This is a genomic window from Streptomyces sp. NPDC090499 (genome assembly GCF_044769305.1).
GTDB lineage: Bacteria > Actinomycetota > Actinomycetes > Streptomycetales > Streptomycetaceae > Streptomyces.
Window position 1 is genome coordinate 278117 of the sequence record NZ_JBIVXP010000002.1, and the last position, 55749, is coordinate 333865.

52 protein-coding genes and 3 pseudogenes (2 of these 55 only partly in view) are annotated in these 55749 nt (G+C 71.3%); 26 read left to right on the plus strand and 29 right to left on the minus strand.

Annotated elements, in window-relative coordinates:
• Positions 1-564, minus strand: the 5' portion of a protein-coding gene (locus ACIQVL_RS09665) for a winged helix-turn-helix transcriptional regulator (protein ID WP_403474944.1). 63 nt of this gene lie to the left of the window's left edge; 564 of the gene's 627 nt are visible here — the first part of the coding sequence; it begins with the start codon at positions 562-564; the stop codon falls past the left edge of the window.
• Positions 565-646: 82 nt separating this feature from the next.
• Between ACIQVL_RS09665 and ACIQVL_RS09670 the strand changes: the two genes are divergently transcribed.
• From ACIQVL_RS09670 to ACIQVL_RS09690, 5 genes are all read left to right on the plus strand, one after another.
• A complete protein-coding gene (locus ACIQVL_RS09670) occupies positions 647-1855 on the plus strand; it encodes a pyridoxal phosphate-dependent aminotransferase (protein WP_403429945.1) in 1209 nt (402 codons plus the stop codon).
• Positions 1856-1897: 42 nt separating this feature from the next.
• Entirely contained in the window at positions 1898-2428 is a 531-nt protein-coding gene (locus tag ACIQVL_RS09675; RefSeq protein WP_403429947.1) for a hypothetical protein, read from the plus strand.
• Positions 2429-2431: 3 nt separating this feature from the next.
• A complete protein-coding gene (locus tag ACIQVL_RS09680) occupies positions 2432-3031 on the plus strand; it encodes a histidine phosphatase family protein (protein WP_403429948.1) in 600 nt (199 codons plus the stop codon).
• A 93-nt stretch (positions 3032-3124) separates the two neighbouring features.
• On the plus strand, positions 3125-3760 hold the full coding sequence (locus ACIQVL_RS09685; RefSeq protein WP_403474945.1) for a hypothetical protein: 636 nt from the start codon (positions 3125-3127) through the stop codon (positions 3758-3760).
• A gap of 113 nt (positions 3761-3873) precedes the next feature.
• Positions 3874-4296, plus strand: coding sequence for an acyl-CoA thioesterase (locus ACIQVL_RS09690; RefSeq protein WP_403429952.1), 423 nt, complete (start codon positions 3874-3876; stop codon positions 4294-4296).
• Positions 4297-4323: 27 nt separating this feature from the next.
• Here the strand turns inward: ACIQVL_RS09690 and ACIQVL_RS09695 are convergent, their stop codons facing one another.
• Positions 4324-4725 (minus strand): winged helix-turn-helix transcriptional regulator, encoded by a 402-nt coding sequence (locus ACIQVL_RS09695; protein ID WP_403474946.1) that lies wholly within the window; start codon positions 4723-4725, stop codon positions 4324-4326.
• Between the two features lie 131 nt (positions 4726-4856).
• Between ACIQVL_RS09695 and ACIQVL_RS09700 the strand changes: the two are divergent.
• A pseudogene (locus ACIQVL_RS09700) lies at positions 4857-5193 on the plus strand (MFS transporter); the annotation flags it as partial.
• Between the two features lie 204 nt (positions 5194-5397).
• Here the strand turns inward: ACIQVL_RS09700 and ACIQVL_RS09705 are convergent.
• Positions 5398-6252 carry an NAD(P)H-binding protein gene (locus ACIQVL_RS09705; RefSeq protein WP_403474947.1) on the minus strand — a complete coding sequence of 285 codons (855 nt, stop codon included), beginning with the start codon at positions 6250-6252 and terminating at the stop codon, positions 5398-5400.
• Positions 6253-6354: 102 nt separating this feature from the next.
• Between ACIQVL_RS09705 and ACIQVL_RS09710 the strand changes: the two genes are divergently transcribed.
• A complete protein-coding gene (locus ACIQVL_RS09710; RefSeq protein ID WP_403475217.1) occupies positions 6355-7152 on the plus strand; it encodes a helix-turn-helix domain-containing protein in 798 nt (265 codons plus the stop codon).
• Here ACIQVL_RS09710 and ACIQVL_RS09715 read toward each other — a convergent pair.
• From ACIQVL_RS09715 to polX, 9 genes are all read right to left on the minus strand, one after another.
• Entirely contained in the window at positions 7094-7408 is a 315-nt protein-coding gene (locus ACIQVL_RS09715; protein WP_403474948.1) for a hypothetical protein, read from the minus strand. The two genes, ACIQVL_RS09710 and ACIQVL_RS09715, sit on opposite strands and share 59 nt — an antisense overlap.
• Positions 7409-7480: 72 nt before the next feature.
• On the minus strand, positions 7481-8812 hold the full coding sequence (locus ACIQVL_RS09720) for a nucleobase:cation symporter-2 family protein (protein ID WP_403475218.1): 1332 nt from the start codon (positions 8810-8812) through the stop codon (positions 7481-7483).
• Between the two features lie 282 nt (positions 8813-9094).
• Complete coding sequence (locus ACIQVL_RS09725) at positions 9095-10471, minus strand: 8-oxoguanine deaminase (protein WP_403474949.1); 1377 nt, start codon at positions 10469-10471, stop codon at positions 9095-9097.
• A 115-nt stretch (positions 10472-10586) separates the two neighbouring features.
• Entirely contained in the window at positions 10587-11510 is a 924-nt protein-coding gene (pucL, locus tag ACIQVL_RS09730; protein WP_403474950.1) for a factor-independent urate hydroxylase, read from the minus strand.
• 4 nt (positions 11511-11514) lie between these two features.
• Positions 11515-11910 (minus strand): hydroxyisourate hydrolase, encoded by a 396-nt coding sequence (gene uraH, locus ACIQVL_RS09735; protein WP_403429963.1) that lies wholly within the window; start codon positions 11908-11910, stop codon positions 11515-11517.
• A 159-nt stretch (positions 11911-12069) separates the two neighbouring features.
• Positions 12070-12579: a 2-oxo-4-hydroxy-4-carboxy-5-ureidoimidazoline decarboxylase gene (gene uraD, locus ACIQVL_RS09740; RefSeq protein WP_403429965.1), complete on the minus strand. Its 510-nt coding sequence runs from the start codon at positions 12577-12579 to the stop codon at positions 12070-12072.
• Positions 12580-12706: 127 nt separating this feature from the next.
• Positions 12707-13075, minus strand: a complete 369-nt coding sequence (locus ACIQVL_RS09745; RefSeq protein ID WP_403429967.1) for a helix-turn-helix domain-containing protein — start codon at positions 13073-13075, stop codon at positions 12707-12709.
• On the minus strand, positions 13072-13326 hold the full coding sequence (locus tag ACIQVL_RS09750; protein ID WP_403429969.1) for a hypothetical protein: 255 nt from the start codon (positions 13324-13326) through the stop codon (positions 13072-13074). The genes ACIQVL_RS09745 and ACIQVL_RS09750 overlap by 4 nt, the downstream gene beginning before the upstream one ends.
• 47 nt (positions 13327-13373) lie before the next feature.
• Positions 13374-15113 (minus strand): DNA polymerase/3'-5' exonuclease PolX, encoded by a 1740-nt coding sequence (gene polX, locus ACIQVL_RS09755; RefSeq protein WP_403474951.1) that lies wholly within the window; start codon positions 15111-15113, stop codon positions 13374-13376.
• Positions 15114-15245: 132 nt separating this feature from the next.
• Here polX and ACIQVL_RS09760 point away from each other — a divergent pair, with 132 nt between their 5' ends.
• The 4 genes from ACIQVL_RS09760 to ACIQVL_RS09775 all read left to right on the plus strand — a co-directional run bounded on the left by ACIQVL_RS09760 (position 15246) and on the right by ACIQVL_RS09775 (position 19349).
• Positions 15246-16085 (plus strand): TIM barrel protein, encoded by an 840-nt coding sequence (locus ACIQVL_RS09760; RefSeq protein ID WP_403429972.1) that lies wholly within the window; start codon positions 15246-15248, stop codon positions 16083-16085.
• Between the two features lie 109 nt (positions 16086-16194).
• On the plus strand, positions 16195-17088 hold the full coding sequence (locus ACIQVL_RS09765) for a 2-hydroxy-3-oxopropionate reductase (RefSeq protein ID WP_403474952.1): 894 nt from the start codon (positions 16195-16197) through the stop codon (positions 17086-17088).
• A 183-nt stretch (positions 17089-17271) separates the two neighbouring features.
• Positions 17272-18729: a catalase gene (locus ACIQVL_RS09770; RefSeq protein ID WP_403474953.1), complete on the plus strand. Its 1458-nt coding sequence runs from the start codon at positions 17272-17274 to the stop codon at positions 18727-18729.
• Positions 18730-19106: 377 nt separating this feature from the next.
• Positions 19107-19349 (plus strand): hypothetical protein, encoded by a 243-nt coding sequence (locus ACIQVL_RS09775; RefSeq protein ID WP_403429976.1) that lies wholly within the window; start codon positions 19107-19109, stop codon positions 19347-19349.
• Positions 19350-19547: 198 nt separating this feature from the next.
• On the opposite strand, the gene gcl is transcribed toward ACIQVL_RS09775, so the two are convergent.
• Positions 19548-21332, minus strand: coding sequence for a glyoxylate carboligase (gene gcl, locus ACIQVL_RS09780; RefSeq protein WP_403429977.1), 1785 nt, complete (start codon positions 21330-21332; stop codon positions 19548-19550).
• 218 nt (positions 21333-21550) lie between these two features.
• Between gcl and ACIQVL_RS09785 the strand changes: the two genes are divergently transcribed.
• The gene (locus tag ACIQVL_RS09785) at positions 21551-22234 is read left to right on the plus strand and encodes a hypothetical protein (protein WP_403429978.1); all 684 of its coding nucleotides are present in this window, start codon (positions 21551-21553) and stop codon (positions 22232-22234) included.
• A gap of 89 nt (positions 22235-22323) precedes the next feature.
• On the opposite strand, the gene ACIQVL_RS09790 is transcribed toward ACIQVL_RS09785, so the two are convergent.
• Positions 22324-23931, minus strand: coding sequence for an AMP-binding protein (locus tag ACIQVL_RS09790; protein WP_403474954.1), 1608 nt, complete (start codon positions 23929-23931; stop codon positions 22324-22326).
• The gene (locus ACIQVL_RS09795) at positions 23928-25610 is read right to left on the minus strand and encodes an AMP-binding protein (RefSeq protein WP_403474955.1); all 1683 of its coding nucleotides are present in this window, start codon (positions 25608-25610) and stop codon (positions 23928-23930) included. Before ACIQVL_RS09795 ends, ACIQVL_RS09790 begins: the two co-directional genes overlap by 4 nt.
• A 128-nt stretch (positions 25611-25738) precedes the next feature.
• Between ACIQVL_RS09795 and ACIQVL_RS09800 the strand changes: the two genes are divergently transcribed.
• The 3 genes from ACIQVL_RS09800 to ACIQVL_RS09810 all read left to right on the plus strand — a co-directional run bounded on the left by ACIQVL_RS09800 (position 25739) and on the right by ACIQVL_RS09810 (position 30520).
• Positions 25739-26578 (plus strand): response regulator transcription factor, encoded by an 840-nt coding sequence (locus ACIQVL_RS09800; RefSeq protein WP_403429983.1) that lies wholly within the window; start codon positions 25739-25741, stop codon positions 26576-26578.
• A gap of 144 nt (positions 26579-26722) precedes the next feature.
• A complete protein-coding gene (locus ACIQVL_RS09805) occupies positions 26723-29524 on the plus strand; it encodes an AAA family ATPase (protein WP_403474956.1) in 2802 nt (933 codons plus the stop codon).
• 204 nt (positions 29525-29728) lie between these two features.
• Positions 29729-30520, plus strand: coding sequence for a S1 family peptidase (locus ACIQVL_RS09810; RefSeq protein ID WP_403429987.1), 792 nt, complete (start codon positions 29729-29731; stop codon positions 30518-30520).
• A 94-nt stretch (positions 30521-30614) separates the two neighbouring features.
• Here the strand turns inward: ACIQVL_RS09810 and dmpI are convergent, their stop codons facing one another.
• The gene (gene dmpI / locus ACIQVL_RS09815) at positions 30615-30797 is read right to left on the minus strand and encodes a 4-oxalocrotonate tautomerase DmpI (RefSeq protein WP_403429988.1); all 183 of its coding nucleotides are present in this window, start codon (positions 30795-30797) and stop codon (positions 30615-30617) included.
• A gap of 137 nt (positions 30798-30934) precedes the next feature.
• The gene (locus ACIQVL_RS09820; protein ID WP_403474957.1) at positions 30935-31801 is read right to left on the minus strand and encodes a LysR substrate-binding domain-containing protein; all 867 of its coding nucleotides are present in this window, start codon (positions 31799-31801) and stop codon (positions 30935-30937) included.
• 77 nt (positions 31802-31878) lie between these two features.
• Here ACIQVL_RS09820 and ACIQVL_RS09825 point away from each other — a divergent pair, with 77 nt between their 5' ends.
• A complete protein-coding gene (locus ACIQVL_RS09825; RefSeq protein ID WP_403474958.1) occupies positions 31879-32535 on the plus strand; it encodes a LysE family translocator in 657 nt (218 codons plus the stop codon).
• A 37-nt stretch (positions 32536-32572) separates the two neighbouring features.
• On the opposite strand, the gene ACIQVL_RS09830 is transcribed toward ACIQVL_RS09825, so the two are convergent.
• Positions 32573-33721 carry a winged helix DNA-binding domain-containing protein gene (locus ACIQVL_RS09830; protein ID WP_403474959.1) on the minus strand — a complete coding sequence of 383 codons (1149 nt, stop codon included), beginning with the start codon at positions 33719-33721 and terminating at the stop codon, positions 32573-32575.
• A 191-nt stretch (positions 33722-33912) separates the two neighbouring features.
• Here ACIQVL_RS09830 and ACIQVL_RS09835 point away from each other — a divergent pair, with 191 nt between their 5' ends.
• Positions 33913-35097 (plus strand): magnesium and cobalt transport protein CorA, encoded by a 1185-nt coding sequence (locus ACIQVL_RS09835; protein ID WP_403429995.1) that lies wholly within the window; start codon positions 33913-33915, stop codon positions 35095-35097.
• Between the two features lie 273 nt (positions 35098-35370).
• On the plus strand, positions 35371-35679 hold the full coding sequence (locus ACIQVL_RS09840) for a hypothetical protein (protein WP_403474960.1): 309 nt from the start codon (positions 35371-35373) through the stop codon (positions 35677-35679).
• A gap of 448 nt (positions 35680-36127) precedes the next feature.
• Here the strand turns inward: ACIQVL_RS09840 and ACIQVL_RS09845 are convergent, their stop codons facing one another.
• Together ACIQVL_RS09845 and ACIQVL_RS09850 are read right to left on the minus strand one after the other, a co-directional pair.
• Entirely contained in the window at positions 36128-37237 is a 1110-nt protein-coding gene (locus ACIQVL_RS09845; RefSeq protein ID WP_403474961.1) for an SGNH/GDSL hydrolase family protein, read from the minus strand.
• 382 nt (positions 37238-37619) lie between these two features.
• Positions 37620-38168 carry a hypothetical protein gene (locus tag ACIQVL_RS09850; RefSeq protein WP_403430000.1) on the minus strand — a complete coding sequence of 183 codons (549 nt, stop codon included), beginning with the start codon at positions 38166-38168 and terminating at the stop codon, positions 37620-37622.
• Positions 38169-38316: 148 nt separating this feature from the next.
• Between ACIQVL_RS09850 and ACIQVL_RS09855 the strand changes: the two are divergent.
• Positions 38317-39018: pseudogene (locus tag ACIQVL_RS09855) on the plus strand (transposase); the annotation flags it as partial.
• Here ACIQVL_RS09855 and ACIQVL_RS09860 read toward each other — a convergent pair.
• A pseudogene (locus ACIQVL_RS09860) lies at positions 39009-39310 on the minus strand (transposase); the annotation flags it as partial. The pseudogenes ACIQVL_RS09855 and ACIQVL_RS09860 overlap by 10 nt on opposite strands.
• A 174-nt stretch (positions 39311-39484) precedes the next feature.
• On the opposite strand from ACIQVL_RS09860, the gene ACIQVL_RS09865 reads away from it, so the two are divergent.
• The 3 genes from ACIQVL_RS09865 to ACIQVL_RS09875 all read left to right on the plus strand — a co-directional run bounded on the left by ACIQVL_RS09865 (position 39485) and on the right by ACIQVL_RS09875 (position 42317).
• Positions 39485-40462: a TIGR01777 family oxidoreductase gene (locus tag ACIQVL_RS09865; RefSeq protein WP_403474962.1), complete on the plus strand. Its 978-nt coding sequence runs from the start codon at positions 39485-39487 to the stop codon at positions 40460-40462.
• 212 nt (positions 40463-40674) lie between these two features.
• On the plus strand, positions 40675-41073 hold the full coding sequence (locus ACIQVL_RS09870) for a hypothetical protein (RefSeq protein ID WP_403474963.1): 399 nt from the start codon (positions 40675-40677) through the stop codon (positions 41071-41073).
• 197 nt (positions 41074-41270) lie between these two features.
• Positions 41271-42317: a glycoside hydrolase family 19 protein gene (locus ACIQVL_RS09875; RefSeq protein ID WP_403430005.1), complete on the plus strand. Its 1047-nt coding sequence runs from the start codon at positions 41271-41273 to the stop codon at positions 42315-42317.
• A 373-nt stretch (positions 42318-42690) separates the two neighbouring features.
• On the opposite strand, the gene ACIQVL_RS09880 is transcribed toward ACIQVL_RS09875, so the two are convergent.
• Positions 42691-42981: an Atu4866 domain-containing protein gene (locus tag ACIQVL_RS09880; RefSeq protein WP_403430007.1), complete on the minus strand. Its 291-nt coding sequence runs from the start codon at positions 42979-42981 to the stop codon at positions 42691-42693.
• A gap of 270 nt (positions 42982-43251) precedes the next feature.
• Between ACIQVL_RS09880 and ACIQVL_RS09885 the strand changes: the two genes are divergently transcribed.
• Together ACIQVL_RS09885 and ACIQVL_RS09890 are read left to right on the plus strand one after the other, a co-directional pair.
• Positions 43252-44013, plus strand: a complete 762-nt coding sequence (locus ACIQVL_RS09885; protein WP_403474964.1) for an Atu4866 domain-containing protein — start codon at positions 43252-43254, stop codon at positions 44011-44013.
• Between the two features lie 52 nt (positions 44014-44065).
• Entirely contained in the window at positions 44066-45457 is a 1392-nt protein-coding gene (locus ACIQVL_RS09890) for an amidohydrolase family protein (RefSeq protein WP_403474965.1), read from the plus strand.
• 218 nt (positions 45458-45675) lie between these two features.
• Here ACIQVL_RS09890 and ACIQVL_RS09895 read toward each other — a convergent pair whose 3' ends face one another.
• Positions 45676-47298 carry a glycoside hydrolase family 76 protein gene (locus ACIQVL_RS09895; protein WP_403475219.1) on the minus strand — a complete coding sequence of 541 codons (1623 nt, stop codon included), beginning with the start codon at positions 47296-47298 and terminating at the stop codon, positions 45676-45678.
• Between the two features lie 594 nt (positions 47299-47892).
• Between ACIQVL_RS09895 and ACIQVL_RS09900 the strand changes: the two genes are divergently transcribed.
• Positions 47893-50793, plus strand: coding sequence for an MGH1-like glycoside hydrolase domain-containing protein (locus ACIQVL_RS09900; protein WP_403474966.1), 2901 nt, complete (start codon positions 47893-47895; stop codon positions 50791-50793).
• A gap of 43 nt (positions 50794-50836) precedes the next feature.
• On the opposite strand, the gene ACIQVL_RS09905 is transcribed toward ACIQVL_RS09900, so the two are convergent.
• From ACIQVL_RS09905 to ACIQVL_RS09925, 5 genes are all read right to left on the minus strand, one after another.
• Positions 50837-51169, minus strand: a complete 333-nt coding sequence (locus ACIQVL_RS09905; protein WP_403474967.1) for a hypothetical protein — start codon at positions 51167-51169, stop codon at positions 50837-50839.
• A 71-nt stretch (positions 51170-51240) separates the two neighbouring features.
• Positions 51241-51363 carry a hypothetical protein gene (locus ACIQVL_RS09910; RefSeq protein ID WP_403474968.1) on the minus strand — a complete coding sequence of 41 codons (123 nt, stop codon included), beginning with the start codon at positions 51361-51363 and terminating at the stop codon, positions 51241-51243.
• A 64-nt stretch (positions 51364-51427) separates the two neighbouring features.
• The gene (locus tag ACIQVL_RS09915; RefSeq protein WP_403430014.1) at positions 51428-52210 is read right to left on the minus strand and encodes an SDR family oxidoreductase; all 783 of its coding nucleotides are present in this window, start codon (positions 52208-52210) and stop codon (positions 51428-51430) included.
• Positions 52211-52336: 126 nt separating this feature from the next.
• The gene (locus ACIQVL_RS09920; RefSeq protein ID WP_403474969.1) at positions 52337-53176 is read right to left on the minus strand and encodes an SDR family NAD(P)-dependent oxidoreductase; all 840 of its coding nucleotides are present in this window, start codon (positions 53174-53176) and stop codon (positions 52337-52339) included.
• Positions 53177-53302: 126 nt separating this feature from the next.
• Positions 53303-54178 carry a helix-turn-helix transcriptional regulator gene (locus ACIQVL_RS09925; RefSeq protein WP_403474970.1) on the minus strand — a complete coding sequence of 292 codons (876 nt, stop codon included), beginning with the start codon at positions 54176-54178 and terminating at the stop codon, positions 53303-53305.
• Positions 54179-54441: 263 nt separating this feature from the next.
• On the opposite strand from ACIQVL_RS09925, the gene ACIQVL_RS09930 reads away from it, so the two are divergent.
• Positions 54442-55299, plus strand: a complete 858-nt coding sequence (locus tag ACIQVL_RS09930) for a helix-turn-helix transcriptional regulator (protein WP_403474971.1) — start codon at positions 54442-54444, stop codon at positions 55297-55299.
• A gap of 248 nt (positions 55300-55547) precedes the next feature.
• On the opposite strand, the gene ACIQVL_RS09935 is transcribed toward ACIQVL_RS09930, so the two are convergent.
• Positions 55548-55749, minus strand: partial view of a TetR/AcrR family transcriptional regulator gene (locus ACIQVL_RS09935; protein ID WP_403474972.1) — the 3' end only. It continues 395 nt past the right edge of the window; the window shows 202 of its 597 coding nt (coding positions 396-597); its start codon lies off the right edge, out of view; its stop codon occupies positions 55548-55550.

The following is a 55749-nucleotide window of genomic DNA, read 5'->3' on the forward strand; positions in this document are numbered from 1 at the left end:
TACCGCCTCCACCAGCCCCAACTCGCCCCGGGCCAGGGCGGTACCCGTCCCGGCGTCGAGCACGAGCCGGGCGTCGGGTTCGGCCGGTGCCGGGCCGTCGCCGTACACCGGGCCGTCCTCCGCTCCGACGCGCAGGTGGAAGTCCCCCTCCCCCAGCCGGACTTCGACGAGCCCCTCGCCCGCCAGGGCCCGCAGCAGCGGCAGCGCGAACCAGTGGGCGCGTACCGCGTCGGTGGGCCGGCGCTCGCCCAGTTCGGGCTCGCCCCACTTGCCCAGCGCCTGCAGCACCGGGAGCAGCTCCCGCCCCCGCGTGGTGAGTTCGTAGACGTATGCCGCCCCCGGCGGAGGCAGCCGCCGCCTGGTCGCGAGACCGTCCCGCTCCATGTCCTTCAGCCGGGAGGCGAGGACGTCCGTGCTGACCCCCGGCAGATCCGCGTGCAGGTCCGTGTAGCGGCGCGGACCGGCGAGCAGCTCCCGGACGATCAGCAGGGTCCAGCGGTCGCCGACGACGTCGAGGGCGCGGGCCGCGGAACAGTACTGGTCGTAGCTTCGGCGAGGTGGCATGCGACGCAGTCTAGACAAGATGTTGGACTTTCCAAGCTCCCACTTGGTAAAACCAAGCAACACGAGTTTCCGGAGGGGCGCAATGGAGTTCCGGCAGTCCAACAAGCTCAGCGAGGTCTGTTACGAGATCCGCGGACCGGTGATCGAGCACGCCAACGCGCTGGAGGAGGCGGGCCACAGCGTGCTGCGCCTGAACACCGGCAATCCGGCGCTGTTCGGTTTCGAGGCGCCGGAGGAGATCCTCCAGGACATGATCCGGATGCTTCCGCAGGCACACGGCTACACCGACTCGCGGGGCATCCTCTCCGCCCGCCGGGCGGTGGCCGGGCGCTACCAGACGCTGGGCCTGGAGGTGGGCGTCGACGACGTGTTCCTCGGCAACGGCGTCTCGGAGCTGGTCTCCATGGCCGTGCAGGCGCTCGTCGAGGACGGCGACGAGATCCTCATCCCGGCCCCGGACTTCCCGCTCTGGACCGCGGTGACCACCCTCGCCGGCGGCAAGGCGGTGCACTACCTCTGCGACGAGCAGGCCGACTGGTACCCGGACCTGGCCGACATGGAGTCCAAGATCACGGACCGCACCAAGGCCGTCGTGATCATCAACCCGAACAACCCGACCGGCGCGGTCTACCCCCGGGAGATCCTGGAGGGCATCCTCGACCTGGCCCGCCGGCACGGCCTGATGGTCTTCGCGGACGAGATCTACGACCAGATCCTGTACGACGACGCCGTCCACCACTCCACCGCGGCGCTCGCCCCCGACCTGGTGGTCCTCACCTTCTGCGGCCTGTCCAAGACCTACCGGGTGGCCGGCTTCCGCTCGGGCTGGCTGGTGGTCACCGGCCCGAAGCAGCACGCCAGGGACTACCTGGAGGGCCTCACCATGCTGGCCTCCATGCGGCTGTGCGCCAACGCCCCCGCCCAGTACGCCATCCAGGCCGCGCTCGGCGGCCGCCAGTCCGTCCGCGAACTGGTCACCCCCGGCGGCAGGCTGTACGAGCAGCGCAACGTGGCCTGGGAGAAGCTCAACGAGATCCCCGGCGTCTCGTGCGTCAAGCCGAAGGGCGCCCTCTACGCCTTCGCCCGCATCGACCCCAAGATGCACCCCATCCACGACGACGAGAGGTTCGTCCTGGACCTGCTGCTCCAGGAGAAGATCCAGGTCGTCCAGGGCACCGGCTTCAACTGGCCCGCCACCGACCACTTCCGCATCCTCACCCTGCCCCACGCGGAGACCCTGGAGACGGCGATCGGCCGGATCGGGCGGTTCCTGAGCGGCTATCGGCAGTAGTCGTGCGGTAGTGGTCCGCGGCCGTCCGGGTATGCCGTCCTCATGACCCAGCGGCCTCTGCTCCTCCTCGACGTCGACGGCCCCCTGAACCCCTTCCGGGCCCGGTTCCTGCGGCACCGCGGGTACGTGACCCGCCGGCTGCACCCCGCCAACTGGTCCGCCCGCCAGCGGCCCGGCTCCCGGGCGCTGCGCCGGGGGCTGCGGGTGCGGCTGCATCCGGGGCACGGGGCCCGGCTGCTCGCACTGCCGTACGAACTGGCATGGGCCACCACCTGGATGCACCAGGCCAACGAGATGATCGGGCCGGTCGTCGGGCTGCCCGAGCTGCCCGTCATCGAGTGGCCGGAGCTGTTCGCGAAGGATCCGGACGGCCTGTACTGGAAGACGCGGACCGTCCTGGCGTGGGCGGCCGGGCGGCCGTTCGTGTGGGTGGACGACATGGTCACCGAACTCGACGTCCGCCATGTCGCCGAGCACCACGACGGGCCCGCACTGCTCCTTCCGGTGGATCCCCGGCACGGTCTGCGGGCGCGTGACTTCGCCGAACTGGAGCGCTGGGCTCTTAGCCTCTGACGTATGGCTGATGTCTTTCTCGTCCGGCACGGTGAGACCGAGTGGTCGCGGTCCGGACGGCATACCGGGTGGACCGACGTGCCGCTCACCGAGCACGGCAGGGACGAGGCGCGCCGGCTGGAGCCGCTGATCCGCTCGCACCGCATCGGTGCCGCCTTCGTCAGTCCGCTGCAGCGGGCCCGCGAGACCGCCGAGCTGATCGGGGTGCCCGACGCCCGGGTCGACGACGACCTGCGGGAGTGGGACTACGGCGGCTACGAGGGCGTGACCACCGTCGAGATCCAGCGCACCCGGCCCGGCTGGTTCCTGTTCACGGACGGGGTCGCGCCCGGCCCGCCGGACCATCCCGGGGAGAGCCCGGAGCAGGTCGGGGAGCGGGCCGACCGGGTGCTGGCCAAGATCGGGGCGGCCCTCGCCAATACGGAGGGGGTCGTCCTGCTGGTCGCCCACGGGCACTTCCTGCGCGTCCTGACCGCCCGCCGACTCGGCCTGCCGCCGTCCGGCGGGGCCCTGTTCCAGCTGGCGACCGGGACCCTGTGCCGGCTGGGCACGGAGCACGAGCGACCGGTGATCGCGGGGTGGAACATCCGGCCCGGCGGATAGCGGGACCGCGTTGTCAGTGCCCGGCCGTAGCCTTCGGAGAAGGGATCCGGAGACGGGATCAGTACCGCGCTCGACGCCGGGGAGGTGTGCACCGTGACCCGACCGCCCACCGCCGCCCAGCAGCGGGTCATCGACGCCGCCGACCCGGTCACCGGGCGGCTGCGGGGCACCGAGGCCCAGCTGGCGGCACTGGTGAGGCACGGGCTCGCCTTCCGGCACCCGCGCCCGCCGCACGAGCACTTCCTGACGCCGGCCGGGCACCGGATACGGGAGGTTACGGAGCCGCCGGCCGCGGCGGAGCCCCGGGCCGTGGCGGAGCCCGAGCCGACCGGGGGCTTCGCCGCGCGCGTCGGCGGCGAGGGGGCGGCCGAGGCCGGGCCGGCCCGGGTCCGCGAGGTGCACAGCGCCTGGCAGGGGCTGCTGGAGCTGCGCCGGATGACCAATCCCGACAGCGCCACCGACCGGCCGTGCGGCTGGGAGCGGGCGCATCTGGTGCGGGCCGCCGCGCTCGCCCTGGAGGCGGGCGGACAGCCGCCCGAGGGTCCGGACACCCCCGGGTACCGGGTGCGGGCCACCCCGCAGCCGGAGGCGGTCGCCGTGTACGCGCCGGAGGGCGAGCCCTTGCGGGCGTGTGCGGCCACCCTGGAGCGGGCGGGCTGGCAGACCGGCGAGTACACGGAGCCGCGGACGAGAACGCGCTATCTGCTGGCATCGCCGCGCCGGGTGTGACGGGCGTGTCAGGATGCCGCCAAAGGATCAGTGCGCCGTACACGAGACGACGTACACGAGACGTCGCAGGCGAGACGTCATACGTGAGACGTCGTACGCGAGAAGGGGAAGCCGTGAGCGAACCGTATTCCGTCCGGGTGACCGTCCGTGGCTACGAGACCGATGTGCAGGGGCACCTGAACCAGGCGGTGTACCTCAACTACGCCGAGCACGCCCGCTGGTCGCTGCTCCGGGCGGCCGGGGTCGGCCAGGCCGGGCTGATAGGGCGGGGAGTCGGACCGGTGACGCTGGAGACGACCATCCGCTACAAGCGGGAACTGCTCGCCGGTGACGAGGTCGACGTGACCTGCGCGTTCGAGTGGGGCACCGGCAAAACGTTCCGCGTGCTGCAGAAAATCACCAAGGCGGACGGCACTCTGGCCGCGGAGATCGACGCGGTCGGCGGGCTGCTGGACCTGAAGGCCCGGAAGCTGGTCGCCGATCCGCGCGAGATCTTCGAGGAACTCACCTCGATGCCGGAGCTGTTCGGGCTCTGACGCGGTCCGCGCCGTCCGCACGGCGGTCTACGCGTCGAGCAGTTCCGGCTGGTGCTCGGCGTCGTAGACCGCGCGGGACTGCGCGATGTAGTGGCGGTGGTGCCCGGCCCAGTCGGTCAGCCGCTGCAGGGTCTCGTGCAACTCCAGCGCCACCGGGGTGAGTTCGTACTCCACGCGCGGCGGCACGGTCGGGTACACCGTGCGGGTCACCAGGCCGTCGCGCTCCAGGTTGCGCAGGGTGAGGGTCAGCATCCGGCGGCTGATGCCCTCGATGCCGCGCTCCAGTTCCGTGAAGCGGATGGGGCCGCGCGAGGCCGCCACCAGGATCTGCACGCTCCATTTGCCGGCCACCCTGTCAAGAACCTCGCGGACCGGGCATGCGTGCGCGTTCACGACCTGGCTGGTAACACCGCTGTTCGGCTGGGTCATCCAGCTGCCTCCTTACGCCGTCCTCTCATGGTCACTCACCATGAACCCCGTTACGAGTCGTGCACCTGGCGCACGACCGGTTCCTGTTGATGTCCACGGCGAGCTACGGCGATTGCGGAGGCCAGAAGGCCATGTCGACCACGACCGGCGCACCGGCCGCACCGGTGACTCCTTCTCGAACATACCTGCGCCGGGCGTCCCTCGCCGTCCTGTGCGCGGGTGCGCTGATGACGATCCCGGGTGGTGAACGCCGATCTGATCCCGTTCGGGGGACTGCTGCTGCTGTTCGGCCGTCTGGGTGATCTGGTGGGCCGGAAGCGGATGTTCACGGCCGGGCTCGCCCTGTTCACCGCGGCCTCCGTGGCGTGCGGGCCGGCGACGGGCCGGGGCGCACTGATCGCGGCGCGGGCGGTGCAGGGCGCGGGCGGCGCGATGACCTCGGCCGTGGTGCTCGGCATGCTGGTGTCCGCGGGGGCGCCGACGGTCCGGGGGCGGTTCTGGTCACCGGCGCGCTGATGCTCACCGTCTACGCCATCGTCGGCCCCGGCGCGCCTGAACAGGGCGCGGGCGGCGCGCCCGAACCGAACGGGGCCGGCGCGCCCGAACCGAACGGGGCCGGCGCGCCCGAACCGAACGGGGCCGGCGCGCCCGAACCGAACGGGGGCCGGTCGCTCAGGACCCCGCGAAGGCTTCCCGGTGGTCCTCGGCCCACTCCCGGTAGGTCCGGGCCGGCCGGCCGAGCACCTCCCGGGCGTCCTCGGTGAGCACCGCGTTGCCTCCGGCGCGGACGAACGCCAGGCCGGTCAGGACGCCGTCCACCTGGGCCCCCTCCATGCCCCAGGCCGTGCGGAGGAAGTCGCGGGTCTCGTCCGGGGACAGGTCGCGGGTCGGGACCGGGCGGCCCAGGACCTCGGCGAGCACGGCGGCCTGACCGGGGACGGTGATCGCCTCGGGACCGGTCAGGGTGTACGTCCGCCCCGCGTGCCCGGCGTCGAGCAGGGCCCGCACCGCCGCCTCGGCGATGTCGCGGGGGTCGATCACGCCCGAGGCGCCGTCCCCGGTCATGTTGGGTACCGGCTCACCCGTGCGCAGGGCCTGCAGCCAGGTCAGCGTGTTGGAGGCGAACGACGAGGGCCGCAGCACCGTCCAGGCGAGTCCGCTGTCCCGCACGGCCCGCTCCCCGGCCACGTGCCAGGAGCCGGAGGGACCCGAACCCGGATCGCCGGTCGCGATGGCGGACAGCTTCACCAGCCGCTCCGCTCCGGCGGTCCGGGCCGCGGCGGCCAGGGCCGCGTCCTGTCCCTCGTCGGGACCGGCCGGCCTGAGCAGGAACACGGCCGTCACGCCGGCCAGCGCGGCCTCCAGGGACGCCGGTTCGGCGTAGTCCCCGCGCACCACCTCCACCCCGGCGGGCACCGTCGCCTTCGCCGGGTCGCGGGTGAGCGCGCGCACCTTGGCGCCGCGTCCGGCCAGTTGTCGTACGACGTCACGTCCGATGGTGCCCGTGGCACCCGTCACCAGAATCATGCGGTCCACGGTGGTCCCGCCGGGGCGCCCTTCTCTTGGAAATTCCGGCACGGCCGGGCCGCCCGGACGGCGGCGCGGGTCGCTTACGGTGGAAAGGTGCCGATGACCATCGCCGAGCCGCTCGCGACCGTGCCCGACGCGCTGCGCCCCTGGGTGGCGGGGGTGCGGACCATGTCCTTCGCGGAGCCCCCCGAGGGGACGTTCGTCCAGCTGCCGGACGCGTTGACCAAGGTGGTGCTGCGGGTGACGGCGGACGGGCAGCGTGACGTCCTCGCGGTCGGGCCGCGGGTGCGGGCCGCCTACCACGAGGGGAAGCCGCACATCTCGTGCGTGGAGCTGGTCCTCGCTCCGGGCACCGCCCGCGCCCTGCTGGGGGTGTCGGCCGCCGGGCTGGTCGGCCGGGTGGTGCCGCTGGACGCCCTGCCGGGCGGGGTGGCCCGCCGGTTCGCCCGTGAGGTGCGGTGGCTGGACCCGCCGGCGGCGCTGCCGCGGATCGCCGAGGTGCTGCCCGGGATGCTGTCGGAGCGGACGGACGCGGGCCGGACGGCGTTGCTGCGGGCGGGCGTGGACGCGCTGTCCGTGCGGCTGGACCGGGCGCCCGCGCAGGTACGGGACGTGGCCCGGGAACTGGCCGTCAGCGAACGCCAGTTGCGCAACCTGTTCACCGACGGCGTCGGGGTCTCCCCCAAGCACTACGCCCGTATCGACCGCGTCCGCACGGTCGCTGCCCGCGCGGGCAGCGTCGGCTGGTCCGAACTGGCCGCCGCCACCGGCTACTTCGACCAGTCGCACATGACGACCGACTTCCGTGCCCTGATGGGCGTCCCGCCCCGCTCGTACTTCACGGGCCGGCTGCCCGCGACCACGCCCTGCCAGGCGATCCGGACCCGGCGGCCCTGACCCCGGGTGCGGCGTCGCGGTCCCAGGTGGCGGGCGTGACCCCCCGTTCCCGCAGTGCCGCCTTGCGCACCTTGCCGGTCTCGGTGAGCGGCAGTTCGCCGACCGCCTCGATGTAGCGGGGCACGGCGAACGCGGGCAGTTCGCGGGCGCAGTGCCGGGCCGGGTCCGCCGGTCCGGGTGAGATGCCGCCACAGGGCATGCCGAGGACGGGCAGGGTGACGGCGACGGCGAAGACCCCGTCGCTGAGGGCCTCCACCCGGTCCGACTCGTTCCTGACGCACTCCCCGTCGGCCCGAGGTGACTTTCTACCGCCGGCCCGGCTCCTGCGTCACGTGATCGACTGAGGTGCCGCGAGCGGTACGGCGGTCTCCGTCGTCGTCGCCCTCGCCTCCGCGCGCCGCCGACCCAGGTGGTTGAAGACCAGGTTCAGCACCACCGCGGTCACGCACCCGGTCGAGATCCCCGAGTCGAGGACGATCCGGGCGGTCTCCGGGAAGGCGTGGTAGAAGTCCGGCTCGGTGATCGGGATGATGCCGACGGCGAGGGAGACGGCGACGACCAGGACGTTCTCACCCTTGTCCAGGCCGGCCCCGACCAGGTTCTGGATGCCGCTGGCCGCCACCGACCCGAACAGGACCACGCCCGCGCCGCCCAGGACCGGACGGGGTACGACGGCGATCAGCGAGGCGGCCATCGGGCACAGCCCCATCAGCACCAGGAAGCCGCCGCCGGCCGCGACCACGAACCGGCTGCGGATCCGGGTCATCGCGACCAGGCCGATGTTCTGCGCGAACGCGCTGCACATGAACCCGTTGAAGAGCGGGCTGAGCGCCGAGCCGAGGGTGTCGGCGCGCAGCCCGGCCGCGATCGTCCGCTCGTCGGCGGGGCGTTCGACGATCTCGCCCAGCGCCAGCATGTCCGCGGTCGACTCGGTCATCGAGACCACCATCACCACGCACATGGAGAGGATCGCGGCGAGCTGGAACTGCGGGGCGCCGAAGTGGAAGGGCGTCGGGAAGCCGAGCACGTCGGCGTCCGCGACCGGGCCGAAGTCGGTGACGCCGAACGGGATCGCGACGACGGTGCCGGCGACCAGGCCGAGCAGCACGGCGATCTGCTTGGCGAAGCCGTGGGTGAAGCGGCGAAGGAGCAGGACGATGAGGAGAGTTGCGGCGGCCAGCCCCAGGTACCCGGCCGAGCCGTAGTCCTTGGCCGCCGGGTCGGGGCCCTGTGCCCAGCCGAAGGCGACCGGGAGCAGCGAGACGCCGATGAGCGTGATGACCGTGCCGGTGACGACGGGCGGGAAGAAGCGGATGGCCTTGCTGAAGAAAGGGGCGGCGAGGAAGCCGAGCAGGCCGGCGACGATCACCGCGCCGAAGATGACGGGCAGGGCGTCGGACCTGTCGTGGGTGGACGCGGCTATCGCGGTCATCGGGGCGACCCCGGCGAAGGTGACACCGTTGACGAAGGGCAGCCGGGCGCCGATCTTCCAGACGCCGAGGGTCTGGAGGAAGGTGGCGAGGCCCGCGGTGAAGAGGCAGGCGGCGGTCAGGAAGGTCAGTTCGGCGCCGGTGAGGCCGATGGCCGCGCCGACGATCAGGGGCGGGGCGACCACTCCGGCGTACATGGCGGCCACGTGCTGCAGGCCCGTGGTGGCCATTTTCAGGGCGGGGAGTTTCTCGTCGACGGGGTGCACTGGTTGCGCGGACACTGCGGCTCTCCTCCGGTCGGTTACGCATCGGCTCTGACGCGGGTTTCAGGGAGGTGGTGCGGGTGATCGAGGTCGTGCGGGACCCGAGAGGAGGACGGTGACCGTTCCCGGGCGCGCGCAGGGCAGCGCGCGCCCGGGAGGCGGCCGCCGTGGGCCCTTTCGGGGTCCACGGCCACCGGCCGGGAGCCGTCCCTCCCGACCGGAGCTCAAGTGCTGTGCGGAGAAGTGGGGTTACCGCCCGGCGATGTCCGCCAGCCGCCGGGCCTCGGCCCGGGTCGCGCGAGCGATGGCGTCCTCGTCGACGTGCAGCAACCGGTTGTCCTCGACGATCTGACGGCCGTTCACGAAGGAGGCGGTGACCGGGGCGGCGGCGCCGAGGACCAGGGCGGTCACCGGGTCGGCGATGGAGGAGTGGGCGAGGGTGTCCAGCTTCCAGAGGACCAGGTCGGCGAGCTTGCCGGGTTCGAGGGAGCCGATCTGGCCGGCCCGGCCGAGGACCTGGGCGCCGCCGTAGGTGCCGAGGCGCAGCGCCTGGCGGGCGTTCAGGGCCGCCTCCCGGTGCGCGCCGAGGCGGTTGATCAGCAGCGCGTTGCGCAGTTCGGTGTGGAGTTCGCCGGACTCGTTGGACGCGGTGCCGTCGACGCCGAGGCCGACCGGGACGCCGGCGGCGAGCATGTCGGGGACGCGCGCGATCCCGGCCGCGAGGCGGGCGTTGGAGGACGGGCAGTGGGCGACGCCCGTCCTCGTACGGGCGAACGCGGCGATGTCGGAGTCGTTCATGTGGACGCAGTGCGCCATCCACACGTCCTCGCCGAGCCAGCCGGTGGACTCGAAGTAGTCGGTCGGGCCCATCCCGAACAGTTCCTTGCAGAACTGCTCCTCCTCGACGGTCTCCGAGCCGTGCGTGTGCAGCCGCACCCCGAGCCGGCGGGCCAGCTCGGCTCCCTGTCGCAGGAGTTCGGTGGAGACGGAGAACGGTGAGCAGGGCGCGACGGCCACCTGGGTCATGGCGTCGAAGGAGGCGTCGTGGTGCTCCGCGACGGTGGCCTCGGTGGCGGTGAGGGCGCCCTCGAGGGTCTCGACGGCGAAGTCCGGGGGCAGTCCGCCGTCCTTCTCGCTGCGGTCCATGGAGCCGCGGGCGAGGGTGAAGCGGACGCCGGTCTCGCGGGCGGCGCGGATGATCGCGCCGGAGAGGTCGCCGGCGTCCTTCGGGTAGACGTAGTGGTGGTCCATCGCGGTGGTGACACCGCCGCGGGCCATCATGGCGAGCGAGCCCTGCGCGGCCGCGTACACCATGGGCTCGTCGATGCGCGCCCAGGTCGGGTAGAGGGCGACGAGCCAGTTGAAGAGGTTGTGGTCGGTGGCCAGGCCCCGGGTGATCCACTGGTAGTAGTGGTGGTGGGTGTTGACCAGGCCGGGGGTCACCAGATGGCCGGTGGCGTCGACACGGCGTACGACGTTCTCCAGGCCCTCGGGTGCCCTGCCCGCGCCGAGCGACTCGATGCGGTTGCCGGCGATGACGATGTGCCCGGTGGCGTACTCGGTGTCGTGGGCGTCGACGGTCGCGATCGAACAGTTCTCGATGACGATGCGCTGGTCTGCTGCCATGATTCGTCCTTTTCGCTCAGTGGACTTGGGGAGTGGGCACGGCAGGACCCTGGGGATTTGAGTGCCGCGGCCGGGGAGTGGGGCTCCCCGGCCGAGGGTGCCGAGAAAGGGTGGGTCAGAGGTTGGTGAGGTCCACCGGAATCCTCGCCTCGCAGCCGTCGCGGAGGATGGTCGCCTCGATCAGGCCGTAGGGCCGGTCGGCGGCGTAGTACACCTCGTTGTCGTTCTTCAGCCCGAACGGCTCCAGGTCGACGAGGAAGTGGTGCTTGTTCGGCAGCGAGAAACGGACCTCGTCGATCTCGCCACGGTTGTTGATGATGCGCGAACCCATCTGGTAGAGCGTCTGCTGCAGCGACAGGGAGTAGGTCTCGGCGAAGGCCTGGAGCATGTGCTTCTTGGTCTGCTCGTAGGACTTCTCCCAGTGGGGCATCTTCTGCTCGTCGTCGGTCCAGTTGAACCGCCAGCGGGCGGAGACCTGGGTGGCCAGGATGCGGTCGTACGCCTCGGGGAGGGTCGTGTACCTGTCCTTGACGTAGCCCCAGAACTCGGAGTTGGTCGAGTTCATCACGACCAGGTCCTTCAGGCCGGAGACGATCTCCCACGACGCGCCGTCGTACGTGATCTGGGTGAGCCGGGTCTCCTGGCCCTTGCGCACGAACGAGTGCTTGACCTCGTCGGCGCCGATGAACTTCGAGTTGGCGTCCGAGGCCTCGATGCGCTCCCAGGCGTACTCCTCGATGCGGATCCGGGCCCGGTGGATGGGCTCCTGCGAGGTCACGAAGTGCCGGGCGAGGTGGATGCCGAACTGCTCGGCGGACTCGATGCCGTGCTCCTTGGCGAACGCGAACACCGTGTTCTTGGTGGTGTCGGTCGGCAGCACGTTGGCGTTGGAGCCGGAGTAGTGGACCTCGTCCATGTCGCCGGAGAGCGACACGGAGACGTTGAGGTCCTTGATGTGGTGGGTGGCACCGTCCCGCGTGATCTTGACGACCCGGTTCTCGGCCTTGCCGTACTGGTTCTGTCCCAGGATGGTGGGCATGTAGCTAGCTCCCTCGGTAAACGGAGTAGCCGAACGGGTTGAGCAGCAGCGGTACGTGGTAGTGCTCGCCCGGTACGACGGCGAAGGTGATCGCCACCTCCGGGAAGAACACGGCCGGTCCGCTGTCCCGATTCGCGGGGGCGTCCTGCTGCGCATCGGCTTGCTTCTTCTCGAAATACGGCTCCACGGCGAAGTCGAGCCGTACGTGTGTGGTCCCCTCCGGCAGGTCCGGAAGGTCCTTGCACCGGCCGTCCGCGTCGGTCGCGGAACCGCCGAGCGCCTGCCAGTCCGCCTCCCGGCCGCCGCGGGCGGAGAGCCGGACGGCGACGCTCCCGGCGGGGCGGCCGACGCTGGTGTCCAGGATGTGGGTGGACACGGAGGCGGTGGTGCTGGTGCTCATGGTGTCAGGCGTCCTCTTCAGTCTGCTTCGGCTTCGGTCTGCTTCGGCTTCGGTCTGCTTCGGCTTCGGTCTGCTTCGGCTTCGGTCTGCTTCGGCCGGTCTGCTTCCGCTTCGGCCTGCTTCCGCTTCGGCCTGCTTCCGCTTCGGCCTGCTTCCGCTTCAGTCTGCTTCGGCCAGCCGGCCGAGCCGGATGCGGTTGATCCTGCCCAGTTCGGTGCGGACGATCTCCCGCTCCTGCTCGGGCGCGTTGCCGATCCGCTCCTTGACCGCGTCCCGCATCTCCTCGCCGGTGCGGCCGGTGGCGCAGATCAGGAAGACATGGCCGAACCGCTCCTGGTAGGCGAGGTTGAGTTCGAGCATCTCCGCCTTGAGGGCGTCCGCGGCGCCGGCCATGCCGGACTGCTCCCGGGCCGAGGTGGGGTCGCCCGGCCTGGGGCGGCCGATCGGCGGGTGCCCGGCCATGGCCTCGGCGAGGTCCGCCGCACTCAGCTCGGCCATGGCGGCGTCACTGGCGGAGTAGAGGGCCTCCGGGGTGGCGTAGGGGCGGGCGGCGAGCAGGTGCCGGGCCCAGGCGGTGGAGGCGCACGCCTCGTGGAGGGCGGCGAGTGCCGCGGGCTCCTCCAGTTCGTTGAACCGGGCCAGGCCCGGGGGCGTGGAAGTCGACGTCACGGGAGCCTCCGTGGCCGTATGCGGCCTTCGTGCTGAACGGGCTGCCGTTAGCTAACGCCCTCCGGAACTCAGCGTCAACACTTTGTTGAAAATTCCGCGTAACAACCCCCGCCGCACACCGGGAGGGTCAGCCCTCCTTCTCGCGGTTCAGGTAGTTGTAGACGGTGAACCGGCTCACGCCGAGAGCGCCCGCCACGGTCTCCACGCCGTGCCGTACGGAGAAGGCGCCCCGCGCCTCCAGTATGCGCACGACCTCCTGCTTCGCCTTGCGGTCCAGGTCGGCCAGCGGCCTGCCCTGCTTGCGCTCCATGGCGGCCAGGATGTGGTCGAGGGAGTCCGCGAGCTGCGGCAGCCGTACGGCGACCACGTCGACGCCCTCCCAGGCGAGCACGACGTCGTCGGGGCCGGCCTCGTCGGGCGGGAGCATCTCCCCGCCCATGGCGTCGACCAGCGGCTTCACGGCGGTGATGAAGGGCTCGTCCGCGTTTCCGGTCACTTGTCGCCACCCTCCCCCACCACGTTGACCTGCAGCGAGATCCGGGTGGCGCCGGCCTCCAGGGCCCTGCGCAGCAGCGCGTCCACGGCGGTGAGCACGGCGTCGGAGCCGCCCTCCGCCGTGTTCCCGAACGGCCCGACGTCCACCGCGTCCAGCTGAGCACCCTCGATGACCTCACGGGCGACCAGCGCGTGCGCGGGGGCCTCGTCGAGGTCGAAGGGCTCGGTCGTGAACTCCACTCTCAATCGCACGCGCTCAACCTAACGCGCGGCGCCGGTGTTCGGGCAGTCCTCCGGGATCACCGGCCCTTGCGCAGGAAGCTCCGCAGGCGCCGCTCCGGCCAGGTGTTGATCACGTCGTCCGCGGTGAGCCAGCCGCGCTGGGCGGTGCCGATGCCGTAACGCATGTTGGCGAGGTGCGGGACGGCGTGGGCGTCGCTGTTCACGGCGAACCTCACGCCGTGCCGGCGGGCCCGCAGGATGTCCTCGTCGCGCAGGTCGAGCCGGTGCGGGTGGGCGTTGATCTCCAGGGCCGTGCCGGTGCGGGCGCAGGCGGCGAAGACCGCGTCGAGGTCGGCGTCGATGCCGGGCCGCTTGCCGATGAGGCGGGTGGTGGGGTGGCCGATGATGTTCACGTACGGGTTCTCGCAGGCGCGGACGAGCCGCCGGGTCAGGGCCTCGCGGCTCTGCTTGAAGTGCGAGTGCACCGAGGCCACGCACAGGTCGAACCCGGCGAGGAAGTCGTCCGGCCAGTCCACCCCGCCCTCGGGACCGATGTTCAGCTCGGTGCCGTGCAGCAGCCTCAGGCCGCCGCGCCGGCCCCTGGTGGGGTACGTGCCGTCCAGCTCACGCACCCGTTCCCGCTGGGCCAGCATCCGCTCGTCGGTCATCCGCTGCATGACCAGGTCGGGCGCGTGGTCGGTGATCGCGTAGTAGGCGTAGCCGCGCCCGGCGGCGGCCTCGGCCATCTCCTCCAGCGGGGCGAGCCCGTCGGTGAGGTCGGTGTGGGTGTGCAGGTCACCGCGGAGGTCGGCCTCGGTGACCAGGTCGGGCAGCTCGTCGCGGAGCCCGGCCTCGATCTCCCCGCGGTCCTCGCGCAGCGGCGGCGGGATCCAGGGCAGGCCGAGGCGGGCGTACACCTCCTCCTCGGTCGCGGAGACGATCTTCTCGCCGCTCTCGGTGTCGAAGAGGCCGTACTCGGAGAGCTTGAGCTTCTGGTGCACCGCGATCTCGCGGGTGCGGATGTTGTGGGCCCTGGAGCCGGTGAAGTACTGCAGCGCGGCGCCCCACGAGTCCGGCGGCACGACCCGCAGGTCGACGTTGAGCCCCTTGCCGGTGCGCACGGACGTCTTGGTCCCGCCCTGCCCGATGACCTCGGTGACGTAGGGCAGCCCGGTGAACGCCTTCATGAGCGGGGCGGAGTCCTTCGCCGCGGCGAGGATGTCGATGTCGCCGATGGTCTCGCGCATCCGGCGCAGCGAACCGGCGTAGGCGCACCGCTCGCAGCCGGTCACCGCGGAGAGCGCGCCGACGACGTCCTCGGCCAGCTCCATGACGACGTCGATCTGCACCCGCCCGCCGGAGGACCGGAGCAGTTCGATGCCGTGCAGGATGTTCTCCTCGGTCCTCGGCCCGAAGCCCTTGAGGTCGCGCAGCCGTTCGTCGCGGATGGCGGCGGCGAGTTCGTCCACCGAGGAGACGCCCAGTTCCTCGTAGACCGCCATGGCCTTCTTCGGGCCGAGGGTGGGCACGGCCGTCAGCTGCCGGACGCCGTCCGGGATCCTCGCGCGCAGCTCCTCGACGGCGGCCACCGTGCCGGTGTCGAAGTACTCGCGGATCTTCTGGGCGATCGACTTCCCGACGTTCGGGATCTCCTGCAGCTCCTTGAGGCCGAGTGTGGCGACATCGGCGTGGTGGCCGCCGACGGACCGGGCGGCCTTCTCGTGGACACGCGCCCTGAAGGCGTCTCCACCGGTGATCGAGACGAGGTCCGCGTACTCCTGGAGCAGCGCCGCCACCTCGTCGTTGGACCGAGCCATGCCTTCAGGGTAGGGCGCCCGTTTCGCGCGAGCGCTCTTGACAGCTCTCGCGGGTCACAGGCACTCTTCCATTAAGCAGAAATCAACTTCCACAATGTGGAAACAGAGACAGTGGAAGGGAGCGCCCACCCCATGGGATTTGCAGAGCAGCGCTTCACCGTCAACCTGTCGATCCTCTTCACGGAACTCCCGCTCCTGGAGCGCCCCGCGGCCGCCGCCGCGGCCGGCTTCACCGCGGTCGAGCTGTGGTGGCCCTGGGTCGACTCCCCCACCCCCGCGCGGCCGGAACTCGACGCGCTGCGCCAGGCGATCACGGCGGCGGGCGTCCGGCTGACCGGCCTGAACTTCTACGCCGGACAGCTGCCCGGCCCCGACCGGGGCGCCCTGTCGGTCCCCGGCGCGGAGTCGGAGCGGTTCCGCGCCAACATCGACGTGGCAGCCGGCTTCGCCCGCACCCTGGGCTGCCGGTCGCTCAACGCCCTGTACGGCAACCGCGTCGACGGCGTGGACCCGGCCGAGCAGGACGCGCTGGCCCTGGCGAACCTGGTCCGCGCCGCGGAGGCGGCCGACCGCAACGGGGCGGTCCTGCTGATCGAGGCGCTCAACGAGCCGGAGTCCCCGCGGTATCCGCTGGTGTCGGCGCCGGCCGCGGTCGCGGTCGTCGACAAGGTGAACGAGACCTCGGGACTCGGCAACGCCCGCTTCCTGATGGACCTGTACCACCTGTCGATGAACGGCGAGGACCTGCCGTCGGTGATCGAGCGGTACGCCTCGAAGACCGGCCACGTCCAGATCGCCGACAACCCGGGCCGCGGCGCCCCGGGCACGGGCTCACTCCCCCTGGAAGACCTCCTCGACCGGCTGCGGAAGGCCGGTTACGACGGCTGGGTGGGCCTGGAGTACAAGGCGGGCGACCGCCCGAGCGGGGACGCCTTCGGCTGGCTGCCGGTGGAACAGCGCGCCGCCCGTTGACGTGACCGTCCCCGGGGGCCGCCGCCCCCGGACCCCCGCTCCGGCCTTCGGCCTCGCCCTCGAACGCCGGACGGGCTGCCTGACCGACGCTTCCAGAGAGGCACCCCCTATGAGCAACACCCTCCCCAAGATCGCCTGGATAGGCCTCGGCATCATGGGCTCCCCGATGTCCGAGAACCTGGTCAAGGCGGGCTACGACGTCACCGGCTTCACGCTGGAGCAGGACAAGCTGGACCGGCTGGCCGCAGCCGGCGGCACCGCGGCCGGCTCGATCGCCGAGGCGGTGCGGGACGCGGACGTGATCATCACGATGGTCCCGGCGTCCCCGCAGGTCGAGGCCATCGCCTACGGCCCGGACGGCATCCTGGAGAACGCACGGTCCGGTGCGCTCCTCGTCGACATGTCGTCCATCACCCCGCAGACCTCGGTCGACCTGGCGAAGGCGGCCGCGAACAAGGGCGTCCGCGTGCTCGACGCGCCCGTGTCCGGCGGTGAGGCCGGGGCCGTCGAGGCCGTGCTGTCCATCATGGTCGGCGGCGAGCAGGCCGACTTCGACGCCGCCAGGCCGATCTTCGAGGCGCTGGGCAGGACCATCGTGCTGTGCGGTCCGCACGGCTCCGGCCAGACCGTGAAGGCGGCCAACCAGCTGATCGTCGCCGTGAACATCCAGGCGTGCGCGGAGGCCGTGGTCTTCCTGGAGAAGTCCGGCGTGGACCTGGCGGCCGCGCTGGACGTGCTGAACGGCGGCCTGGCGGGCTCGACCGTGCTGACGCGGAAGAAGGACAACTTCCTCAGCCGCGACTTCAGGCCGGGCTTCCGGATCGACCTGCACCACAAGGACATGGGCATCGTCACGGACGCGGCCCGCACCGTCGGCGCCGCCCTGCCCGTCGGCGCCGTGGTGGCGCAGCTGGTCGCGTCCCTGCGCGCGCAGGGCGACGGCGGCCTGGACCACTCGGCGCTGCTGCGCGCGGTGGAGCGCCTGTCCGGCGCACAGGTCTGAGCCGGACCACACGGCTTCCGGGCGGTGCCGGCGCCGACATCTGTCCTGTCGCGCCCAGGCGCCGGCGCCGCCCGGAATCAACTTCAACAAACTGTTGACGCCCGGCGGGCCTGATCCTAGGCTCCAAGAAGGCTCCACGAAGCGGAAATGAAATTCCGCTGACACCTGTACGGAAGGCCCACGATGTCGAAGCGCGTGCTCACCACCGAGTCCGGCGCCCCGGTCGCCGACAACCAGAACTCCGCCTCCGCCGGCATCGGCGGCCCGCTCCTCCTCCAGGACCAGCACCTCCTCGAGAAGCTCGCGCGCTTCAACCGCGAACGGATCCCGGAGCGTGTGGTGCACGCCCGCGGCAGCGGCGCGTACGGCCACTTCGAGGTGACCGACGACGTCACCGGCTTCACCCACGCCGACTTCCTGAGCGCGGTCGGCCGGCGCACCGAGGTCTTCCTGCGGTTCTCGACGGTCGCCGACTCCCTCGGCGGCGCCGACGCCGTCCGCGACCCGCGCGGCTTCGCCGTCAAGTTCTATACGGCAGAGGGCAATTACGACCTCGTCGGGAACAACACCCCGGTGTTCTTCATCAAGGACCCGCTCAAGTTCCCGGACTTCATCCACTCGCAGAAGCGCGACCCGTTCACGGGCCGTCAGGAGCCGGACAACGTCTGGGACTTCTGGGCGCACGCCCCCGAGGCCACGCACCAGGTGACCTGGCTGATGGGCGACCGCGGCATCCCGGCGTCGTACCGCCACATGAACGGCTACGGCTCGCACACCTACCAGTGGACGAACGCCGCGGGCGAGGCCTTCTTCGTCAAGTACCACTTCAAGACCAACCAGGGCGTGCGCTCGCTGAGCGGCGAGCAGGCCGCCGAACTGGCGGGCAAGGACCCGAACTCGCACCAGACGGACCTGCTCCAGGCCATCGAGCGGGGCGTGCACCCGTCCTGGACGCTGTATGTGCAGCTGATGCCGGCGGCCGAGGCGGCCGACTACCGCTTCAACCCCTTCGACCTGACCAAGGTCTGGCCGCACCGCGACTTCCCGCTCCAGCGGGTGGGCCGCCTGGTCCTGGACCGCAACCCGGACAACGTCTTCGCCGAGGTCGAGCAGGCCGCGTTCTCCCCGAACAACTTCGTGCCGGGCATCGGCCCCTCCCCCGACAAGATGCTCCAGGGCCGGCTGTTCGCCTACGCGGACGCGCACCGCTACCGCCTGGGCGTCAACCACACCCTGCTGGCCGTCAACGCCCCGAGGGCGACGACCGCGCAGAACTACGGCCGGGACGGCTTCATGGCCGCCAACGCCCAGGGCAGGCACGCGAAGAACTACGAGCCGAACTCCTACGACGGCCCGGCGCAGACCGGCCGCCCCCTGTCGGCGCCGCTCGCCGTGACCGGCCACACGGGCACCCACGAGGCCCCGCTCCACACCAAGGACGACGACTTCTCCCAGGCGGGCGAGCTGTACCGGCTGATGTCCGCGGAGGAGCAGCGGCGGCTGGTGGCGAACATCGCCGGCAGCCTCTCGCAGGTCTCCCGCGACGACGTGATCGAGAAGAACCTGGCCCACTTCCACGCCGCCGACCCGGAGTACGGCAGGCGGGTGACGGAGGCGGTCCGCGCCCTGCGCGAGGACTGACCCCACAGGCGGCCCGCGGCGGCCGACCGGCCCGGATGAGGGGTGGCCGGTCGGTGTCGGCGCGCGGGCGGGGCGAGGACCGCGGCGGCGTGCGAGCCAGTGCGGTGGTGAAGGAACCGGACGCCCTTCTCGACCAGAGGGAAGGACGCCCCGGCTCCGTCGCACCCGCCGCGGTCCCAGCCATACCCCCCTTGAGCCCCGTCCGGCGGCGCGAACGTCCTGTCGCGCCCAGCCTCGCGCCGTCGGACGGCCACAGCAGCAGAAGAGAGCCCCACGGGAGAAGAAGGCCCCACGGACTCCCCGAGCGCCGGATGCGGAACCGCCCGCGTCCGGCGCTTCGGCGTGCGTTTCCGGCCCCGCCGCAGGAGCCTTGTGGCATGACTGCACATCCACCGACCGAGTTCCCGCACATCGTCGTGCACGCCCCGGCCCTGGACGGCTCCCGGCGGGTCACCGAGGGCGACGTGACCCTGGGGATCGCCTCGCACCTCGACGACGTGATCGAGATCCTGCGGATGGCCGACCTGGACCGGATCGAGGTCGAGGAGAGCGACCTCATCGAATGGCAGGGCGGCGGCCCGGACGACTGGCCGGGGCTGACCGATTACCCCGAAAGCTGAGGTACCGGGACGAACGGACGGCCGATCCTCAAATCAAGCTCTGAATACTGTTCAACATGCTTCAACCGCCCCAGTCAGGGGGCATATTCACGTCACACGGTGCCCGCCGGCACGGGGGCGGCGGGCACCGGGTCACCGACAGCGCGAAGCGGGCGGCCCATCCTCTCGGATGGACCGCCCGCTCCCGTTCCGGCCGGCTCAGACCTTCAGCGTCCTGACGGACGTCGGCGCGTGGCCGGGCTCGGTCGCGATCTCCTCGAACTCGACGACGTTGGAGATGTCGTTGGTGGTCGACATGGAGATGTTGGTGACCCGCTCCAGGATCGCCTCCACCACGACCGGCACCCGGTGTTCGGCGGCCAGTTTCCTGGCCTCCTCGAAGGCCGCACCCAGCTCCGCCGGGTCCGTCACCCGGATCGCCTTGCAGCCCAGGCCCTCGGCGACCTTGACGTGGTCGACGCCGTAGACGCCCAGTTCGGGCGAGTTGATGTTCTCGAACTCCAGCTTGACCTGGAAGTCGATGTCGAACGCCCGCTGTGCCTGCCGGATCAGGCCCAGGTAGGAGTTGTTGACCAGGACGTGGATGTAGGGGATCTTGTGCTGCGCGCCGACCGCCAGCTCCTCCAGCATGAACTGGAAGTCGTAGTCGCCGGAGAGGGCGACGACGGACGCCTCCGGGTCGGCCTTGGCGACGCCCAGCGCGGCCGGGACCGTCCAGCCGAGCGGGCCCGCCTGGCCGCAGTTGATCCAGTGCCGGGGCCTGAAGACGTGCAGCATCTGGGCGCCGGCGATCTGCGAGAGGCCGATCGTGGAGACGTACCGGGTCTCCGGGCCGAAGGCCTTGTTCATCTCCTCGTAGACGCGCTGCGGCTTGATCGGGATGTCGTCGAAGTGGGTACGGCGCTGGAGGGTCGCCCGCTTCTCCTGCGCCGCGGCCGCCCACCGCGAGCGGTCGGGGAGGCCGGTCGAGGCCTTCAGCTCCCGTGCCACCTCGACGAAGAGCTCCAGGGCGGCCTTCGCGTCGGAGGCGATGCCGTAGTCGGGGGCGAAGATCCTGCCGATCTGGGTGGGCTCGATGTCCACGTGGACGAAGGTGCGGCCGGCCGTGTAGACGTCCAGCCTGCCGGTGTGGCGGTTGGCCCAGCGGTTGCCGATGCCGAGGACGAAGTCGGACTCCAGGAAGGTCGCGTTGCCGTAGCGGTGCGAGGTCTGCAGGCCCACCATGCCGGCGTTCAGCTCGTGGTCGTCGGGCAGGACGCCCCAGCCCATCAGGGTCGGGACGACCGGGGTGCCGGTCAACTCGGCGAACTCGACGAGGAGTCCGGCGGCGTCCGCGTTGATGACCCCGCCGCCCGCGACGATCAGCGGGCGCTCGGACGCGTTCAGCATCCCGATCGCCTTCTCGATCTGGGCGCGGGTGGCGGCCGGCTTGTAGACCGGGAGCGGCGCGTACGTCTCCGGGTCGAACTCGATCTCGGTGAGCTGCACGTCGACCGGCAGGTCGATCAGGACCGGGCCCGGCCGGCCGGAGCGCATCAGGTGGAAGGCCTGCTGGAAGACGCCCGGGACCTGCGCGGCCTCCAGCACGGTGACGGCCATCTTCGTGACCGGCTTGGCGATCGAGGCGATGTCGACGGCCTGGAAGTCCTCCTTGTGGATCACCGCGGTCGGGGCCTGGCCGGTGATGCAGAGGATCGGGACGGAGTCGCCGGTGGCCGAGTACAGGCCGGTGATCATGTCGGTGCCGGCCGGTCCCGAGGTGCCGATGCAGACGCCGATGTTGCCGGGGTGCGTACGGGTGTAGCCCTCGGCCATGTGCGAGGCACCCTCGACATGGCGGGCGAGGGTGTGCTGGATGCCGCCGGAGGCCTTGAGCGCCGCGTAGAAGGGGTTGATCGCCGCGCCGGGCACACCGAACGCATCGGTGACGCCCTCGCGCCTGAGGATCTCAACTGCCGCGCGGGCAGCGGTCATACGAGCCATCGAGAACTCCTGCTTTCGGCTGTCGGATGCCTGCTCCCGGCGCGCCCCGCGGTGAGCATCGTTTCCAGTTGTTCGAGTTATTCCGCATTACGGAAACTAACTTCTACTATCTGAAATCAATGTAGGTGTGGTGACGAACGTCGTCAAGGGACGGACAACCGGGCCCCGGCGGGAGCACCATGGGACGGCTGAACCGACGCAACGCCTGAGGTGGGGCCATGTCCGAGAGCGTGCCGGTGCGCTGTCCGGCCTGTCGGCGCGAGCACGTCTACACCGCGCCGTCGTACCCCTGCGCCTGCGGCGCGCCGGTCACCCCGGACCTCGACGGCACGGCCGGGCCGACGCCGGTGGCGCACCGCGCCTGGGACGCGGACTGGGTGACGGTGAGCTGCGGGTCCTGCGGACGGCGGGACCAGTGGCCGCAGCCGGAGCTGGGCTGCCCGTGCGGGGCGGTACTGCGCATCGCGGTCGCCGACGGCGTGTCCGCGCCGCCGGCGGAGCCCGGGCCCGGACCCGAGCCCCGGACCGTCTTCCACCCCGTGACGATCCGCACCGCCCGGGACGCGGTCACCGCGGCGGCGCTCTACCTGCGCTGGCTCGGCTACCGGGACATACGGCGGGCCGACCAGCGGCCGCCGTCCGGCATCGGGCTGGCCGCGCGGGGGCTGGTGGCCCAGGTGGACCCGACCGTGCAGCCGGCCTCGCTGCGGGACGTGGAGTGCCTGTGGCTGACGGCGATGACGGAGGACTCGGAGTGCGTGTACTTCTCCCTTGCGGGGTACGCCGAGGAGGCGCGGGAGCGGGCCGACGCTCTGGGGGTGCCGTTGTTCGTGCTGGACTTCACGGGGACGCCGCAGCCGGTGAACGGGCCCGCGGACGAGCTGCGCGCCGCGGGTGGGTGACCTGGCTGCGGGCCGGTGGGGGCTTGCCGCGCCCACGCGGCGGAGCCGCATATCGACACAGCCCCGCGCCCCTTACGGGGCGCTGAGACTTACGGGGCGCTGTAGGTCTCCCTCAGTTCGATCTTGCGGACCTTTCCCGAGACCGTCATCGGGAAGTCGGTCAGGATCTGGATGCGGCTCGGCACCTTGTAGTGGGCCAGGCGGCCCTCGCAGAAGGCGCGGAGTTCGTCCAGGGTGGGCGGGGCGGCCGGGTCGTGCGGGATGACGCAGGCGAGGACCTCCTCGCCGTACCTCTCGTGCGGCACCCCGACCACCTGGACGTCCCGGATCTTGGGGTGGGCGTAGAGGAACTCCTCGATCTCGCGCGGGTAGATGTTCTCGCCGCCCCTGATGATCATGTCCTTGATGCGGCCGACGATCTCCACGTAGCCGTCCTCGCGCATCAGCGCCAGGTCACCGGTGTGCATCCAGCGGCCGGCGTCGACGGCCTCCGCCGTCTTCCCGGGCTCGTTCCAGTAGCCGAGCATCACGCTGTAGCCACGGGTGCACAGCTCGCCCGAGGTGCCCCGCGGTAGGGTGACCCCGGTGGCCGGGTCGACGACCTTGACCTCCAGGTGCGGCAGCACCCGGCCGACGGTGCCGGTGCGGTGTTCGAGGTCGTCCTCGATCCGGGTCTGGAGCGAGACCGGCGACGTCTCCGTCATGCCGTAGCAGATGGAGACCTCCGCCATGTGCATCTCGGCGACCACCCGCTTCATCACCTCGACCGGGCAGGGCGAGCCCGCCATGATGCCGGTGCGCAGGGTGGAGAGGTCGTACGACGCGAAGCCGGGCAGGTTCAGCTCCGCGATGAACATGGTCGGGACGCCGTACAGCGAGGTGCAGCGCTCCCGCTGGACCGCCTCCAGGGTGGCCCGCGGGTCGAAGGACGGGGCCGGGATCACCATACAGGCGCCGTGCGAGGTGGCGGCCAGGTTGCCCATCACCATGCCGAAGCAGTGGTAGAAGGGCACCGGGATGCAGATCCGGTCCTGCTCGGTGTAGGCGATCGACTCCCCCACGAAGTAGCCGTTGTTGAGGATGTTGTGGTGGGAGAGGGTGGCCCCCTTCGGGAAGCCGGTGGTGCCCGAGGTGTACTGGATGTTGATGGCGTCGTCGCAGGACAACTCGGCCGCGCGAGCCGCCAGTTCGGGGGCCCTGTCGGCTGACCCGCGCGCGGTCAGGGCGTCCCAGCTCGGGTCCCCGATGTAGACGGTCTCCCGCAACTGCGGGCACCTGCCCCGCACTTCCTCCACCATCGCCCGGTAGTCGCTGGTCTTGTGCCGGAGCGAGGCGAACAGCAGTGAGATCCCCGCCTGGTTGAGGACGTACTCGGCCTCGTGGGTGCGGTAGGCCGGGTTGATGTTGACCATGATCGCGCCGATCCGGGCGGTGGCGTACTGCACCAGCACCCACTCGGCGCAGTTGACCGCCCAGATGCCCACCCGGTCGCCCTTGGCGATCCCGCTCGCCAGCAGCGCGTACGCCAGCCGGTCGACGTCGGCGGAGAACTGCGCGTACGTCCAGCGCCTGCCGGTCGGTACGTCCACCAGCGCCTCGCGGTCCGGCCAGGCCGCGACGGCCCGGTCCAGGTCGGCCCCGATGGTGTCGCCGAGCAGCGCGGTGCCGCTCGTGCCGTGCGTGTAGGACGAGGTCACCGGAAGTCCTCCTCGCGGTACTCGGCGGCCGAGCCGGCGGCCGTGGCCTCGCGCAGTTCGATCCGGCGGATCTTCCCGGACACGGTCTTGGGCAGCGGGGCGAACTCCAGCCGCCGGACCCGCTTGTAGGGCGCCAGGACCTGCCGGGAGTGCTCGAAGAGCACCTTCGCGGTGTCCGGGCCCGGCTCCCAGCCCGCCGCGAGCACGATGTACGCCTTCGGCACGGCCAGCCGCAGGTCGTCCGGCGCGGGCACGACGGCCGCCTCGGCCACCGCCTCGTGTTCGAGCAGCGCGCTCTCCAGCTCGAACGGGCTGATCTTGTAGTCGGACGCCTTGAACACGTCGTCGGCGCGGCCGACGTAGGTGATGTAGCCGTCCTCGTCCCGGGAGCCGATGTCCCCGGTGCGGTAGTAGCCGCCGGCCATCGCCTCCGCCGTACGGTCCGCGTCCCCGTGGTAGCCGGTCATCAGGCCGACCGGCAGCGCCGACAGGTCGAGCGCGATCTCGCCCTCCGCCGCACCGGGGGCGCCGCTGACCGGGTCCAGGAGCTCCACCCGGTACCCCGGGCTGGGACGGCCCATCGATCCGGTCTTGAGGGGCTGGCCGGGGCTGTTGGAGACCTGCACGGCCGTCTCCGTCTGCCCGAACCCGTCCCGGATGGTCACGCCCCAGGCCCGCCGCACCTGCTCGATCACCTCGGGGTTGAGCGGCTCGCCCGCCGCGACGACCTCGCGGGGCCGGGTGGCCAGCTGGCTCAGGTCCGCCTGGACGAGCATGCGCCACACCGTCGGCGGGGCGCAGAAGGACGTCACGCCGTGCCGGTCCATCTCGGCCATCAGCCGGCCCGCGTCGAAGCGCGAGTAGTTGTGGATGAAGACCGTCGCCTCGGCGTTCCAGGGGGCGAAGAGGTTCGACCAGGCGTGCTTGGCCCAGCCCGGCGAGGAGATGTTCAGGTGCACGTCACCGGGCTTGAGGCCGATCCAGTACATGGTGGCCAGGTGCCCGATGGGGTACGAGGTGTGGGTGTGCTCGACGAGCTTGGGGCGGGCGGTGGTGCCCGAGGTGAAGTAGAGCATCAGCGGGTCGTCCGCGAGGGTGGGGCCGTCGGGGACGAAGCCGGCCGACGCGGTGTACGCGTCCTCGTACGGCTCCCAGGGCCCCGCCTCCGACGGCGGCAGCCCGCCCACCGCGATCCGGGTGTAATCGCCCGGCACCTCGGTGAACTTGGCGGCGTCCTCGGCCCGCACGACCACGTGCTTCACCCGGCCCCGGTCGACGCGGTCGCGCAGGTCGGCCGGGCCGAGCAGCGGGGTGGCCGGGATGACCACGGCCCGCAGCTTCATCGCGGCCAGCGCGGTCTCCCACAGCTCGGCCTGGTTGCCGAGCATGACCAGGATGCGGTCCTCCGGCTCGACGCCCCGCGCGCGCAGGTGGTTGGCGACCCGGTCGGAGCGCTCGGACAGCTCGGCGAAGGACAGCTTCGTCTCGCCGCCGTCCTCCTCGACGATGTGCAGGGCGGTGCGGTCGTTGCCCTCGGCGATGACGTCGAACCAGTCCAGCGCCCAGTTGAAGTGGTCCGGGCGCGGCCAGGCGAAGCCCTCGTAGGCGGTGGCGTAGTCCGCACGGTGTTCCAGCAGGAAGTCCCGTGCCCTGCGGAAGTCCTCCGTCGCACTCGTCATACGCGTCTCCTTCAGTACCGGACCATTGCCGGGCGGCTCTCTGGCATCGTGTAATCCGTGATGCAGGTCTCACTACCCCCGAACGGGGGTGTGGACCGCACAAGGCCGGGGTCGAAGGGGCAGGACAGGTGGCAGCTGAGGTCGCGGGGGCGGTGGAGATACGTGGTGCGCTGTCCAGACTCCGGCGCACCACCGGGCTTCCGATCGCCTTCGGCGGGCTGGTCGAGGCGGGCCGGACACAGGTCCGGATCAGCGAGCTGACCGGCACCAACACGGCGTCGCTGCGCTCGCTCGCGGTCACCTCGGGGAACGGCCTGGGCGGGAAGGCGGTCGCCCTGGCCCGCCCCTGCGCGGTCGTCGACTACTCGGCCTCGCAGCAGATCAGTCACGAGTACGACATCCCGGTGGCGGCCGAGGGCCTGCGCTCGGTGCTCGCGGTACCGGTGGTGGTCCGGCGCCGGGTGCGGGGCGTGCTGTACGGCGCGCTGCGCTCCGCCCAGCCGCTGGGCGACCGCACGCTGGGCGCGGCGGTGGCGGCGGCCCGGGACGTGGAGCAGGCGCTGCTCGTGCAGGACGAGGCCAGGGGCCTGCTGGCGGCGGCGCGGCCGGCACCGGCCGCCGTACCGGATCCGGGGGCCGCCTGGGAGCAGGTGCGGGAGGCGCACGCCGCGCTGCGCGCCCTGGCGCCGCGGATCACCGACCCGGAGCTGCGCGCCGAACTGCTCGCCGCCTGCGGGCTGCTGACCGCGCCGGCGCCGCATCCGGCGGCCGAGGCGGTGCTGGCGCCGCGGGAACTGGACGTGCTGGCATGGGTGGCGGCCGGGGCGACCAACGCGGTGGTGGCCGAGCGGCTGGGGCTGCGGCCCGAGACGGTCAAGGGCTACCTGCGCTCGGCGATGCGGAAGCTGGGCGCGCACACCCGGGGGGAGGCGGTGTCGGCGGCTCGTCGGACGGGGGTGTTGCCATAGCCGGAGGGGACCCATTCCATTCATGCGGACGCGCACTGAATTGCCATATGCGAAGCCCCTGTTATTTCCCTCACCATGCCGTTCGGCCGGATTTCAGGGTTCATTGCCTAGAATTTGGCCCGGACACGACACACGAGGGGAGCGGTGACCGTGCGACGGGACTTCCAGGAGCCTGCCAGATGCCGCCCCGACCTGGTCATCGGCCGGGCGGAGCTGTTCGCGGCCGCCCGGGAGCAGCTCTCCTCGGGGGGCAGCGTCCTCCTGCACGGGCCCGCCGGAATAGGAAAATCGACCGTCCTGCGGGCGCTGGACGCGGAATACTCCGGTACCGCCCGCACCGTGTTGCGCTGCTCGGCCACCGAGTCCGAATCCCATCTTCCGTTCCTCGCCCTCGCCGACCTCTTCGGCCTGGTCCTCGACGACGTCTCCGCCCACCTGCCCGGCGCCCAGCGCACCGCCCTGGAGTCGGCACTGACCGGCCGCGGCGAGTCCACCCTCCAGCGCGACGGCCTCGCCCTGCGCCTGGCCGTGCTGTCCACGCTGCGCGTACTGGCCGCCGAGGGACCCGTACTGATCGTCGCCGACGACCTCCAGTGGCTGGATCCGGCCAGCGCCGAACTCCTCGGCTTCGCCGCCCGCCGCCTCGGCGGCACCCCGGTCCAGCTGCTCAGCGCGGTCCGCACCGAGGGCCAGGAGTACGACCGCCACCTACGCGCGTCGCCCCCGGACACCGTCGCCGTCCGCCTCGGCGCGCTGAACCGCAGGCAGGTCTCCGAACTCCTCGACCACCGCGGCCACACCGGGCTGAGCCGGTCCACGGTCCGCGAGATCCACCGCACCAGCGGCGGCAACCCGCTGTTCGCCCTCGAACTCGGCCGCGCCCTCGCCGAGAACCCGACCCCGCCCCGGCCCGGCGAGCCGCTGCCGGTGCCGACCTCGCTGCGCGCCCTGGTGCTCAGCCGCCTCGACATGCTCTCCGTCGAGGCCCGCCGCACCCTGCTGGTGGCCAGCGCCGGCGCCCGCCCCACCCACGCCCTGCTGCACGCGGCAGGCCGGGAGAACGCCGAGGCCGAGTGCGCCCAGGCGGCCGAACTGGGGCTGCTGGCCACCGAGCCGGAGGGGCCCGCCGTACGGTTCGCGCACCCCCTCATCTCCGCCGCGCTGTACGCGGAGGCGCCCGCCCAGGAGCGCCGGGCCGCGCACGCCGCGCTGTCCACGGCCGCCTCCGACCCGATCGAGCGGGCCCGGCACCTGGCGCTGGCCACCACCGGCACCGATCCGGAGGTCGCCGACCGGCTCGCCGAGGCCGCGACCGAGGCCCGGGACCGGGGCGCCCCCTCGGTGGCCGCGCAGATCGGCCTGCTCGCCGCCCGGCACACCCCCGGCGACAGCACGCCCACCCCGGACGAACGCCGGCTCCAGGCCGCCGAGGACGCCATCAGCGGGGGCGAGATCGACCTCGCCCAGGACATCGCCCGCGAGGTGCTCACCCGGGCCACCCGTCCGGTGGACCGGGTGCGGGCCTGGATCCAGGTCATCGACTGCGCGGGCCACACCATGACCGAGGTGGACGCGGCCTTCCCGCACGCCCTCGCCGACGCCGGCGACGACCCGCGGCTGCTCGGCAAGGTCCACTACCAGCTGGCCTGGCGGGCGCTGATCGTGGGCGGCGACTTCACCGAGGCCCGGCAGGCGGCGGCACACTCCGCCGACCTCGCGGCGGAGGGCGGCGACCGGCGCACCGAACTCCTCGCACTCTCCCTCCAGGCCCAGGTCGAGACCCTGATGGGCCATCCGGCGGCACCCGCCACCATCAAGCGCGCCCTGAAGGAGCCCCAGGACCCGAACGTGGCCTGCCACCACAACGGAGCGGGCAGCGCCAGGTTCCGCTGGCTGGTGATGGGCGACCAGCTGGCCGAGGCGCGGGCCACCGTCACCGCGCTGCTGCGCGAGGTCCGCCGGCGCGGGCAGGTGGAGAGCGAGGTGCACTTCCTGCGCGGCCTCGCCGAGACCGAGCTGCGCTCCGGGCACTGCGGCCGGGCCCTCGACCTGGCCCGGGAGGGCCTGCACCTCGCCCACGACTCCGGGATCGGCGAGACCGCCTCCGCGATGCTCACCTCGCTGGCCGAGGCGTCCGGCGGCGACGTCGACCGGGGCCTGGCACTGGCCCGGGAGGCGGTGCAGCACGCCGAGCAGGACGGCGACACCATGTACCTGTCCCGGGCCCTGGGCGCCCTCGGATACGCCCAGTTGGTGGCAGGCGACCCGGCGGGCACGGTCCGCTCGCTGCGCCGGGTACGGGAACTGGAGCAGAGCCTCGGCATCACCGACCCGGCCCGCGGCCGCTGGCAGGGCGACCTCGCCGAGGCACTCGTCCGGGTGGGTGAACCCGCCGAGGCGCAGGACGTCATCGACGTCACCCGTCAGCACGCGCTCAGACTCGGCCGGGAGAGTGTCCTCGCCGCGCTCGACCGGGCCGAGGCGCTGGTCCGGGCCGCGCACGGGGAACGCGACGCGGCCGTCACCCTGCTGACCTCGGCTCAGGACCGGTTCGCCAAACTGGGCTACGGCCTGGAGGAGGCGCGGGCCGCGTTCGCCCTGGCGGCGCTGCGCGAGCGGCGCTCCCCCACGGCGTTCGACGAGGCCACCCGGCTGTTCCGGCGGTGCCGCGCGCTACCGTGGCTGCGGCAGGTGGACGAGGCCGTCTCCGCGCCGGAGCCGCCGGTCGAGGCACCCGCCGCGCTGGACGCCCTGGACGGTCTTGCCGCGATGGAGCGTCAGGTCGCCGCGCTGGTCATGGAGGGCGCCACCAACCGGGAGATCGCCGCCCGGCTGTTCATCAGCGTCAAGACGGTCGAGGCCACGCTCACCCGGGTCTACCGCAAGCTGGGCATCCGATCGCGCGTGGACATAGTCCGTTTGGCCGCGGGGCGACGCGCGAAGTGAGAGCGCTCCCGGTTAACTGAGGCGGACCGAGGGTTTTCCCTCCGCCATCCCCCTAGGGGGTTCCCTCATTGGGAGGGTGGGGTTCCGGGTCCTAGCTTATGGATGTGCCGCTCGCCCGGGCATACGGGGGTCGGTCCCGCGACCCCCGTGCTGCACCCCCCACACCCGCGCGACCCCCACCGGCAACCCCCACTGAGGAGACTCATGTTCGGGCACCACCGCGCAAGAAAGTCAGCCGCAGTCCTGGTGGCCACCGCCGCCGCCGCGGCGACCGCGCTGATCGCGTCCCCCACCGCGTCAGCAGCCCCCCAGCCGATCGTCGGCGGAACGACCACCACGACGACCGCGTACCCGTTCATGATGCAGATCACGGACGCGTCCGGCAGCCAGTTCTGCGGCGGCACCCTGGTGTCGGCCACCAAGGTGGTGACGGCCGCCCACTGCATGGAGGGCGAGTCGACGAGCAGCGTCCGCGTGGTCGGCGGCCGCACGTACCTCAACGGCACCAACGGCACGGTCAGCAAGGTCAGCAAGATCTGGATCAACCCGGACTACACGGATGCCACCAACGGCGACGACGTCTCCGTCCTGACGCTGTCGACCGCGATGTCGTACACCCCGGCGTCGTACGTGACGTCCTCCCAGACGAGCGTGTACGCGGCCGGCACCACGGCCCGCATCCTCGGCTGGGGCACCACCTCGGAGAACGGCAGCTCCTCCAACCAGCTGCGGACCGCGACCGTCCCGATCGTGTCCGACTCCAGCTGCAAGAGCTCCTACGGTTCGGACTTCGTCCAGACCGACATGGTTTGCGCCGGATACACGTCCGGCGGCACAGACACCTGCCAGGGCGACAGCGGCGGTCCCCTGCTCATCGGGGGCGTCCTGGCAGGGATCACTTCCTGGGGAGAGGGGTGCGCGGAGGCCGGTTACCCGGGTGTCTACACCCGGCTGACCACCTTCTCGAACCTGGTGACCGCGCAGGTCAACTCGTAACCAGAAGGCCTCCCGAGTATCACTCGGGTGAGTGACCAGGGGGCGTTGCGGGCTACCACGAGCAGCCCGCAGCGCCCCCTATCCATGCCTGCGCCTACTTGTCCGCGGTGAGCTGCCCCGCGGCGCCCCAGCTGTCGGCCGGGACCTCGTGGATCCAGACCTGCACGGTCTCGGCGGGGATCCGGTACGCCTCGACGAACGCGTCGGTGACGCGCCGGACGAGATCCCGCTTGAGTTCGGGGTCGCGGGGGCCCTGCTGGACGGTGACGATCGGCATCGCTGGACTCCTTCGGTGGGTGGCCCGTTCGGGGTCCCGTCCGGAGTCCGGCCCGGGGTCCCGTTCGGCCCTGTTCGACGGGTCCAGTCCATCGCGCCGGGCGTCCGCGGCCAAGAAGCAGATCGCGACCGCAGCGATCAGATTCCGTGATCGTCGCAGGCCAGCAGCAGAGTGGCCAGGTGCGGGGAGAGCGGGGCGGCAGGCACGGCGAGACCCGTCGGCAGGGCAAGGCCCGGAGCGCGGAACGGTACGAAGGCCACCCGGGGGCTGTGCAGCACGCGCGCGTGGGACGCGTACACGACCGTCCACAGCGGGCGGGTGCCGATGCCGGCGAGGGTGTCCTGGAGCGAGCCGGGCGACGGTCCGGGCAGCGGCTCGAAGCCGGCCTCGCGGCAGGCGCCGACGACCAGGTCGGCGAGGGCGGGGTTGGTGCGGCGCTCGGTGAGCGCGAGGGGCAGGCCCGCCAGCTCCTCGACGCCGATCTCGGCGCGGCGGGCGAGGGGGTGACCGGCGGGGACGGCGGCCACCAGGGGGTCGGGCCACAGCGGATGGACCCGCACCCCGGGCACGGGCTCCACGGCCCGGACGAAGGCGGCGTCCAGCCCGCCGCCCGCGACCCGGGCGAGGCGTTCGGCGGCCGGCAGTGCGAAGAGCTCGACGGGCACGTCCGGCGCGCGGCGCGCGAACGCGGCCAGCACCCGGTCCAGATGCGCACCGAGTCCGGTACTCGTGCCGACCCGCAGCCCGGCCGGCGGGGCGACCACGGCCCGTGCCCGCTCGGCCGCCGCCAGCACCGCCCGCGCCTCGGGCAGCAGCCGCTCCCCCGCACCGGTGAGCCGGACCCGGCGCGGCGAGCGGTCGAACAGCTCGGCGCCCAACTCCCGTTCAAGACGCTGTATCTGCTGGCTGACCGCCGACTGCACGATGTGCAGACGGCCGGCGGCCCGCCCGAAGTGCAGCTCCTCGGCGACGGCGACGAAGTAGCTGAGCTGCCGCAGTTCCATGGCCCCGACTCTAGAGCCCGGTCCGAACACGCTGTTTCAATGGACTCCTTACGGGTGTCGCGGGAGGGATGGTGCAGATGCTGCACACGGTGTCGACGGACCGGGTCCTGGCGTTCGCCGCGATGTCACTGCTGGTCATCGCGATCCCGGGGCCGAGCGTGCTGTTCGTGATCGGCCGGGCGCTCGCCCACGGCCGCCGCACCGCCGTGGCCACCGCGATCGGCAACGTCTTCGGCTCGTATCTGCTGGTGGTGGCGGTCGCGGTCGGCATCGGCCCGCTGGTGGAGCGGTCGGTGACGGTGTACCTGACGGTCAAGCTGCTCGGCGCGGCCTACCTGGTGTACCTGGGCGTGCAGGCCGTCCGGCACCGCAGGCGGCTGACGGCGGCCGCGGTCCGGCGGGCCCCGGCGGGCGAACCCCGCGGCGATCTGCGCACGGTCCTGGACGGCGCCCTGGTGGGTGCCACGAACCCCAAGGGCGTGGTCTTCTTCGCCGCCGTCCTCCCCCAGTTCGTCGACCACTCGGCGGGCCGTGTCCCCCTTCAGATGCTGCTGCTCGGCCTGGTCCCGATCTCCATCGGCCTGGTCACCGACACGCTGTGGGGCCTGACGGCGTCCGCGGCCCGCACCTGGTTCGCCCGGTCGGACCGCCGCCTGTCGCTGATCGGCGGCGCGGGCGGCGTCACGATGATCGGGCTGGGCGTGACGGTGGCGGTGACGGGCCGGGCGGACTGAACAGCCACCGGCCGCAGCCGTTCACCGGCCGGACGGATCACCGGCCGGCCCGGGGTACGACGGCCCCGAACCGGATGTCGTAGGAGGTGCCGGGATGCAGGACGGCCAGCATCCGCTCGCCTTCCGCCAGGATCGCGTCCTGCTCCGCTCCCCAGCTCCTCTGCCCCTGCCCCTGCCCCTGCCCCTGCCCGAAGACCTCGACGACCAGGGCGTCCTCCGTCAGCTTCCACACACCGGCGAGGAAACCGTCGACGAGCAGGGTGCGGTAGGCCTGGTTGCCCTGCCAGGCGCGGCCCCGTAGCTCGGGCGGGACGACGCGGGTGCGGTCGGCGTGGGAGAGGAGCAGGTTGTCGAACTCGGGGAGGAAGCGGGGCGGGGCCGGAGTCGCGGGGTCGGGGCGGGGCGCGCCGGGGAGGTCGAAGAGTTCGGTGCCGGTCTCGTCCCGGAAGGTGAGGAGGCGGGGCCGCAGCCGTTCGAAGGCCGGGCGGAGCCGGGTCAGTCCGGCCCAGGTCTGCATGTCCCTGACGGAGGCCGGCCCGAAGGCGGCGAGGTAACGCAGAACGGCGGCGTCCGTGGCCTCGGCGGCCGCCGCCGGCTCGGCGGGGCGGCCGAGCCAGTGCTCGGCGGTGGTGAGGGCGACCTGCCCGGACCGCCCCCACAGCCCGCGCGGGGTGACCTGCACGAGGGGCAGGGTGCAGCGGGCGGCGACGGCGAGGGACTGCGGGTCGGCGTCCGGCCACTCGGCGCGCAGCGCCTCCCGCAGCCCGGCCATGGTGCGCGGCTCGGCCTCGACCAGGTCCCGGGCGAGCGCGGCGAGCCGGTCCAGGTCGACACCGGCCAGCCCCTTGCGGAAGGCGGTCAGCTCCCGGCTGCGTGCGGGCTGGACCAGCGGGCGCAGGGTCAGCGCGTCGGCGGCGGTGTGGGTGTGGATGGTCGACCGCAGCGTGACGATCCGGACCACCTTCCGGTCGGCCATCAGCCGGGAGAGCTGCTCGGGGGCGAAGCCGTCGAGGCGGGCGGCGAGGGCGTAGTACGGCGGCTTGACGTTCTGCGCCTGGAGGCCGACGAGGTGCGCGACGGTCTCCTGCGCCGACCGGGGTGAGCGGCGCAGCAGGAGCTGGCGGTCGAGGGTTGCGCGGTTGAGGGCGCGGGTGCCGAGGACCGGGCCGGACGGCTGCTTGGTCATACCGGGCACGCTAACGCCGAACGAGGACAGATCCTGTCCGCATCTCTCACCGAATCCCGCCCTCGATTCCCTCCGCCGGGCCCGTATGCCCCGTATATCCTGCGACGAGACTCACCGATCACGCGTGATCACTCCGACCACGCGGATCACACAGCTCACGCCGATACAGGCTCCACCGAGAGGCGGCCGCGATGTCCGAGCGACGCCCCAGTCCGGCCCCGAAGAACACCGCGAACGGCCGTAACGGCCGGGGCACCAGAAGGTCCGTCTGGCGCCGCGCCCTGCCGCAGGAGCAGGACGACACGGCCGAGCTGCCTGCGGCAGGGGCCGCGTCGGGCGGGGGGCCCGCCGAGCCGCCGAGCATCGTGGAGGCGGCGCTGTACAGCGACGGGGTGCGGGTGTCGACACCGGCGACCCTCGCGGAGACGTACCGCGAACTGCGCGACACGCCCTCAGGCATGGCGTGGATCGGCCTGGCCCGCCCCACCTCGGACGAACTCCTCTCCCTGGCCAGCGAGTTCGACCTGCACCCGCTCGCGGTCGAGGACGCGATGGAGGCACACCAGCGGCCGAAGCTGGAGCGGTACGGCGACACGCTCTTCGTGGTCCTGCGCGCCGCCCGCTATCTGGACGCGCCGGAGGAGGTCGACTTCGCCGAGCTGCACGTGTTCGTCGGCCCCGACTTCGTGATCACGGTCCGGCACGGCGCAGCCCCGGACCTCTCGGCGGTCCGCCGCCGCATGGAGGACTCCCCCGACCTGCTCAAACTCGGCCCCGAGGCGGTCCTCTACGCGATACTCGACGCGGTGGTCGACGGCTACGCCCCGGTCGTCGAGGGCGTCCAGAACGACATCGACGAGATCGAGACGGAAGTCTTCCGCGGCGACCCGTCCGTCTCCCGCCGCATCTACGAACTCTCCCGCGAGATGGTCGAGTTCCAGCGCGCGACCCGGCCCCTGGTCGGCATGCTGCACGGCCTGATGGCCGGCTTCACCAAGTACGAGACCGACGAGGAACTCCAGCGCTACCTCCGCGACGTCGCCGACCACGTCACCCACATCAGCGAACGCGTGGACGGCTTCCGCCAGGCCCTCACCGAAATCCTCACGGTCAACGCGACCCTGGTCACCCAGCAACAGAACGCGGAGATGCGGGCGTTGGCGGAGGCGGGGTTCGAACAGAACGAGGAGATCAAGAAGATCTCTTCATGGGCGGCCATTCTGTTCGCTCCGACGCTGGTGGGGACGATCTATGGAATGAACTTCAGGGAGATGCCGGAGTTGCACTGGGTGTTGGGTTACCCCTTTGCAATCATCCTGATGGCGATCGTATGCACCAGTTTGTACTTCATTTTCAAACGGAAAGACTGGCTCTGAGTAACTGACCCCCGGGGCCCGCGTCGGGGCATCACGGGGGCGTCCGCGACCGCCTGAAGCCCCGCCCAGGGCCGCTGGGGAGAATCCGGGGAGAATGAAACCCGCGCCGCTTCGGCTGGCGCTCCCCAGCCTCAGACCCACTCGCCCCGACCGGGGCTTCCTCACTGCCGTGACAAGGTGCTCATTCAACACGGAGAGTAGCCAGTACCGGGATCGAGGGGTCGTCAGGGAAATTCGGTCGAAAGGGTCACGGTGGGCTGCGACTCCGGCCGGATGCTGCTCAAGGTGACCAGGTCCAGTTGTTCGGGCAAGACGACACTCGCCCGGTCGGTGGCCGACCGGCTCCAGCAGGTCGCCGTGCACGACTTCGACAAGGTCGGTGCGCCAGAGCATGCCCATCGTCAGTGGCGCCACCGAGCGGCCGAACACCGGGTGCGTCGCGCGCTGGAGTATCAGGGCTGGACGCACCTCATCCGGCTGACCGGCCGAAACGCCAAAGGGGGCGCAGCGGTGCTGCGCCCCCTCTACTTACTGGTCGTCTCAGAAAGTGTTGAGCTGCGAGTCTTCACCGGCGGCAACTGACACGACGTCACCCAAACTCCTGCCGTTCCTGGATGCGTCACGCCGATCCAAGACCTACGGGGCCGCCCCAGCGGCTGTACGCCGACCGGGGCTATGGCTTCGACAGGTACCGCCGCCTGCTGTGGAAGCGCGGCGTCAAACCCGTGATCGCCCGCCGCGGCGTCGCTCACGGCTCCGGAGTGGGCGGGGTTCGCTGGGCGGTCGAACGCGCCTTCGCTCACCTGCACTGGTTCCGCCGCCCAAGGATCCGCTGGGAGATCCGCGACGACATCCACGAAGCCTTCCCCACCCTGGGATGTGCGCTCATCCGCCGGCGATGCCTGTCACCACAGGCCCAGGCTCACGCTCTCCCGCAGTAGCCACGGCGCTTGTGCTGGTCGGCCAGGTATTCCGGGCCGCGTTTGGGCGCAGGTGCCCCGTGGCTCTGGCGTCGGGCTCGGCCTGCTGGTCAGTGCTCGAGGAGGGCGATGCGGATGGCTCGTTCGACGTGAGCGGCGGTGTTCGCGTAGCCATGGGCGTTGGGGTGGACCAGGGTGACGCGCTTGTTGATGGGAGCGCAGTTCAGCAGGGTGCCGGCGAGCTTGGCGGGCCAGTAGTCCTCGGCGTCGCCGCAGATTCCCTCGACCCACTTGGTGCCCGCGGGCTGGCAGGCGTCGTGGCCCACGCTGGAGGAGTAGACGTCGACGTAGCGGTCGCCGAAGAACGACGTGACCCGCTGGATCGTGCTGTTCAGCTGCTTGAGGACGTCGTCACGGAGCCAGTCGATGTCGGCGTGCTTGATCGAGCCCAGTTCGGTGAGGGAGAGGCGGTTGCAGGCACTGCCCTCCTGCGGCAGGACGGCCGGGTAGCCGACGGTGATCACCTTGGCGTTGGGTGCGGCCTCGTGCACCTTGGCCAGCATTTCGATGTACTCGTCCTGGACCCGGGCGAGCTTGTCCTGGATGCTCTCCTCCCCCTCGGGAGGACTGGTGTAGTGCTCGCGGCAGGACTTGCCGGGTGTGGCGCCCAGTTCGAGGCACTTGAGGAGCATGCCGCCGAACGGCAGGCTGTTGCCGCCGACGCCGAGGGTGACGATGTCGGTCTGGTCGTTGAGCTTGGCTCGCTGGATCTGCGGGTCCACTGCGGGCCAGCCTCCGGTGGGCGGCTGGACCGGGCTGATCGGCGTCTGCTTGGCCGTGGCGATGTCGGCGATGGTGGCGTTGCCGCAGCTCACGTTGGTCAGGTGAACGGGCTTGCCCGGCGGGAACTCGTCGAACTCCCGGTCGACAAGGCCGGGGTAGGCCTCGCTGGTGCGGTCACAGCCGTCGCGCGCCGCATCGCCGAGCGGGGGCTGCGGGTGCCCGACGAACCCGCCGGCGGTGTACGAGTCACCCAGCGCGGCCCACTGATAGTGATCGGCCGCACCGGCGGAGCCCGCGGGCACCAGCGCGGAGACCGCCAGCGTGAGCCCCACGACCAGAGCCCTCGCTCGCAGGTGGGAGACGGGGTGCCGCATGGCTCCCCCAGGACGGGCAGGCAAAGCCAGGGCGGCCAGTCGGCCCATGGACGTCGAACGCATCCGCGCTCTCCATTCACTCAGAGTAGTCATGTGACTACGGAATGAAGGTAGGCGAGAGCATGTCATCGTTGGACGGGTGTGCCGGGTAAACCACCCGCGCGTATTGTCCTGAGGTTCTGGGCCACGGCGAGTGCGCCGGGTGGCCAACCCCTGACAGCGACGAGACGTGCTACAGACAGCCGACGTTGTCGGACCGCACCCGGAGGATCTGGGTGCCGGAGGCCGCCTCATCCTGAAGCGGTCGAGGTCTTCCAGGTGAGCCTGGCCGTGCCAGAACGCGGTGTCGATCACGCCTGGGTTCACGACCGGGACTCCGATGCAGCGGGTCGATGCACCTACCCGCTTGGCACTTCAGCTGTTGATCACTCTAGGCTGACGGCGCCTATGTTCTGCGCGGTTTGCGTGGCCTGCCCCAGCTGCCGTGCGGCCGGTTTCGTTCCTGGGCCAGCGTCGCGGCGTCGAACTGGGCCTTGCTGGTCACTGCTCGTGGTTGAGGCACGAGCATGGTCGCAGTCGATCGCCACGGGATGGCCGTGGCCCACCCGACCAGGGGCATGGTCTCGTCGTAGTGCGGAGCGAACTGCGCGACGGTGATGGCGGGCATACGGTAGTTCAGGCTGCGGACGTGTTCGATGAACGCGTCGGGCAGCGAAACATGGTGCGTTTCCACGTAGTGCGGGAAGTCCTGGCGCCACAGCCAGGAACCGTCGGTCATCAGGGATGAGCATCCCGGAGAGTGCCGGTGGGCGCTCCCGGTGATGACGTCACGTCCGCCTTCCATGACGTCGATGAGGACGTGGCCGGCGTCCAGGTAGGCCACCAGGTCGGTCTCATCCGGCTCGCCGGCAGGCTGGACGGCATCGCGTATCGATCCGCTCGGCTGGCCGGAGCCGTTGTCCAGTTCGTCGTAGAAGCCCAGCAGTCCCAGCACGGCGTCTCCTTCGACGAGCCTTTCCATCCCGCTGGCACTGGTAGACACGTCCACCGTTGACCATCGGTGTGCGAAGACGAACGATCACGCGGTGGCCGCAGGTCACAGCGTAGACGCTGACCACTGGCAGGACGCGTTCGAGGGTCCGATGGACCCGCAGCGCAGGCAGGTTCGCCCGGGTCGAACGGCCCCCGACGCCATGCAGCACCTGCTGGGCCGTGCCGAGTGGGACGCCCATGCTGTGCGTGATGACCTACGCGTCTACGCGGTCCAGCACCTGCACGACGACCAGGCAGCACTCGTGGTCTGCGAGACCGGCGACGTGAAGAGGGGCAGCCACACCGTCGGCGTCCAGCGCCGGTACACCGGCACCGTAGGGAGGATCGAGAACTCCAAGGTCGCCGTCTACCTCGCCTGCGCAGGCCGGCGCGGACACGCCGCACTGGAGGAACGCGCCACCGGATACGTCCTCGCGGTGGCCCGCACCCACGAGGTCACCACCGGAACCGGGAAATTCCGCGCGGACACCTTGGCCAACAAGCTCCCCGAGCGCGCCTGGCAGAAGCTGTCCGCCGGAGCCGGAGCCAAGGGGCACCGCTTCTACGACTGGGCTCACGTCGACCTGCCCAGCACCGCTTCCGGCCACCGCCACCTGCTGATCCGCCGCAACCGCACCACCGGCGAACCCGCCTACCACCGCTGCTACTCACCCCGACCGGTACCCCTGGCAGCCCTGGTGCGGGTCGCGGGATCCAGACGGAGAGCCGAAGAGACGTTCCAGTCCGGAAAGGGCCTGGCCGGCCTCGACGAGCACCAACTCCGCCGCTACATGTCCTGGTCCCAGTACGTGGCGCCCGGCTTCAGCACGGCGACGGAAGGAACAGGGCCGGCCCGGAATGAACTGCGACGCCGTCTTCGCACGGCCGCAGGTGGCAGAACAGTCGCTCTGCCCAGCACGGCGCGTCCGAACGAAGCCACGGCCACGGTGACACATCGACGGCCAGGGCCAGGCGCCCGCCGTCGAAACGCGGAAGCGACAGCCCGGCCGGCACCGTCCGCAGCCGATCGACGTCGATCCGGCCGAGGTCAAGGCCGCCGTACATCGCTCCGTGCCCACGACGATGCTCGGGCAGCAACGTCAGCCGCCCCCTGACCACCCTCGACATCACGGGATCGAACCGGACCACGATCCCAACCGACGTCCAGCATCCCGTGCCGTACGGCGAGGCCGACTGGAATCGTGGAATGCGCTACACGGTTTTGAACGCGTTCAACTCTATGGTCCAGGCTCACCCGAGACGAGGGAGGGGTAGCCGATGAAGATTGTGATTCCTGGGGGCACCGGACAGGTCGGCGCGGTCCTGAAGCGCGCACTCGACGCCGCCGGCCACGAGGTCGTGATTCTCACCAGACGCCCCAGACACGAGGGCGAGGTCCAGTGGGACGGCCGGACCCTGGGGCCATGGACGGCGGCGGTGGACGGCAGCGACATCGTCATCAATCTGGCCGGACGCACGGTGAGTTGCCGATACACGGCGGCCAATCTGCGGGAAATGATGGACTCCCGGGTCGACTCCACCCGGGTCGTGGGCGCCGCCATCGCGGGCGCTGCCCGACCGCCCCGGGTCTGGCTGCAGATGAGCACCGCCACGGTGTACGCGCACCGCATCGACGCCCCCAACGACGAGGCCACCGGTGTGATCGGCGGTACCGAACCGGGCGTGCCGGGCTACTGGGCGTACAGCGTCGAGATCGCCAGGGCCTGGGAGCAGGCTCAGCAACAGGCCGAAACGCCGGCCACGCGCAAGGTCGCTCTGCGCTCGGCCATGGTGATGAGCCCGGACCCCGGCGGGGTCTTCGCCGTCCTGCTGGGACTGGCCCGCCTGGGTCTCGGCGGCCCGGTCGCCGGTGGGGCACAGTACGTGTCGTGGATCCACGAACACGACTTCGTGCGCGCGGTGGAGTTCCTGATCGACCGGGAGGACATCGCAGGGCCGGTGAACCTGGCGGCTCCCCATCCCCTGCCGCAGCGAGCATTCATGCGCGCCCTGCGCTCCGCGTGGGGTGTACCGGTGGGTCTCCCTGCCACCAGGTGGATGGCCGAGGTCGGCGCGTTCGCTCTGCGTTCCGACACCGAACTGCTGTTGAAGAGCCGCCGTGTCGTCCCGGGCCGACTGACCCAGGCCGGCTTCGACTTTCAGTACCCACAGTGGCCGCAGGCCGCGGATGAACTGGTGCGCCGGGTGCGCCGGGTGCGCGAACGGGTCGAAGGCGGTTCCGCGGCACGCCGGTGAACGCAGCGTCAGGCAGCAGACTCACCCTCACGGCCTTCGTCCTGGTCACGTGCACCTTGGTCGGAGCACATGATCAGACGAAGGTCGCCCCCCTCGTCCGGCGAATCCCCGTGCGAGCGAATCCGTGCGAGCGAATCCGTGCGGCGAATCCGTGCGAGACGCCGTTCGAGACCGTGGCACCATGTACCGCATGACGACGCACCGAAAGGTCCATGCCGCGTAGACGGCCAGGACAGATCCGCGCCGGCACCACCGCCGGCCACCGGACAACGCGTGCAAGGCCAGTCATCGGCGGCCTGTCTTCGCGTGCGCTCTCCGAGATCATCCGTCTCGGGCACACCCGCAGCTATCTCCAGCCAGGCGACGTCAGCGCCGCCGTGGGCCTGTGGAAGGACTACGTCCACCAACCCGAGCGTGATCTGTGGCACGACTACGAGTGGGGCAACGTGCACTGGTACTGCTGCGGCAATCCTCTCGAAGCCCGAGCCCTGCTCGACACGGTGATGCAGGCCCTGTCGCCACGAAGCGCCCGCGAACTCCGAAGGATCGTCAGCCGGTCGGACGCCGTCCGGAACCTTCCGACCCCGCCCTACGAGGTGGACGGAAGATAAGGAACAAGCTCGGACCAGCCGCAGAAGCAAGGGAAGTCGGCATTCCCCATGCCCTGACAAAAGTCCTCACCCGACCCTTGACTGGTCTGGACCAATCACGCTTTGCTGCTGAGGTCACCACTCACCCCCTACCTCCGGAGTGGCACATGAGCGCAACCATGCCCGACGGGTCCCGCAGACTCATGCATGGCAGGTGCATGACAGCATTGTTGGCCGTCCTGGCCTGCCTCCTCGGCGCGTTCGCCGTCCTCGGCACCGCGCGCCCCGCTGCGGCGGCGGACTGCGCCGCGGCCTGGAGTTCCGGCGCGGTCTACACCGGCGGCATGACCGCCTCCTACAACGGCGACAACTGGCAGGCCAAGTGGTGGACACAGGGCGAGACGCCCGGCGTCGCCGAGGTCTGGGCCGATCAGGGAGCCTGCGGCGGTTCCGGCGGCGGAGGCACCGGCGGCACCTGCAACTACCCCGCCTGGGTGGCCGGACAGTCCTACACGACCGGCGCCGTCGTGCGGTACACCCCCAACGGCCAGTACTACGTCGCCACCCACGACAACCCGGGATACGACCCCACCATCAGCACCTGGTACTGGTCCCCGTACACCTGCACCGGAGGCTCCGGTGGCGGAGGGACGGGCGGATTCGTGGTCAGCGAAGCCCAGTTCAACCAGATGTTCCCGAACCGGAACTCCTTCTACACCTACAGCGGCCTGGTGGCCGCGCTCAGCGCCTACCCCGGCTTCGCCACCACCGGCAGCGCCACCGTGCAGAAGCAGGAGGCCGCGGCGTTCCTGGCCAACGTCGACCACGAGACCGGCGGCCTCGTCTACATCAACGAGGTCGACCAGTCCGGGAACTACTGCGCGAGCGAGCCCTACGGCTGCCCCGCCGGCACCTATGCCTACTACGGACGCGGGCCGATGCAGCTCAGCTGGAACTTCAACTACAAGGCCGCCGGCGACGCCCTCGGCATCGACCTGCTGGACAACCCCGGCCTCGTCGCCTCCGACCCGGCGATCTCCTGGAAGACCGGCCTGTGGTACTGGAACACCCAGACCGGCCCCGGCACGATGACCGGCCACAACGCCATGGTCAACGGCGCGGGCTTCGGCGAGACCATCCGCAGCATCAACGGCAGCATCGAGTGCAACGGCGGCAACACCGCCGAGATGCAGGACCGCGTCAACGACTACCTCTCCTTCACCTCCATCCTCGGTGTCCCCGCAGGCTCCAACCTCACCTGCTGACCGCCGGCGGCCTGCATCCCGGTGCGCCGCACCGGAGCGGTACGGAAACCGACCACCGCTCCGGTGCGGGTGGCCTCCGCCTCGGAGACCCGCCGACCCGCCGGGGCGTGCTCGCCGTTCCGGACCGGTCAAGACGGCCGGGATCGACGTATCTGACGGGCCCGGCACGACGTGCGTGCCGGGCCCGTCTCCGTCGTGCGGCACCCTGGCCGTGCGGCGGCGCGGCGGTCGTCCGATGCGTGGGGAGCGGCCGCCTGGGCGCTTCGGGGCGGTGGGCAACCTGGGTCGGTGACCGAGGGTGTACTGGGCGAAGAGGCCGGAGACGCCGCCTCTTGCGAGGTGACGGAGGCGGTCGCCTGCTCGTGGGCCTCGGTCACGGCCGGGTTTCCCGCCCGGCGCGTTCGTCGCCCTCGCGGTAGAGCACCAGGTGCTCGTGGTGGAGAACACCGTCGCGGATGTCGCCGGTGGCGGTGAAGCCGGTGTCGTCGACGTAGTCGAGATGGCTTCCGGTGACGGTGTAGCTGCCGGTGTAGGCGCTGCGGCGGTTGCCGCGGGCCTCGTCGTAGCGGCCGTTCGGCAGCAGTTCCTGGCGGATGAACCCGTCGGCGGTCACCCACATGCCGACGTACGGGTGCGGGTCACGGGGCGTGTCGTTGCTGGTCATGTCTCCACGATCGGCCCGGCGGCCGGTGCCGACCAGGCCGCCGTCTCCCCAGGTGGGGGCTTCCTGGGTGCCGCGCACCCAGGATCGGTGGACCGGCCGGATCGTGGGTGCCCGACACCTAGGGACAGAGCGGCCTGGTTCCGGTTCCGCCGTGCGACGAACCTGATGGTCAGGCGGCTGCCGTGGCCGCCGGACACTCGCCTCGGACCGGCGGGACGCTCGATCCCGTACCGGACACCCCGATGAGGCGACTCCACCGAGGAGCACGCAATGACCATCACCCTCACCGACGCCGACACCGTGAGCTGGAACCCCGAGGCCCTCGACGAGATCCTCTCCAACGACGAGGGCCGCCCCGTCCTGTTCACGAACGCCCGGATCCTGACGATGGACCCGCTGATCGGGGCCATGGTCGGCGCCGACATCCTGTTCGTCGGCCCGCTGATCGTGGGGGTCGGCCCCGGCATCGTCACCGCGGCCGGCGACGACAACGCCATCGTCGTGGACGCCACCGGCACGACCGTCGTCCCCGCCGTCATGGACGCCATCGCGCTGGCCGGCGGCCGCGGCCACCGCTCGGAGTACGTCGCGACGCTGGCCCCCGGCAACACCACCGACTTCCTGGTGGTGCCCGACGAACTCGCCGACGACGTGCCGGACGCGGTGGCCACCCTCCTGACCCACCCGGAGCGGGTCCGCGCGCTCGTCTCGGCCGGCAGGCCGGTGCTGTGGGCCGGAGCCGACGTCCCCGGCCGGGCCGCCGCGCCCGAGACGGGCTTCCCGGACGCGGAGGACCTGACCGGCAGTCCGCGGGTCGGTGTCTGGATCGACCGGAACGACTTCCTGCACCAGGAGCTCACCGCCGACGGCCGCTACGACGAGACCCGGGGCGGCCGCCCGCACGCCTACCAGGGCCGGTACCGGATCGACGGCGACCGCATCGACTACCTGGACGACCTCGGCTTCTGGGCCTACGGCGAGTTCCGGGGCGACGAACTCCACCACGCGGGCTACGTCATGAAGCTCGGCTGACCTTCCCTTCCGCCGGTCCACCCTCCCCTCGCCGTACTGAAAGCAGAGCCTCATGAACCTCAACGACACCACCAGCGCCGCCGTCCTCGAAGAACTCCGGCGCCGGCCCGCCGACCGGCGGCGCATCCTGTTCACCGGCGCGACCGTCGTCACCATGGACCCCGGCCTCGGTGTCGTCGACGGCGGTGACGTCCTCGTCGAGGGCGACACGGTCACAGCTGTCGGCCCCCGCCTCGACGCGCCGGACGCCGTGGTCGTCGACGCCACCGGCACGATCCTCGCCCCCGGCTTCGTCGACACCCACCGGCACGCCTGGGAGGCCCAGTTGCGCCGGATCATGCCGGACGTCGACGACCTCGGGGGCTACGTGATGGCCACCCTCGCCCGTTACGCCACGGTCTACCGGCCGCAGGACATGTACACCGGCACCAGACTGGCCGCGCTGACCGCGATCGACAGCGGCATCACGACCATGCTCGACTTCTCGCACAACTCCCGTTCCCGCGAGCACTCCGACGCCGCCGTCGAGGCGCTGCGCGACACCGGCATCCGTGGCGTGCACGCCTCCATGGGCCCGCACTTCGGCGACTGGGACCGGCAGTGGCCCGGCGATCTGGCCCGCCTCAAGGAGCAGTACTTCAGCAGCGACGACCAACTGCTCACGCTGCGCCTGGCGACCCTGGCCACCGACGAGATCGCCGGACCGGCGCTCGCCTACGGCCCCGAACTCGCCCGTGTCGCCCGGGAGCTGGGCATCGGGGTGAGCGTGGACGCCGTCTTCGGCACTGCCTCCTCCGCCGCGGTCCTGCGCTGGGCCAAGGACGGCGTCCTCGGCCCCGACGTCACCCTCATCCACGCCACGGGGCTGACCGCCGAGGCGTGGCGGGCGATGGGCGAGTCCGGCACCACCGTGGCCCTCGCCCCGACCTCCGACGCCCAGATCGGTCTGGAGACCGCGGTCCCCGCCGTCGACGAGGCGCTGTCCGTCGGCATCCGTCCCGGACTGAGCATCGACGTCGAAGTCGCCCTGGCCAGCGACATGTTCACCCAGATGCGGGCTCTGCACGCCATCCAGCGGATGCGCGCGGTCAACGCCGCCTACGGCACCGACCTGCAGCCCTCGCGCATCACCACCCGCGACGTCCTCGACTTCGCCACCCTCCAGGGCGCCCGCACCAACGGACTGGGAGGCGTCACCGGTTCACTCACGCCCGGCAAGAAGGCCGACCTGCTGGTCATCCGGGCCGAGGACCTCAACAACATGCCCCTCAACGACCCGATCGGCACGATCGTGCTGGGCTCCGACGCCCGCAACATCAGCGCCGTCCTCGTCAACGGCGAGCCCCGCAAGTGGGCCGGCCAGGTCCTCGGCGTCGACCTGGCCGCGCTGCGCGACGAGGTGCACGCCTCGCGCGAGTACGTACTCGGCACCCCGGCCGTCTGAGCGTCGTCCCACCCCGTTCCGTGGTCCCCCGGCCGCTCCGCCCCGCTTCTTTCCCGCCGGCCGGGGGCCCGTTCGGAGTCCCCATGTCCCCCGGGATGCGACGGCGGCGCCGGGCACCCCGGAGCAGGTCACCTGGACCGCGGCGGTGTTCGGCTTCGCCTACGCCGCCGGTTCCTCCTCGGCCCGCACACCGTGCCGCCGGCCGTGTCCCTGCGGTGTCAGCCCGCGGCGGCGGTGAGTGCTCCCAGGGCGCTCGCCTGGGTCCGCCAGTCGGTCTGGTTCGGGCTGGTACCGGCCCAGCGCTCACCGAGGGCGTTGAGGGAGGTCCGGTCCTGTGCCCACAGGGTGTCCGCCTGCTTCTGCACGTAACTGCGGTACGTGCCCGAGCCGGTGGCGGCCGCCAGGTCGGCGAGGTTGCGGATGAAGATGCCCTTGAACTGCTTCTGGTTGTCGTCGCAGGACGCCGAGCCGACGTCGCAGGACTCGGTGAGCACTCCGCCGACGGTCAGCGCCGGGTTGCCGATCGCGGCGTCGGCGAGCGTCCGCGCGGTGGTCAGCAGGGAGCTGTCACCGGTCGACCTCCAGAGTTCGGTGAAGCCGCCGATGGCCAGCCCCTGGTTGTAACTCCACACGGTGGAGCCGTTGTTGGTGCAGGCCGAGGTGAGTCCGTCGTTCACGAGGCCCGACGAGTCGATCATCCCGCTGGCCCGGTACCAGGCGGCGGCCGTCTCCGCCCGCTGGAGCCACACGGTGTCGCCCGGGATGCGCTGGTGCAGTGCGGTGGTCAGCCACAGGTACTGCCCGTTCGTCACCGCGTTCTTGTAGGTCCGCTCGCGGTCCCACCACACGCCACCGCCGCAGGTACCGGTGTCCCAGTACTGCTGAACGTAGTTCGCGATGGTCACGGCCTCGTGGAGGTACCGGGAGTCGCCGGTGTAGTCGTACGCGTCGATCCAGGCGATGGCCCACCAGCCGGAGTCGTCGATGGACCGGCTGACGAAGTCGCCCTCGATCGCGTCCGAACTGCGCACGCCGGCGGCGAAGACGCCCTTGTTCTGGTCGAAGGTGCGCGCGACGACCCAGTCGTAGTCGTGCGTGCCGGTGGTCTTCGCGAAGTCGACGAGGGCGGTGAGGGTGGCGGCGGAGTTCCACCAACTGCTGGGCCACCAGCCGTTGTAGGGGTCGTACGAGGTCATCAGCGTGTCTGCCGCCGCGCGTGCTCTGGTCGGTGCGGGCCTGACCCACGCGGTGCAGCTGCCCTCGTTGTGGCTCGCCTCCCGGCCGCAGGCGCGGACCGCGCCGCCGTAGAGGAGGCCGCGCGGGTCCCGGGTGGCGTACATCGCGGTACGGGTGCCGGTCGCTCCGGACGGGGTGGAGGTACGGCCGAGGGAGGAGCCGTCCGGCCAGGTCGCACCGCCGTCCCAGGAGCGGTCCAGCCAGATCTCGTCACCGGCGCCGCCGCTGTCGATGCTCGCCCAGGCCATGGAGTTCCGCTGGTCGACGTGGAGCCGGACGGTGCGGCCGTAGAGGGTGGTGGACGGTGCCGGCTGGTCGTCACCGGCGGCCTGGCCTGCGCTCGTGCCGTCGCAGAGGGTGTCGCAGACGGTGGGGTAGACCCAGTTCGTACAGCCGACGCCTGCCGCGTCACCGCAGGCCCGGACCAGTCCGCGGCGGTGGTCCCGGGGGTCGGTGATGTTGTACATGAGCGTCCTGGTGCCGGTCCAGGTGCCCGGGATGCTCGCCTTGCCGAGCAGTCCCTCCCAGGTGGCACCGCCGTCCCAGGACCGGTCCAGCCACACCGAGTCCCCGGTCACACCGTCGTCGATGCTGGCCCATGCCATGTCGTCCGCGTCGGACACGTGCAGTTCCAGGCGGCGGCCGTTGAGGTCCTTGTCGGGGACCGGGAAGGTCTCCTGCCGGGCCTGCGAGGGATCGAGTGTGTCGCAGGCCAGGACGCACACCTGGGTGGCGGCGGACGCCGGCGCCGCGACCGGCACCAGGGCGGCGAACGCGAGCGCGGCCGCCGACAGCAGGCCGAGAAGGCGTGGTACGACAACGATGTCCGAGCGGTGTGAGGGCACCGGGGCTCGCCTCGATTTCACGATGGGGGATGACGGTCGGCGCACATGACGGGGGCCGACGGCTCTGGTCGGACCCGGCCGGAATCGAGCACTGGTCCATACCGGTCTGCGAGGCAGTGAACCGGCTTGGCGAGGCCCTGTCAATGCCACAAGGGTTCATCGATCCAAGGGAGTTGAGAGTCATCCGTGACGGCTTGACACCCGGTTTCCGGGCGCCCATCATCGGTGGAACTTCCGCGAGGCTCCTCGTGCGTCCACCTGTCGCAACAGACGCGAGGCTTCGTGCGGCACGTTTTTGAATCGTTTCAGAACCTGCGTCTCCAGGCACCCGCATCCCCCACCCAGGAGGTCTCCATGCGCCGTCGCTCACCACTGGGCAGACCGCCGGGCCGACATCAGCTGCTCGGTCTCGCCGTCCTCGCGGCCACCGCGCTCGCCACCGGCCCGGCCCCTGCCACCGAGGCCGTACCGATGTCCGCCAAGGAGACCCCGGCGGCCGCCCGGACGGCGGCGGCCGACCCCCTGAACTACTCGCCGTCCTCACGCACGCTCAGGCCGACCGCCGTCCTCCGGACGTCCGGCAGCGTCGCGAACCCGCAGAACGTGCTGAGCGGACAGCCGACCCGGATCTCCGGCTCGCAGTCGGCCGTCACCCTCGACTTCGGCAAGGAGGTCGGCGGCGTGACAACGTTGTCCTTCGGGAGTGCGAGCGACAGCGGTCAACGGGTCGGCCTGGCGTTCAGCGAGTCCTCCCTGTACGCGGGCAACAACAGCGACCGCAGCAGCGGCCGCGACGGCGAGGACGGCGCCCTCTACGCCACGGTCTCCGCCAACGGCACCTACACCGTCCCCACCGCTCAACTCCGGGGCGGCTTCCGCTACGTGACCGTCTTCCTGGACACCTTGGGCTGGGTGGACCTGAAGGGCGTCAGCCTCGCCTTCACCGCGGCTCCGGGGAAATCCGACCCGGCCGACTACCCCAACTACTTCCACTCCAGTGACGACCTGCTCAACCGCATCTGGTACGCCGGGGCCTACACCGTGCAGCTCGACACAATCGCCTCGGACCAGGGCCGCGCCTGGCCTCCGCCCGCCTCGGCCTGGGACAACAGCGCGACCGTCGGCGTGGGCGACTCTGTCCTGGTCGACGGCGCCAAGCGCGACCGCACCGTGTGGCCCGGCGACATGGGCATCGCCGTCCCCACGCAGTACGCGTACTCGGACGACCTCACCTCGACCCGCAACGCGCTCACGACGATGTACGACGCGCAGTCGGCGGACGGCGAGATCCCCTGGTCGGGGCCGCCGTTCAACCTCACCGGCTCGGACACCTACCACACCTGGACGCTGCTGGGCACGTCGACGTACTACACGTACACCGGCGACCGGGCCTGGCTGGACTCGGAATGGGCCGGCTACAAGCGCGGGATGGCCTTCATCACGAACAAGATCGACGGCAACGGCCTGCTGAACGTGACCCGTACCCAGGACTGGGCCCGGGTCGGCCAGGGCGGGGAGAACATCTCCGCCAACGCGCTGCTGTACGCCGCGCTCAGGGGCGGCGCGGCCCTGGCCACGGCCGAGGGCGACAGCGCGCTGGCCGCGAGCTGGACGGGGAAGGCGGACGCGGTCAGGGCGGCGGCCAACTCCCGGCTGTGGGACGCCTCGAAGGGCATGTACAAGGACAACCCCACCAGCGGCCTGTATCCGCAGGACGGCAACTCCCTCGCGGTCTGGTACGGGTTGACCGACTCGGCGGCCAAGGCGAGGAGCGTCGTCGCGGGACTCGGGAAGAACTGGGGCGCGTACGGCCCCACCACCCCCGAATGGGGCGGCAACGTCTCGCCGTTCGCGGGCGGCATGGAGCTCAACGCCCGGTTCACCGCGAACGACGACTACACCGCCCTGGACCAGATCCGGCGTACCTGGGGTCACATGCTCGACAGTGACATCGGCACGAAGAGCACCTTCTGGGAGGGCGTCAAGGCCGACGGCGGCCTCGCCTACGGCGGTTCGTTCATGAGCCTGGCCCACGGCTGGTCCTCCGCGCCCACCTCCACGCTCACCTTCGACGTGCTCGGCACCGCACCCGAGTCGGCGGCCGGCACCTACCGCTTCGTCCCGCACCCCGGCGACCTGACCAGCGCCGAGGGCCGTATCACCCTGCCCCAGGGCGCCGTCGCCGCCTCCTGGTCCCGCAACCCCGCCGCCGGTACGTACTCGGCGCAGCTGACCAGCCCGCCCGGCACGACCGGCCGCATCGGCATCCCGAAGTTCGGCGGCACCGGTGTCTCCGTCTCCGTGAACGGCACCACCGTCTGGCGGGACGACACCTTCACGTCCGCCTCCGGCATCACCGGCGCGAGCCAGGACGACACCTACGTCTACCTCACCGGCGTCGCCCCGGGCAGCTACACCGTCACCGCCACCGGCCTCGGCAACCCGGCCGCACCCGCCGACCCCGCCACCACCGGCACGCTGCGCGCCGGCTACACCCGGTGCGCCGGGGAGGGCGGCACCTGCTCCTTCAGCGGCACCCGCTCGGTGGCCTACGGCGCCGGGACGTACACGTACAAGACGGTGACGGGCAGCACCGCCTGCACCAGTGACTCCTTCGGCGGCGACCCGGCGCCGAACCTCGTCAAGTCCTGCTACGTCGCCGACGCCGGCGGCCCGCCCGGCTACACCGCCTGCGCGGCCGAGAACGGCACCTGTGCCGTACCCGGCTACAACCGTGACGTCGCCTACGGCGCCAACGGCAACTTCGTGCACCAGGTCACCAACGCCTCGGTCGGCTGCTCCAACGCCCACTTCGGCGATCCCGTCGACGGTGTCGCCAAGTCCTGTTACCTGCCGCCCGCCGGAGCGCCCGCCGGGGGCTGGACCAAGTGCGCGGACCAGAACGGCACCTGCCCGGCCGCCGCCGGGCAGCCGGTGATGTACGGGGCGTTCGGCGCGTTCACGACGCTCACGGCCACCGGCGACACGCCCTGCACCGACGCGAAGTTCGGCGACCCGATCCCGGGCGAGTCGAAAGCCTGCTACACCGCCACCGGCGGCCCGGCCGGCTACGCCACGAACTGCTCGGACGAGACCGGGACCTGCGCGTTCAGCGGGCAGCAGACCGTGGCCTACGGCGCCCGGGGCACCTTCGTCTACCGCACGTTCACCGGCGGCACCGGTTGCACGACCGCGGCGTTCGGTGGCACCGACCCGCTGCCCGGCGTACGGAAGGGCTGCTACCTCACTCCCTGAGCACTCCGGCCGCCCGCCCGAGTGCGCTGGGCGGGCTGCCGGATCACTCGGGGTGCGCCACGGCGTCCTTCTGCAGCTGCACCGCCGCGAGCAGGCTCAGCCCCGGCTCCGCCTGGCGCAACGCCTTCACCGCGGCGACGGAGGTGATGTCCCCGGTGAAGCCGGCGGCGGCCAGCCGGGAGCGGACCCAGCGGGCACGCAGCCGGGACTCGTCGGCGGCGGTGGACTCCACGAGTGCGACGGCACGTTCCAGCCCCGGGCGTTCCTCCGGCGCGGCCTCCGCCAGTGCCTGGCGCAGGGCGGCCGCGATCCCGTCCGCGTCCCGGATGGTCAGCACGAAGGTGTTCTTCCTGCCCAGTCCCGTGATTCCTGTCATGAGCGCCAGCCTGACGGCCATGGCCGGTGCGCGCCAAGCGACTTGAGGAGGCTCAGAGGTGCGACGGCGGCCTACGGCTCGCCGGGCCGGCCGTAGCGGTAGACGAACGGGCCGGTCCGGCCCGCCGGCGCGCGGGTGAGTCCTGGGCTGTCCTCCAGCAGCCGGGCGCCCGGGTCGAGGGCGCCGACGTACACGAGATGGCGTGGCGGGGGGGGGACAGCGCTCGGTTGTTCCTCCCCCGCCACGCCGGATCGAACGTCAGACGGCCTGGGCGGTGGGCAGGACGGTGATCTCGGTGAGGTTGACGTGGCGCGGGACGGCGGCCATGAAGGCGACGGTCTCGGCGATGTCGGCGCTCTGCAGGACGTCGATGTCGTGGATGAGGTCGGCCATCAGCTTGGACGCGTCAGGGTCGGTGACGTGGTCGGGAAGCTCGGTGTCGACCATGCCGGGCTCGATGGTGGCCACGCGGACCATCTTCGGGCCGAGTTCGACGCGCAGCAGCCGGGTGAGGTGGCTGATGTACGCCTTGGTGCCGGAGTAGACGGAGAACTTCGTCAGGATGCGGGTGGCCGCGATCGAGGAGGTGTTGATCAGGTCGGCGGGCCTGCCCGCGGCCGCGGCCTCCGTCAGGTGCGGAACGAACGCGGCGATCACGTTCATCAGGCCGCCGATGTTGAGGTCGATCTGGCGCTGCCAGTCGTCGACCTTGAGTTCCTCGATGCCGGAGATGAGCTGGACACCGGCGTTGTTGAACACGAGGTCGGCCTTGCCGAAGCGCTCGGCGACCTGGTCGGCGGCGGCCTGGACGGCGGCGCGGTCGGTCACGTCGACGGCCAGGGCGAGCGCGGTCCCGCCGGCGGTCTCGATGTTCTTGACCACGCCGTCCAGACGCTCCTTGCGCCGGGCCAGTACGACCACGGTGGCGCCGAGTTCGGCCAGCCGCTCGGCGGTGACGGCACCCATGCCGCTGGAGGCGCCGGAGACGACGGCGACGCGGCCGGCGAGGGGGGTACCGGTGAGCAGGGCAGCAGACATCACAAAACCTCGATCTCTTTGATCACAGGGGGGTGTGGGGGGAAGGGGAGGGAGAAGGCGTCGGGTGCCCGAACGGGTCGGGCTGGTCGGACGGGTCGGACGGGTCGGGCACCCGGCGCAGCGTCGGCGTCAGGCGGCGTCGTCGTGTGCGGTGGCCGCGGACTTCTCGCGCCACGGGGCGAGGTCGTCCTGCACCTGCTGGTACTTGACGTCGAGCCGCTCCATCGTGTCGCGCCCCAGGTAGAGATGGGTGGGCAGCTTCTCGGTGGCGGCCACCTCGACGATGAGGGCGGCACCCTTGACGGGGTCGCCGAGCTGGGCGTGGTTGGCCTGGTCGATCCAGTCGAGGGTGACGTGCGCGGGGGTGTCGTCGTAGTCGCTGATGCGGTGCTGGGCGACCGACAGGGAGCTGGCGTCCAGGAAGTCGGTGCGGAAGACGCCCGGTTCGACGACCATCGACTGGATTCCGAACGGCGCCATCTCGGCGGAGAGCGCCTCGCTGATGCCCGCGACCGCGAACTTCGACGCGGAGTACAGGCTGACGCCCGGCTCGCCCTCGAATCCGGAGCGGGAACCGATGTGCACCAGGCGGCCCGACCCCTGCTTGCGCATCACGGGCAGCACGGCGCGGGTGACGTTGATCAGGCCGAAGACGTTGAGGTCGAACAGCGACCGGGCCTCCGCGTCGCTGATCTCCTCCAGCGCGCCCAGCAGGCCGCGGCCGGCGTTGTTCACCAGGACGTCGATGCCGCCGAACCGCTCCACGGCGGCCTCGACCGCCTGCGGGATGCTGTCGTTGTCCGTGACGTCCAGGGCGACCGCGAAGACCTTGTCGGAATTCTTCAGATCAGCCGGTACTCGCTCCGGATTTCGTACGGCGACCACGACATTGTTGCCGCCTGCCAGAGCGGCACGGGCGATTTCCGCGCCGATTCCGCGGGAGGCACCGGTGACAAACCACGTAGCCATGGGAAAACCTCTTTCGTTGCTTTCCCCTTGTGGGGGATTTCCTTGTTGACGTATTCGAGTCTGTCCCTCCTCCCCGGCGATATGAAGGCAGCGGTTTTCCTGGGAGTCCTGCACCCAGGATGGCGCTCAGGTGCCGTATGCGGGGTTCTGCTGGTGCGGCACCCCGGGCACGCTGACGGAGCCCAGCAGGGCCAGCCCGTCGGCGGAGGGCGAGCCCGGCTCGGCCTGCAGGACGACGAGCTGCTGTCCCGGGGCACTGCGGATGGTGAGGGCTTCGTGCCGCAGCTCCAGGTCGCCCACGACCGAGTGGTGGACCTGCTTGATCTCGTAGGGCGGGACCCGGGTGTACTCGCGTGCCCACAGGGCGCGGAACTCGCCGCTGCGCACCGACAGCTCACCCACCAGCTCCAGGATGCGGGGATCCTGCGGGGTGCTCGCGGCGGTCTGCTGGAGGTCGGCGACCGCTCGGTGCCTGGCCCGCTCCGGGCTGCGGTAGAAGCTCTTCGCCGCGGGGTCCAGGAAGAGCATGCGCAGGACGTTGTCGTGCTCCGCGAAGTCGCGGTAGAGGGCGTCGGCGAGTGCGTTGGTGGCCAGCAGGTCCTGGGCGTGGCCGATGATGAAGGCCGGCGTCAGGGTCCAGCTCTCGATCACCTGCCGCAGGTGCGGCCGGACCCGCTCGACCCGGACGGGTGCCTTGGTACGGCGGCCGCCGGGCAGGGCGAGCCGGAAGAGCGCCCGCTTGTCCTCGTCACCGAGTTGCAGCACGCGGGCCATCGCCTCCAGGACCCTGGGCGACGGGCTGAGCTCGCGGCCCTGCTCCAGTCGGCTGTAGTAGCTCAGGCTGACCCCGGCGAGTGCCGCGACCTCGTCGCGCCGCAGCCCGGGCACCCGTCGCCGGCCGGCGGCGGGCAGCCCCGCCGCCGCGGGGCTCAGGCGTTCTCTGCGGCTGCGGAGAAACCGGCCCAGCCCCTCCACCGGGTCGAGGTGCGTGTCGTTGTCCATGTCATTGAGGCTAGGCGGAGAACGCCCGGGAAAGTCCCGCCGACGGTGGGTGCATTACACCCAGGATTACGGGCTGGCGCACCAGGACCGCGACGGCCCCCGGCCCGCGGTTTCGGACCCTCCCCTCTTCCCGATCCCGTCTTCCCGATCTCACTTCCCCGATCTCGCTTCCTCGGTCCAACCCTCTGTGTTCACGGCACGACCATCCGTGATAGTGCGTGACCGGCGCTTCTCATCGACCGAAATCCATCTAGTCTTGCCGCATGAGCAATGGGACGCCTTTGGGTGATTTTCTCCGAGCCCGCAGAGAAGCCCTGAAGCCGCACGACGTCGGTCTCCCGGAACACGGACGACGCCGGGTACCGGGACTGCGCAGAGAGGAAGTCGCGCTACTCGCGGGAGTCAGCTCCGACTACTACATCAGGCTGGAACAGGGACGCGAGAACAGCCCGTCCCCACAAGTCGTCGATGCCGTCGCGCACGCGCTGAAACTGGACGCGGAGTCCACCGACCACCTCAACCGCCTCTGCCTGGCCGCCTCGCAGCGTCCGCACAACCGGGGCGAGGCCGGCGTCAGCGCGCAGCTGCTGCAGCTGATGGACGGCTGGGACCACACGCCTGCCTTCGTCGTGGGCCCGGCACTCGACGTCATGGCGGCCAACTCCCTGGCCACGGCCTTGCACAGTGGTTTCGAGAGGTTCGACAACCTCGCCCGGATGGTGTTCGTGGATCCGGCGGGCCGCGACTTCTACCAGGAGTGGGAGCGGGCCGCGCACTCCTGTGTCGCCGAGATCAGGGCCGCCTACGGCCATGACCCCGAGTCCGCCCGCATCGCCGAGGTCGTCGCGGAACTGTCCGCCCGGAGCGAGGAGTTCGCCGCGCTCTGGCAACTGCACGACGTCAAGGGCAAGTCCCAGGAGGGCAAGCACCTCAAGCATCCCCAGGCCGGGGACCTGCACATCAAGTTCGCGGCCTTCACGGTCAACGGTGCCCCGCACCAGCAGCTGGTGGTCTACCAGGCCGAGCCGGCCAGCCCTACGGCGGCCGCTTTCGAGACGCTGCGGACCATGGCCACCCAGCCGCAGCAGGCCAGGACGGCGGCGGTGGACGCGGGCAGCTGACCATTCGAGGAGTTCGGCCTGACCGCCGTGACCGGCGAGAAGGTCCAGGCACCGCTGGTCGCCGAATGCTTCGCCACCATCGAGTGCCGGGCCGACGACGCCGGCCGGGCCTCCCCGTCCTGCCGGCAGGACGATCAGGAGAGCGCGGAAAGCGGGTCCGGTGAAGGGGCTGAAGTGGTGGCACCGGGCGACAACACGGGGGTACGTCCACTGCGGCTGGGCGGCTCGTGCGGTGCGGGCGCCGGCCGTCACATCGCCGCGGAGGCGGTGAACAGTGCGCGAACGGCGGTGCGCACCTGGTCGGCGACCACCTCGGGGGTGGTGGCGTCGAGCTTGCCGTCGAGGTGCAGGAAGGCCAGGCCGTGGACGAGGGCCCACACGGTGACGGACAGCGCGTCGGTGTCGGCGCCGGGGAAGGCGCCGCGGACGATGCCGCGGACGATGCCGCGG

Bases quoted from the DNA above. Each gene is read 5' to 3' on its own strand.
- ACIQVL_RS09670 (WP_403429945.1), top strand. From the start codon at position 647: ATGGAGTTCCGGCAGTCCAACAAGCTCAGCGAGGTCTGTTACGAGATC.
- ACIQVL_RS09675 (WP_403429947.1), top strand. From the start codon at position 1,898: ATGACCCAGCGGCCTCTGCTCCTCCTCGACGTCGACGGCCCCCTGAAC.
- ACIQVL_RS09680 (WP_403429948.1), top strand. From the start codon at position 2,432: ATGGCTGATGTCTTTCTCGTCCGGCACGGTGAGACCGAGTGGTCGCGG.
- ACIQVL_RS09695 (WP_403474946.1), bottom strand. From the start codon at position 4,725: ATGACCCAGCCGAACAGCGGTGTTACCAGCCAGGTCGTGAACGCGCAC.
- ACIQVL_RS09705 (WP_403474947.1), bottom strand. From the start codon at position 6,252: ATGATTCTGGTGACGGGTGCCACGGGCACCATCGGACGTGACGTCGTA.
- ACIQVL_RS09710 (WP_403475217.1), top strand. From the start codon at position 6,355: ATGACCATCGCCGAGCCGCTCGCGACCGTGCCCGACGCGCTGCGCCCC.
- ACIQVL_RS09720 (WP_403475218.1), bottom strand. From the start codon at position 8,812: ATGGCCACCACGGGCCTGCAGCACGTGGCCGCCATGTACGCCGGAGTG.
- ACIQVL_RS09725 (WP_403474949.1), bottom strand. From the start codon at position 10,471: ATGGCAGCAGACCAGCGCATCGTCATCGAGAACTGTTCGATCGCGACC.
- pucL (WP_403474950.1), bottom strand. From the start codon at position 11,510: ATGCCCACCATCCTGGGACAGAACCAGTACGGCAAGGCCGAGAACCGG.
- uraH (WP_403429963.1), bottom strand. From the start codon at position 11,910: ATGAGCACCAGCACCACCGCCTCCGTGTCCACCCACATCCTGGACACC.
- polX (WP_403474951.1), bottom strand. From the start codon at position 15,113: ATGGCTCGGTCCAACGACGAGGTGGCGGCGCTGCTCCAGGAGTACGCG.
- ACIQVL_RS09760 (WP_403429972.1), top strand. From the start codon at position 15,246: ATGGGATTTGCAGAGCAGCGCTTCACCGTCAACCTGTCGATCCTCTTC.
- ACIQVL_RS09765 (WP_403474952.1), top strand. From the start codon at position 16,195: ATGAGCAACACCCTCCCCAAGATCGCCTGGATAGGCCTCGGCATCATG.
- ACIQVL_RS09770 (WP_403474953.1), top strand. From the start codon at position 17,272: ATGTCGAAGCGCGTGCTCACCACCGAGTCCGGCGCCCCGGTCGCCGAC.
- ACIQVL_RS09775 (WP_403429976.1), top strand. From the start codon at position 19,107: ATGACTGCACATCCACCGACCGAGTTCCCGCACATCGTCGTGCACGCC.
- gcl (WP_403429977.1), bottom strand. From the start codon at position 21,332: ATGGCTCGTATGACCGCTGCCCGCGCGGCAGTTGAGATCCTCAGGCGC.
- ACIQVL_RS09785 (WP_403429978.1), top strand. From the start codon at position 21,551: ATGTCCGAGAGCGTGCCGGTGCGCTGTCCGGCCTGTCGGCGCGAGCAC.
- ACIQVL_RS09795 (WP_403474955.1), bottom strand. From the start codon at position 25,610: ATGACGAGTGCGACGGAGGACTTCCGCAGGGCACGGGACTTCCTGCTG.
- ACIQVL_RS09810 (WP_403429987.1), top strand. From the start codon at position 29,729: ATGTTCGGGCACCACCGCGCAAGAAAGTCAGCCGCAGTCCTGGTGGCC.
- dmpI (WP_403429988.1), bottom strand. From the start codon at position 30,797: ATGCCGATCGTCACCGTCCAGCAGGGCCCCCGCGACCCCGAACTCAAG.
- ACIQVL_RS09820 (WP_403474957.1), bottom strand. From the start codon at position 31,801: ATGGAACTGCGGCAGCTCAGCTACTTCGTCGCCGTCGCCGAGGAGCTG.
- ACIQVL_RS09825 (WP_403474958.1), top strand. From the start codon at position 31,879: ATGCTGCACACGGTGTCGACGGACCGGGTCCTGGCGTTCGCCGCGATG.
- ACIQVL_RS09830 (WP_403474959.1), bottom strand. From the start codon at position 33,721: ATGACCAAGCAGCCGTCCGGCCCGGTCCTCGGCACCCGCGCCCTCAAC.
- ACIQVL_RS09835 (WP_403429995.1), top strand. From the start codon at position 33,913: ATGTCCGAGCGACGCCCCAGTCCGGCCCCGAAGAACACCGCGAACGGC.
- ACIQVL_RS09840 (WP_403474960.1), top strand. From the start codon at position 35,371: ATGCTGCTCAAGGTGACCAGGTCCAGTTGTTCGGGCAAGACGACACTC.
- ACIQVL_RS09845 (WP_403474961.1), bottom strand. From the start codon at position 37,237: ATGCGTTCGACGTCCATGGGCCGACTGGCCGCCCTGGCTTTGCCTGCC.
- ACIQVL_RS09865 (WP_403474962.1), top strand. From the start codon at position 39,485: ATGAAGATTGTGATTCCTGGGGGCACCGGACAGGTCGGCGCGGTCCTG.
- ACIQVL_RS09870 (WP_403474963.1), top strand. From the start codon at position 40,675: ATGCCGCGTAGACGGCCAGGACAGATCCGCGCCGGCACCACCGCCGGC.
- ACIQVL_RS09875 (WP_403430005.1), top strand. From the start codon at position 41,271: ATGACAGCATTGTTGGCCGTCCTGGCCTGCCTCCTCGGCGCGTTCGCC.
- ACIQVL_RS09880 (WP_403430007.1), bottom strand. From the start codon at position 42,981: ATGACCAGCAACGACACGCCCCGTGACCCGCACCCGTACGTCGGCATG.
- ACIQVL_RS09885 (WP_403474964.1), top strand. From the start codon at position 43,252: ATGACCATCACCCTCACCGACGCCGACACCGTGAGCTGGAACCCCGAG.
- ACIQVL_RS09890 (WP_403474965.1), top strand. From the start codon at position 44,066: ATGAACCTCAACGACACCACCAGCGCCGCCGTCCTCGAAGAACTCCGG.
- ACIQVL_RS09895 (WP_403475219.1), bottom strand. From the start codon at position 47,298: ATGGCATGGGCCAGCATCGACGACGGTGTGACCGGGGACTCGGTGTGG.
- ACIQVL_RS09900 (WP_403474966.1), top strand. From the start codon at position 47,893: ATGCGCCGTCGCTCACCACTGGGCAGACCGCCGGGCCGACATCAGCTG.
- ACIQVL_RS09905 (WP_403474967.1), bottom strand. From the start codon at position 51,169: ATGACAGGAATCACGGGACTGGGCAGGAAGAACACCTTCGTGCTGACC.
- ACIQVL_RS09920 (WP_403474969.1), bottom strand. From the start codon at position 53,176: ATGGCTACGTGGTTTGTCACCGGTGCCTCCCGCGGAATCGGCGCGGAA.
- ACIQVL_RS09925 (WP_403474970.1), bottom strand. From the start codon at position 54,178: ATGGACAACGACACGCACCTCGACCCGGTGGAGGGGCTGGGCCGGTTT.
- ACIQVL_RS09930 (WP_403474971.1), top strand. From the start codon at position 54,442: ATGAGCAATGGGACGCCTTTGGGTGATTTTCTCCGAGCCCGCAGAGAA.